Origin of the sequence: Serratia sp. 22278 (assembly GCF_052045405.1) — a bacterium.
Classification (GTDB): Bacteria; Pseudomonadota; Gammaproteobacteria; order Enterobacterales; family Enterobacteriaceae; genus Serratia; species Serratia marcescens.
Genome location: NZ_JBQEOW010000002.1, coordinates 509,338 through 549,761 on the forward strand (window position 1 = coordinate 509,338; position 40,424 = coordinate 549,761).

The following is a 40,424-nucleotide window of genomic DNA, read 5'->3' on the forward strand; positions in this document are numbered from 1 at the left end:
TTCGGCGATCAAGCGCCTAAGCTCTTCCAGTTTTGAGGCGGCGGTACGTTCGCGCAAAGTGCGCACGGATTCGCGGATGACTTCGCTGGGCGTTCGGTAATCGCCGCTGGCCACCAGGTCTTCGACGAAGCTACGCAGTTCGTCACCCAGATCTACCGTTAGTGTTCTGCCCATTGTTCCTCCTCACTTTCGGCTATGCTGCGTCATTGTAAGATTAGTTCTTACATTGTGCACGTCAAACTATCAGGATCTCAATAGCGGTCCCGTCATGAGGACGGGAGCCACCCGTTTATTCATTAAGGATAACCATGAACGAAATCACTGTGTCACGCCTCGGTTGCATCGTCCTGTCTCTGTTTCCGGCCCTGTGGGGGCTGTTTAGCCTGTTGAACAATACGGCGGATTTCGCCGGCACCGCGCGCAATGCGGTGGGGCCGCTGCTCGCCATGCAGGATACTTATCAAACGCCGGGGCTGATGTGGCGCGCGATCCGCGCCGACTGGGCCTGCATGTTGGGGTTGGCGGTCATCACTACGCTGGAAGCGCTGGCCGGCCTATTCGCGGCCGCGGGCGTGGCGCTGATGATCGGGCGATTGAAAGGCCCTTATGCCGCCTTCGCCAAGGGCAAAGCCTGGGCGATGCTGGGGGCGCTTTGCGCAATTGCGGTGTGGGGCGTCGGTTTTATGGTGGTCGCCGGCGACTGGTTCATGGCCTGGCAGGCCAAGAAGGATCCGCTGGCGGTGCAGCTGGGGGCGCTGATCTACCTGGCGCCCAATGCGTTTGCCTTGCTGTTCCTGATGCTGCAGCGGGAGCCGCGCTAAACGACGGCGGAGCGGGGCGCGGTTACAGCGCCTTGCTCATATACCAGATGCCTATCGAGCCCTGGGCGCTGGTGTAGCAGGTCTCGCCACAAATGCTCAATCCCTGACGCTGATAAAAACGTTGGGCGCGGGTGTTGCGTTGCAGCACTTCCAGCCACAGCGTTTTTTGCCGGCGCTCGATGGCCCGCAGCTGCACCTGTTCGTACAGGCGCTGGCCATAGCCATTGCCGGCATGGCCCGGCAGGAAATAGATTTTCTGCAGCTCTGCGCCGCGGGTTTGCGTTGGCGCCAGCAGGCTGTCGACGTTGAGCCGCGCATAGCCGACGAGGGCGTCATTCTCATAGGCCAACAGCCAGCACACGTCGGGATCGCGCAGCGTCCGTTCCAGTGCGGAGACGGAAAAATCCTCCGCCAGAAAGGCTTCCAGCTCGTGCGGGTAGCGCCACAGCTCACCGAAGTGGGCGCGATAGGTGCGGATGCCGATATCGCGCACCAGGGTTAAATCTTCCAGCAATGCCTGACGAACGGTGAACATCAGTGCCCCTTTGAGTAAGAAAAATTACAGCCGTTGTTCCAGATGCCGGTGAGGCACCATCGCCTGATGCAGAATGGCGAGAACGGTGATGCCGGCAGGGCGGTTGCGGTAGTAGATCCTATGGCTGGCGTAAGGAAAACTGCGTATCTCTTCGCCCAGATCGTGGAAGTGAGCTTTACCCGCTTCCGGCATATCTGCCAAATGATGCATGACCTCTCTCAACTGCTCAAGATAGCGGCGAGATTGCGCTTGGCCCCAGTGCTCGATGGTGAAATGACGAATAGCCAGCAGATCTTGTTGGGCCTGCGGGGTGAGGCGAAACGCGGGCATCTCAGTCTGTTTCATCGGTGAGCAGACGGTTGAAGAAGGCATCGCCGTCTACCGCCTTACCGGCGTCTTCCTCGGCGGTAGCCTGCGCGATTTTTTGCTGCAGTGCGCTTAATTTGAGATCTTCCAGCGCCTGGTAATCTTCTACAGACATGACGACGGCGACCGGTTTGCCGTTGCGATTGATTTGCACCGGTTCACGCTGCGCCTTGAGCAGCAAATCGCCGAATTGGGTTTTGGCCTCGTTCGCGGTGAGTGCGTACATTTAATCGCTCCAGTTAATTAAATCGTTCGATTTAACCATTATACGGCGCGATGAAAAAATCACCAATGCTATTCCGGCGGGCAGGTTTCGTTGGACAGATGCCGCGGCGTTTCACGGCGAAAACCGAGGCCGATGATGCGGCCGAACAGGCGCGGCAGCCAGCGGCTGTTGCCGACGCGGGCGATCAGGCGCGAGCCGCCCGCCGCGCGGCGTTCGCCCGGTTTGCGCTGGCTCATTTTGATCTGCAGAAACTGGATGGCCCGGGTGGGAAATTCGCGCCGGCGCTGCACGCTCAGCAGATGCTTCAGCTGCAGCCGATGCTGGCGCAGCGGCGGGATCAGAGCGTTGGCGGCGGCCACCGCGTCCTGAATCGCCAGGTTGACGCCCACGCCGCCGATCGGCGACATGGCGTGCGCGGCGTCGCCGATGCACAGCACCCCCGGTTTGGCCCAGCGATCCAGACGATCGATGCGAATGCTCAGCAGTTTTACCTGATCCCACTCGACGATCTCCTGCAGGCGATCGTCCTGAAATGGCGCCACCTCGGCGAGGTGCAGTAAAAATTTCTCCAGCCCGCTGCGGCGGATCGCGTCGAAGCTGCCTTTGTCGATCGAATAGCCGCACTGCCAGTAGTCGCCGCGATCGATCATGATGAAGTTCTGTTTCGGCCCGGTATGGCCCATCGACCAGGCCGGATCGCCCGGCTGCTTGCTGAGCTTCATCCACACTACGTCGCGCGGCGCGCCGAAGGATCGGCTGCTGAGCGCCGCCTGTTCGCGCACCACCGAGTTGCGGCCGTCGGTGCCGATCACCAACTGGCTGCGCACGCGGATCGGGCCTTCCGGCGTGTCGGCCAGCACGCCGCACACCTGGCCGCGGTCGTACAGCAGCTGGTGAACCTGCGTCGAGGTCAGCAGCCTGAAGTTGGGGAAGGCGGCGGCCTGCTGGGCCAAAAAGTTGAGGAACTCCCACTGCGGCATAAAGGCGATAAATTTGCAGCGCGTCGGCAGGCGGGTGAAATCCGCCAGCTTGATGTCGCGCCCGGCGACTTCGGCGTGCAGGGACTCCGCACGCTGGTGCGGCAACGTCAGCAGTTCGTCGAGCAGGCCCAGCTGGTGCATGACTTCCAGCGTCGACGGGTGAATGGTGTCACCGCGAAAATCGCGCAGGAAGTCGGCGTGCTTCTCCAGCACCGTCACATCGATCCCCGCCCGCGCCAGCAGATAGCCGAGCATCAGCCCGGCGGGGCCGCCTCCCACGATGCAGCAGGTGGTGGCGTAAGGTGTGATTGGTGATGACGACATGACGGTTGACCCCGGATAGCGGCCCGCATCCCGCGAGCCGCAAATGAATATGCAATTTTGATAATGATTATCAATATCAAGTTTGACTGTCAACCCGCGGCGCAGTGTGGTCAAAGGGCGCGGACAGATGGCCGACGCGGAACAGTTGACCGTTTTGCGGCCGCGCCTGCGGCGGTTCACGCCAGACATCCAGCCGCACTAACCGCCACTCGGCGGGATCGAACGCCACGATGGAGGCCAGCGCGCCGGGCACCGCCTGCTGTTGCCGACGCAGCGCAGGAAGATCGCTGTAGGGGGCGATGGCCCTTTCCTGACAGGTCGCCCAGGCGGCCTCGGCCAGATGAGGACGATCGAAATGCGCCAGCCACGGCAGCCAGTGATTGACGCGCGGCCAGCCGAACGCCTGGCTGAGGCCCCTGAAACCCTCGCCGATCAGGAAGTCGCTCATGCCGGCGCCGCTGTTCCACAGGTAGAAGGGAGCGTAGAGATTCTCGGCGCTGCCTTCGCTGCGCTGCGCGTACAGATAGGCTTTGACGATCAGCTGCGGGCAGGCGTCGAGCCGGTGGCCGACATCGGCGATGCGGCGGCGGACGATCGCCATGTCGTAATCGGCGGGCAGGGTGAAACGGTATTGCATCGCGAGCATAAGGATTCTCCTGAAAGACATTGACCGGGAGAGCGTGACACGCCATCTTTATTAGTAAAATCGGTATTATTTTGATTGATAGTTCAGAAAATCAGGATGGTCAGCATGGGGCGAATCACGTTCGATCTCGAGGATTTGCGCAGCTTCGTCACCGGCGTCGAGCTGGGCAGCTTCGCCAAGGCGGCTGAACGGCTGGGGCGTTCGACGTCGGCGGTCAGCGCCCACCTGAAAAAGCTGGAGCAGCAGGTCGGCGCGCCGATCCTGCGCAAGGCCGGACGCGGCATGGTGATGACCGAGGCGGGGGAGACCCTGCTCGGTTACGCGCGCCGCCTGCTGGAGCTCAATGACGAAGCCGCCGCCGCGGTGCGCGGGTTGGATCTGCAGGGCACGGTGCGGCTGGGGCTGCAGGAGGATTTCGGCGAGACGTTTCTGCCGCAGGTGTTGGGCAGCTTCGCGCGCGCCAATCCAAAGGTGAGGATCGAGGCGCGCATCGCGCGCAATGCCGAGCTGATCGACTGGGTGCTGAAAGGCCAGCTGGATCTGTCGCTGGCGTGGGATGGCGGTCTGAGCACGCCGTTTCATCAGGCGCTGGGACAGCGGCAGCTGCACTGGATCGCGTCGCCCGGCTTCGCGCTGGCGCCGTGGCGAGAAGGGGACGAACCCTTGCCGTTGGTGATGTTCGACGCGCCCTGCCTGATGCGCAGCGCGGCGACGCAGGCGCTGGATCGCGCCGGCATTCCCTGGCGCATCGCCTTTAGCAGCCGCAGCCTGAACGGCGTGTGGGCGGCGGTGAGCGCCGGGTTGGGCGTTACGGTGCGCACGGCGGCGGGCTTACCGCCCGGCCTGTCGCCGCTGGCCCCCGATCTGCTGCCCGCTCTCGGCCAGCTCGGCGTGGTGCTGCACCGCGCCGAGGATCAGCCTTCGGCCGCCGTGCAGCGGCTGGCGCAGATCGTGGTCGAGCGGATCGAGACCTAATCTTGGGCGATCGGCTGCTTGCCGCTCAGCTGGCCCCATTCGCTCCAGGCGCCGTCATACAACTTGACCTGCGGCGCGCCGAGCGACAGCAGGCCAAACGCCAGCACCGCCGCCGTCACGCCGGAGCCGCAGCTGGTGATGATCGGGCCGTTGATGTCCACCCCCTTGTCGCTGAAGGTTTGGCGCAGCGCCTCCAGCGATTTGAAGCGGCCGTTTTCCAGCAGCTCGCCGTACGGAATGTTGATGCTGCCGGGAATGTGGCCGCGGTGCAGGCCGGGGCGCGGCTCCGGCGCTTCGGCATGGAAACGCGGCGCGGCGCGCGCGTCGAGAATTTGCACCGGCGTGCCTAACGCCTGTTCCACTTGCCGCATATCCACCACCGCGTCGGCGTTGAACCGGGCGTTGAACGTCTGCGGTTCAGGCTGCGCCGGGCCGGTTGCCAGCGCCTGGCCTTGCGCGGTCCAGCCGTTCAGCCCTTCGTCCAGTACGTAAACATGCTGGGCGCCGAAATTGCGGAAGGTCCACCAGCCGCGCGGCGCGGAGAACTGGTTACCCTCATCGTAAATCACCAGGGTATCGCGCTCGCTGATGCCCAGCTTGCCCACCGCCTCACCAAACTCCGCCGCCGTTGGCAGCATATGCGGCAGCGCGGTGTTTTTGTCCGCCACGTCGTCGATGTCGAAATAGACCGCGCCGGGGATATGGCCGCGTTCGAACTCGGCAAGCATGTCCTTTTTCGGCGTTAGCCCCACCGGCGACATCCGGACGTCGATCACCACCAGATTTTCATCGTTGATATGTTGCGCAAGCCATTGAGGGGTCACCAGAAACGGAGAGTTCATCGTTATTGTTCGCCTGTTGTGAAAACGGATTTTCACTATACACCAGGCCGCGCGGGGATGAAGTATGATGTTCAGTCAAAGGCAATGGGCCGGGAGCGAAGAAATCATGACGGATTGGGCGTTTGGCGGGGCCAAGATCGCACTGTTGTGCGGCGATCTCTTGTTGGTTTACCAACGGGACGACAAACCGGACATTCCGTGGCCCGGCCTGTGGGATCTGCCCGGCGGCGGGCGGGAAAACGGCGAAACGCCGCTGCAGTGCGTGCAGCGGGAGACGCAGGAAGAATTCGGCGTGGCGATCGCCGAACGTCAGGTTGTCTGGCGGCGGCGCTACGACGGCATTCTGCCCGGCTATCCCCCGACCTGGTTCATGGCCGGCGAGATCGCCCCCGCGCAGATCGCCGCCATACGTTTCGGCGACGAGGGACAGCGCTGGCGGATGATGCCGGTGGATCAGTTCATTCATCATCCGCAGGGCATCGACCATCTGCGTCGCCGGGTGGCGGAGTATTGGCGGCGGGGCGGTGGATGACGTTATTTCACAGCGTCGCCAGCCGGTTGATCTGCGCCGGTTCGATGATGCGCAGCGCGCTTTCCCGTCGCGCCACCGCGAGCATCGCCCGCCCGATTCGTTCGGTGCTGCTTACCCGGGCGGGAAACAGCCGCAATGCGCCGCGCCACAGCGGCTTGAACAGCCGATAGGCCAGATCGTAGAGGCGGGTTTTGGAGCGAATGCCGTGCAGCGGCACAATGGCGCCGGGACGGAACATCACCGCGTGGAACGGCAGCGCCAGCAGCGCGTTTTCGGTGGCGCCTTTGACCCTGGCCCACATGCTGCGGCCGCGTTCGCTGCTGTCGGTGCCGAGGCCGGAGACGTAGACGAAGACCATCGACGGATTCAGCGTCGCCAGCGGGCGGGCGGCGGCCAGCGTCAGATCGTAAGTCACCGCGCGATATTCAGCTTCACTCAGGCCGGAGGACGAAATCCCCAGGCAGAAGAAACAGGCGTCGTAGCCGGCGAGCTGCGGCGCCAGCGCCGACAGATCACGCAGATCGGGCAGGGAGAGCTGGCGCAGTTTGGCGTGGCTTTGCGCCAGCGGGCGACGGCCGATGCTGAGCACTTCGCTGACGCGCGGATCGCGCAGGCATTCTCGCAGCGCGCCCTGACCCACCATGCCGCTGGCGCCGAAAATAATCACTTTCATGCTCTGTTCTCCCACTGGCCGGCGGCGCGCTGCGTGCGCCAGCGGCTAGGCGTCAGCGCTTCCCACTGAATAAAGGCGCGGCTGAACGAATTCAGCTCTTCGAATCCCAGCACAAAGGCGATTTCGCCCGGTTCAAGGTCGGTTTCCGCCAACAATCGGCAGGCGGTGCGGTGCCGGGTTTTGTCCAACAATTGCTGGTAGCTGTAGCCGTGCTGTTGCAAGCGGCGCTGCAGCGTGCGCGGGCTGAGATAGAGTTCAGCGGCCACGCTGTTGACGCTGGGGCGCTGGCCGCGCATGCTGCGGCTGAGGATCGCCATCACCTGCGTGGGCAGATCGTGCGCCGACTGAGATTTGGCCAGCTCCGCCTCCAGCCCCGGCAGCAATACGGCCAGCATGGCCTGGTTGTAGGTGACGAAGGGTTGACGCATCAACGCGCGATCGAACACCAGCACGTCCAGCGGGGCGTTGAATGTCACCGGGCAGCCGAAATAGCGCGCCAGCGGCGAGGCGGCGTCCGCTCGCCGGGTCAATTCGATCGCCTGCGGCTGCAGGGGCAAGCCGGTGCCGCGCCGACACAGGGCCGTGATGGCGGCGAACATGGCGTCGATCAGCAGCGCCGGCGCGTGGCCCTCGCTCATGGTCCAGCGGGTGTGCAGGCGCATGCTGTCGCCGTCTTCCACCAGCATCAGCTCTTCCGGGCAAACCAGCCGTTTATAGCGCGCCACCTTTTGCAATGCTTCGCCCAGCGTGGCGGAATGCAGCGCGGCGATCAAGGCAATGTCATAGTGTTCCGGCGCCGCCTCGCCGCCCAGACGCAGACCGAAGGCGGGATCGTCGTTCAACTGCGGCAGACTGCGCCAAAGAGAGAAGAACTGTTGCGTAGTGAGTTTAATCTTGTCGCGCCGTTCGCCGAACAGCCCGGCGGGCAACCCGGCCAATCGGCCGAGCTGCTCGATATCGACGCCCTGCGCCGCCAGGTGTACCGCCAGTGCGCCGGAAACCGGAATTTGATCGCTGCTCAATGCGGGCTCCTTAGGGTTTTCCCGTCACCACCGCCGCCATCGCGGCGTGATCCGGTGAGCTGTCGTCGTGGTCGGTGCTCAGGCTGAGAGTGCGAAACGCGGCGTCCTCCGCCTGGCGTTCTGCCAACACCTGCGCCGCCATATGCACTGCGTCGCTGCCGAGCAGCAGGCGTAGCGGAGGGGCTTCCAGCGCCGCCAACTGCAGGATCGCCTGCGCCGCCTTGGCCGGATCGCCGGTTTGGCTGCCGTTATGCTGCTGCAGGAAGGCCAGCATCGGCCCCAGCGTCGGCTGATAGGCTTCGCCGATCGGCGCAATGGTCATTGAAGAACCGGCCCAGTCGGTGCGGAAGCCGCCGGGTTCGACCATCGTCACCTTGACGCCGAAGGGGGCCATCTCTTTGGCCAATGATTCGGAGAACCCTTCGACCGCCCACTTGGCGGTATGGTAGGCGCTGAGGCCGGCAATGCCGAGGCGAGCGCCGATGGTGGCGATCTGGATGATATGGCCGCTGCCCTGCCGGCGTAATATCGGCAGCGCCGCGCGGGTGACGTTGAACACGCCGAAGAAGTTGGTTTCGAGCTGCGCGCGAAAATCGGCTTCATCGGCTTCCTCCACCGGTGCGATATTGCCGTAGCCGGCGTTGTTGACCAGCACGTCCAGCCGACCGAAGCGTTCAATCGCCGTGCGCACCGCGCGTTCGGCGGCAGCGGCGTCGGTGACGTCGAGCGCGATCGTGGCGACCCGATCGCCGTAGCGTTCCACCAGCGGCTGCAGCTGTTGCGGCTGACGGGCGGTGGCGACCAGACGGTGCCCGGCGGCCAACACCGCCTGCGCCAGCTGTTGGCCCAGGCCGCGGGAACTGCCGGTGATTAACCATACCTGTGACTGAGACATCATGACCTTCCTGATTGCGAGTGGGTGTGATGCCACTTTAGAGCGCCGGGCAGCGCAGCGATAATCCGATCGCGTCAAGATTTAATCCGATTGCGCCAAACTGTCGGCCGGCATCATCCGCTGGATGGTGGCGCCGACCTTTTGCACTGCCAGCTCGATCTCTGTCGTCAGCGTCGGCGCATAGTTGATGCGCAGGCAGTTGCGGTACTTGCCGGCGGCGGAAAAGATGCTGCCGACGGCGATTTGTACGCCTTGCTGTTCAAGATGGCGGTTCAGCCGCAGGGTGTCGAACGCTTCGTCCAGTTCGATCCACAGCATAAAACCGCCGCGCGGCCGGCTGACGCGGGTGCCGGCCGGAAAGTGTTTCAGGATAAGATCGGTCATGCGATCGCGGTTCTGCTGGTAGCGTGCGCGCATGCGCCGCAGGTGCTGCAGGTAATGCCCGCCGCGGATAAATTCGGCGATCGCCAGCTGCGGCTGGGTGGCGGTGGCGCCGGAGCCGATGAACTTCATGTGCAGCACCCGTTCCAGGTAGCGGCCGGGCGCGATCCAGCCCACGCGTAGCCCCGGCGCCAGCGTTTTGGAAAACGAACTGCACAGCAGCACGCGGCCGTCGTCGTCGAATGACTTGATGGTGCGCGGCCGCGGGTAGTGATAGGCGATGTCGCCGTAGACATCGTCTTCGATGATCGCCGCGTCGTGGCGCTGCGCCAGCGTCAGCAGCCGCTGTTTGTGGGCGTCGGGCATGATGTAGCCCAGCGGATTATTGCAGTTGGGCGTCAGCAGGATGGCCTTGACCGGCCACTGTTCCAGCGCCATCTCCAGCGCCGCCAGGCTGACGCCGGTGAGCGGATCGGTGGGGATTTCCAGCGCCTTGATGCCCAGACCCTTCAGCGTCTGCATGGTGCCGTGGAAGCAGGGCGAATCGACCGCCACGATGTCGCCGGGTTGGCAAACGGCGCGCAGCCCGGCGGAGATTGCTTCCTGACAACCGGTGGTGATCAGCAGCTGATCGGGGCCGATTTGGCAGCCGGAGTCCAGCAGCAGACGGGCGACCTGTTCGCGCAGCGCGGCCACGCCCTGAATGCTGTCGTAATACAGGCTGCGCAGGTCGCCGTGGCGGGCGGCGTTGCGCAGGGCGACGATCAGCGGTTTCATCGTCGGTTCGGCGATATCCGGCATGCCGCGCCCCAGCTGGATCAGGCCTTCGCGCGGCCGGCTGCGCACCAGTTCCAGCACCTGCTCCCATTGCGAAATGTCCACCGGCCGCTGCACCGGCGCCGTCATGGCGGGCAGCTCGGCCTGCGCGCGCCGCGTATGCACGAAGTACCCCGACTTCGGCCGCGCTTCCACCAGGCGCTGTTCCTCGAGCAGCCGGTAGGCTTGCTGCACCGTGCTGATGCTGACGCCGTGCTCCTGGCTCAATGCGCGCACCGAAGGCAGGCGATGGCCGGACGGATACAACCCTTGCTGAATGCGTTGGCTGAGAATGGCGGCCAGCGTGGCGTAGCGTGTCATACAGAGGCCTCTCATCGGGGGTAAGGATTAAAAAACCGGTACAGATACTTTCAAAATAAACCATTCAGCGGGTTTTTTGGCGCAGCTGTATGAAAAAAATAGCGCCAGCGTGAATCTGTATTGTTTTTTGCCTGGCGCGCATCATCACTACCAGGCGAAAACATCAGGGGGGATAATAAGATGGCTCTGTTTGATGGCATGACGATGTGGCGACGGGTAGGCTGGTCACGCTGGCGTTGGTATTTGTTGCGTCGCAGAACGCGCAGAGAGTTACTGCTGCTGAACGACAGGCAGCTGGCGGATATCGGCCTGACGCGGGCGGAGGCCTGGAGGGAAGGGTATAAACCGTTCTGGAGAGAATAAGGAAAGTCAATGCTGAAATTATTGGGTAAAGCCTCATCGATCAACGTGCGCAAGGTGTTATGGACCTGTCAGGAGTTGGGGCTGACGCTGGAACGGGAGGACTGGGGCAGCGGTTTTCGCTCTACGCAGGAGCCGGCGTTTCTGGCGTTGAATCCCAACGGCCTGGTGCCGGTGCTGATCGACGGCGAGCGGGTGCTGTGGGAGTCGAATACCATTTGCCGCTATCTGGCGGGGCGGGAAGGGCGGCAAGATCTGCTGCCGCAGGCACCCGGCGCGCGCGCGGCGGTGGAGATGTGGATGGACTGGCAGGCCACCGATCTGAACGGCGCCTGGCGCTACGTGTTTATGTCGCGGGTGCGTGGGCATGCGGATTATCAGGATGCCGCCAGCCTGGCCGCCGCCGAGCGCGAATGGAACCGGCTGATGGGCTTGTTGGACGCACATCTGGCGCAGCACGGCCCTTATGCCGCCGGCGCCGCCTTCACGCTGGCGGACGTGGTGCTGGGGCTGTCGCTGAACCGTTGGCTGATGACGCCGTTCGAGCGGCCGCATTATGCGGCGCTGGCGGCCTATCAGCAGCGCCTGCTGCAACGCCCTGGCTACGTGCAGCACGGTGCTAACGGTTTACCGTGATATGAAATAAACGGTTCATTTCATCTTGTCCGGATACGCCCCGCCGTGTCCGGACTTTCCTCATTACATCATCCCGTCAACGTTTCATGAACGGCATCACGAATATGAACTTTATTTTCCTGTGTGCTTGTTATTGAAATTTATATTCCATATAAACCCGTTATCAACCGGCGCGTTTCATTGAGCGACGCCTGGTTCTACGCAGAGTTTTGGTCACGGGAGAAAATGATGAAACAGGTACGCGTTGGGTTAATCGGCACCGGTTATATCGGGCGTTGTCACGCTATCGCCTATGCGCAGGCCGCCACGGTCTTTCCTCTGAAAGGGGACCTGGTGCTGGAGATGCTGGCGGAAGTGACGCCCGAGCTGGCGGCGCAGCGCGCCGCCGAATTCGGCTTTGCGCGCTCGACCGGCGACTGGCGGCAGCTGGTGGCCGATCCGGCGATCGATGTGGTGGACATCTGTGCCCCCAACTTTTTGCACAAAGAGATGGCGCTGGCGGCGATCCGCCACGGCAAGCACGTGTATTCGGAAAAGCCGCTGGCGCTGGACGCCGCCGACGCGGCGGAGATGGTGCAGGCCGCGCGCGCTAAGGGGGTGAAAACGCTGGTCGGTTTTAACTACATGAAAAACCCCACCAGCCAACTGGCGCGCGAAATTATCGCCAACGGCGAAATCGGCGAGGTGGTGCATTTTTACGGTACCCACAATGAGGATTATCTGGCCGATCCGCGCACGCCGATCGACTGGCACTGTCGCCGCGCCAGCGCCGGGTTAGGCGCGCTCGGGGATCTGGCGGCGCACATCGTCAATATGGCGCACTACCTGGTGGGCGATATCGTGGCGGTTTCCGGCGATATGCAGACCGTGATCAAACAGCGCCCGGATCCGCAAGACCCGACGCGCCTGCACCCGGTGGAAAACGAAGATCAGGCCAGTGCGTTGCTGCGTTTCGCCGGCGGCGCGATGGGCACTATCGAAACGTCGCGCATTGCCTGCGGGCGCAAGATGGGGTTGACCTATGTGGTCACCGGCACCAAAGGCACGCTGAGTTATACCCAGGAACGGATGGCGGAGCTGAAACTGTATCGGCACGATGAACCGGCGGAGCGGCAGGGGTTCAAGACGCTGCTGGTGGGGCCAAAGCACCCGGACTACGCGGCGTTTTGCATCAGCGCCGGGCACGGCATCGGCTTTAACGATCAGAAGACGGTGGAGATCCGCGATCTGGTCAATGGCATCGCCGCGGGCGATCGCATGTGGCCGGACTTTGAAGAAGGCTGGAAAGTGTCTTGCGTGCTGGATGCGATAGCCGCCTCCGCCGAACAGCGGCGCTGGCTGGAGATCAACCGCGATTGAAAATGAAATGGCGCTCTCCCGCGGACAGCGCCATTAATTTATTGTGTTGTTAGCTTAATAGCTTATTAAATTAATTTTATAATAAGTTATTGGCTTGATAACTTAGAACGAGAAACACGAACAGCCGAACGCGCCCCAGAAGGCATTCTCATCCGACACCGGGATGCTGGAGCGGCGCGCGATGTCATGCTGGTGCGCGTGCACGCCGCACGGGCCGCAGCATTGATGCGCCTGGCTCACGACCCCGACGCGGGCCGCCGCCGACGGCGGCGCGGAGCGGTAATGGCCCGGCACCTGGGTGACCGGCGACCAGTCCGGCAGCACCGGCAGCGGCGGCGGCGCCAGCGGCGAGAAGCTGCCGGCGGCGTAGACTACCTTGCCGTCCACCACCGTCATTACCGACTCGATGCCTTTGATCTGCTCTTCCGGCACGCTGAAGTAGTCCTGCGACAGCACCGCCAAATCCGCCAGTTGGCCGACCTTGATCTGGCCTTTCTTGCCCTGCTCGGTGGAGAACCAGGCGCTGCCTTGCGTCCACAGCATCAGCGCCGTTTCGCGATCCAGCCGCGCGCTGTCGTCGTACATCGCCATGCCGCCGACGGTGCGGCCGGAGACCAGCCAGTACAGCGCCGTCCACGGGTTGTAGCTGGCGACGCGGGTGGCGTCGGTGCCCAGCCCGACCGGCAGCTCGGCCGCCAGCATTTTCGCCACCGGCGGCGTATGTTTGGTGGCTTCGATGCCGTAACGGTCGGCGAAATACTCCCCCTGGAACGCCATGCGGTGCTGCACCGCAATGCCGCCGCCCAGCGCCTTGACGCGCTCGATATTGCGCTCGGTAATGGTTTCGGCGTGGTCGAACAGCCAGTGCAGGCCGTTGAACGGAATGTCGCGGTTCACCTTCTCGAACACGTCCAGCATGCGGCTGATGGATTCGTCATAGGTGGCGTGCAGGCGGAACGGCCAGCGGTGCTCGACCAGATGGCGAACCACTCGCTCCAGTTCGTCTTCGGTGCCCGGCGGCAGATCCGGGCGCGGCTGCAGGAAGTCTTCGAAGTCGGCGGCGGAAAACACCAGCATCTCGCCGGCGCCGTTGTGGCGATAGAAGTCGGTGCCCTGGCCCGGTTTGAGCATATCGGTCCACAGCTCGAAGTCTTCCAGCTCCTGTTTAGGCCGCTGGGTGAACAGGTTATAGGCGATGCGGATGGTCAGCTGCTTTTTCTCGTGCAGCTCGGCGATCACCTGATAATCTTCCGGGTAGTTCTGGAAGCCGCCGCCGGCGTCGATGGCGCTGGTGAGACCGAGGCGGTTCAGCTCACGCATAAACTGGCGGGTGGAATTGACCTGCTGCTCCAGCGGCAGCTTCGGCCCTTTCGCCAGCGTGGCGTACAGGATCATGGCGTTGGGTTTGGCGATCAGCATGCCGGTCGGGTTGCCGTTGGCGTCGCGCTGGATCTCGCCGCCCGGCGGGTTCGGCGTGTCTTTGGTGTAGCCGACCACCTTCAACGCCGCGCGGTTGAGCAGCGCGCGATCGTAGAGATGCAGAATAAATACCGGCGTGTCCGGCGCCGCCTGGTTGATTTCGTCCAGCGTCGGCATGCGGCGCTCGGCGAACTGGAATTCGGTCCAGCCGCCGACCACCCGCACCCATTGCGGGCTCGGGGTGCGCAGCGCCTGTTCTTTCAACATGCGCAGCGCGTCGGCCAGCGAGGGCACGCCTTCCCAGCGCAGCTCCAGGTTATAGTTCAGGCCGCCGCGGATCAGGTGCAGGTGCGAGTCGTTCAGGCCAGGAATGGCGGTGTGGCCGTGCAGATCGATCACCTGGGTTTCCGGCCCGGCGTGCTGCATGACTTCGCTTTCGCTGCCGACCGCCAGAAACTTGCCGTCGCGGATGGCGACCGCTTGCGCGGTGGGGTGTTGGCGATCGACGGTGTGAAACTTGCCGTTGGTGATGATCAATGAAGCGTGGTGGTTCATAACATTCTCCCGGCGAACCGCCTAGCGGCGGGTCAGCCATTGATGAAAAACGCGAGTCACGATAGGCATCCACAGGTACACCACCAGGGCGACCACGGTGGCGTCATTGAGAAAATGGCCGAGCAGCGAGCCGTCCAGCTGCGGCAGCACCCGTCCCCAAAACCAGGGCACCAGATTGGTGGATGGAAAGATCACCAGCAGGGTGATGATGAATTGCTTCCACTGGGGCGGCTGGCGCACGCTGGGGTTGGGCGGGGTAAACCAGAACTCTGCGCCGGGGCGGATCTCGATATGGTCGTTCTCCAGCAACAGCGGAGTGACTTCTTCGATGTATTGCTTGCGCTGCGGCGAGTTGAGCCAGCGGTAGAGATTGTCGAGATTATCGAAGCGGACCAGCACCGTATAGGCCTGTTCGTCGCCGGAAGGGCGAATCACGTTGACGCCTAAATGGCCGGTGAAGCCCGCGGCGTCGGGCATGATGCGGTTCAGCCAGGCCTCATAGGCCTGTTCGTTCCCCGGCGCCAAACGGTGGGTGATCACCAGCGTGACATGCTGCGGATGGGCCATAAAACCGACTCCTGAAAATACCCCGGCGCGAGGCCGGGGCAAGGGGAATTATTTCACCGTGCGGGCCGGTGCGTGGTGCACCATGGTGTAAGCGTAGTCGACGCCCATGCCGTACGCGCCGCTGTGTTCGCGCACCAGCGCCATCACCGCGTCGTAGGTATCTTTGCGCGCCCAGTCGCGTTGGTACTCCAGCAGCACCTGCTGCCAGGTCACCGGTACGGCGCCGGCCTGCACCATGCGGTCGATCGAACGTTCGTGCGCATCGACGGAGGTGCCGCCGGAGGTGTCGGTCACCACATACACTTCATAGCCGGCTTCCAGCGCCATCAGCGCCGGGAAGGTCAGGCACACTTCGGTCCACAGCGCGGAGATCACCAGCTTTTTACGGCCGGTGGCTTCCACGGCTTTAACGAAGGCCGCGTCTTCCCAGGAGTTCATTGAGGTGCGTTCAATCGGGGTTATTTCAGGGTGTACCGCCAGCAGTTCCGGCCAGATATAGCCGCTGAAGCTTTCGGTTTCGACCGAGGTGAAAAGGGTGGGAACGTTGAAAATCTTGCCTGCCTTCGCCAAACCAACAACGTTGTTTTTCAGTTGCTGACGATCAATATTAGCCACGCCGAAGGCCATTTGCGGTTGATGGTCGATAAAAATCAGTGCGGAATTGTCTTTATCAAGCAGTTGAAACTTGGACATAATTTACCTTCCCAGTGATATTTCGGTTGAACATCTGATGAGTGTAACGCCGATAAAACCCATGGTAGGCAGAGGGCGATTTCAAAGATACCGCAGAATTTTTGCCGACTTGTTGAGTTTTTTTATACACGGGAGAAAGCATGAGATTAAACCTGGAAGCGCTGCTGATTTTGGACGCGCTGGACCGGCACGGATCTTTCGCCGCCGCGGCCGCCGCACTGTTTAAAACCCCTTCGGCACTGAGCTATATGGTGCAAAAGCTCGAGAACGATCTCGACATCACCCTGCTGGATCGCTCCGGCCATCGGGCGAAGTTCACCGATACCGGCAAGCTGATGCTGGAAAAAGGGCGGGTGCTGCTGCGCGCGGCGCAGGATCTGGAACAGCAGGCGCGCTATGTGGAGAACGGCTGGGAAAGCGAGATTACGCTTGGGATCGACGCCTCCTTCCCGTTTGCCCGCCTGTTGCCGCTGATCGACGAGTTTTATCGGCAGCATCACCATACCCGGCTGCGTTTCAGCCACGAGGTGCTGGCCGGTTCCTGGGAGTCGCTGGTTTACGGTTGCGCCGACATTATCATCGGCGCCATCTGCGAGCCGCCGTCACGGGTAGGCTATGCGTTCAGCAGGCTGGGGCAGCTGGATTACGTGTTCGCCGTCGCGCCGCAGCATCCGCTGGCGGCATTGCCGGAACCGTTGCCGAAGGACGAAATCCGTCAGCACCGGGCGGTGGTGGTGCGCGACACTTCGCGCGTCAACGCGCCGCAGAGCCTGAATCTGCTGGAAGAGCAGGATACGCTGACGGTCTTCGGTTTCGACGCCAAACTGCAGGCGCAGCTGGCCGGGCTGGGCTGCGGCTATCTGCCGCGCGCCTTGGCGGAACCTTACCTGAACAGCGGCGAACTGGTGGCGAAACGCGTCGAATCGGAACGGTGCAGCGATATCGCCTACTTCGGCTGGCGGGAAAGCGCCAGCGGCCTGGCGGCCAAGTGGTGGCGCGAGCGGCTGCAGCGTTACGCGGACGACGGCGAGGCTTACCCAGCGGCGCAGTGAGGGCCGCTCGATAAGGATAAATCCCCCAATAAGGACATAGGGAATGAAAAAGACACTAAGCCTGTTGGCGTTGTTGCTGCTGAGCGGCTGCGGCGCCGGGGCCGGCCATCAGACCGGCACCCCGTTGCCGCAGACCCCGGCACTGGCCGCAACGCAGCTCAGTTACCCGGAGCGGGTGCATAACGCGGTGAGCCGCGAGCTGCGCTCGCCGGAGCACGCGCGCGGCCAACGCTGCACCATCAGCATACGGCTGCGGCCGGACGGCAAGCTGGCGAGCAGCAAGATCGTGAGGGGCGATGCGCCCCTGTGCGCGGCGGCCAGCGCGGCGGTGCAGCACGCGCAGTTTCCGCCGATGGCCAACGCCACCGAGTACGCGCTGTTCAACGCCGTGGTGCTCGATTTCGTTCCCTAAAGGGATGTGACCGACGGGCCGCTTGCGCGGCCCGTTTTTTCTCGTCTCGCCGTTTGCGTATTCACGCTTTTCCGCCAATAGTGTTTTCCGGGCATGCATTAAGATGATTTTTCATTGGCCGGCCAACGGGAGAAAAAGGCATGAAAGGCGAGCATCATTATCAGGTGGCGGTCACCTGGCAAGGGAACCTGGGGGCAGGCACGGAAGATTACCGCGCCTATGGGCGCGATCACCTGATCGGCGCCGCGGGCAAGGCAGACATCGCCGGCTCAGCCGATCCGGCCTTCCGCGGTGACGCGACGCGCTGGAATCCGGAAGATTTGCTGGTGGCATCGCTCAGCGCCTGTCACAAATTATGGTATCTGCATCTGTGCGCCACCTCGGGGATTTCGGTGCTGGCCTATCAGGACGATGCCGTGGGGGTGATGCGCGAAGACGCCGCGCGCGGCGGCTTTTTTACCTCGGTGACGCTGCGGCCGCAGGTCACAGTGCGCGATGGCGACGATCTGCAGCTGGCGCAACAGCTTCACGAGAAGGCGCATCACCTGTGCTTTATCGCCAACTCGGTGAATTTCCCGGTGGCGTGTGAGCCGCATGCCGCGTACGCAACCCGCTGAATTTTCACTTAGCTTTGCCATTTTCGTTATTTGGAACGTCGTTACGGCTCACGGATACTGGGGGGAAACTCCCCAACCGCGAGCCGCAGCATGTCCCACGCCCACTATTTGCACCCCGAACAACGCGACCGCATCCGACGGCTTTATCAGCGTTGGCACTGGCGGCTGGAACTGCCCACCTGGGGGATTATGGCGGCAGTGTACGGCGGCTGGTTCGGCGTGGCGCATTATTGGCAGGCGCTGGGTCCGTGGCTTGGCGCACCGCTGCTGATCCTGCTGACCACCGGGTATATGTCGCTGCAACACGAGCTGATCCACGGCCATCCGACGCGCTGGCCGCGCGTCAATCAGCTGTTCGGCCTGTTGCCGCTGGCGGTGTGGTATCCCTACGGGCTGTATCGGGATTCGCATCTGCGCCATCACCGCAACGACCACCTGACCGATCCGCATGAAGATCCCGAAAGTTACTACTTCAGCGCCGCGCAGTGGCGGCGTTATCCCCGCCTGCTGCCGCTGTTGGCCGCGGTGCGCAATACGCTGATCGGCCGGGTGCTCCTCGGCCCGGCGCTGGACATCGTCACCACGCTGTTCGGCGCAGTGAAGACGCTTGCAGCGGGCGATCTGCGCGCCTGGGCGATGTGGCTGGCGCACCTGTCGCTGTTGGCGGTGCTGCTGTACTGGCTGCAGATGCAGGGCATCGGCGCGGCGTTTTACCTGTTGGCCATCAGCTACCCGGCGCTGGCGCTGACCAAGGTAAGATCGTTTTTTGAGCATCGCGCCGTGGACGCACCGCAGGCACGTTCTATTATTAATGAGGCGGGCTGGCCGTGGCGGCTGCTGTTTCTCAATCTGAACTACCATTTAGTGCATCACGATTTGCCCGGCCTGCCCTGGTATGGCCTGCGCGAAGTCTACCTGGCGGAACGCGAGGCGTATCAGCGCCGCAGCCAGGGATTCGTCGCGCAGGGTTATGGCGAGTGGCTGCGCGATTACGCGCTGACGCCGATCGACGTCGGCGTGCATCCGCTGAGCGCCGGCGAACGGCGGGAGGAACGCGGTGCCCGGCCGAAGAAAAAATTTATTGCGCGCTGGAAGCGCGTTTCTCAGGATTTTCCAACCGAACTGGCCCATGAGCCGGAAAACATATAACCAGAGGAAAAGTATGGCAATCACCTTATCACGTGGACGTTCCTTTGCCGTCGCGCTGGCTCTGCTGGCCGCCAGCGGTCTGGCGCAGGCGGCCGACTCGGTGCGCGTCGGCTCCAAGATCGATACCGAAGGTTCGCTGCTCGGCAACATCATCGTGCAGGTACTGGAAGCCAACGGCATTAAAACCACCAACAAGCTGCAGCTCGGCACCACCAAGGTGCTGCGCGGCGCCATCACCTCCGGCGAGATCGACATCTACCCGGAATACACCGGCAACGGCGCATTTTTCTTCTCCGATGAGAAAGATCCGGCGTGGAAGAACGCCCAGGCCGGCTTCGAGAAGGTGAAGCAGCTCGACTACGACAAAAACAAAATCGTCTGGTTGGACGCCGCGCCGGCCAACAACACCTGGACCATCGCCATTCGTCAGGACGTGGCGGACGCCAACCATCTCAAAACGCTGGCGGATCTCGGCAAGTGGATCAACGGCGGCGGCAAGTTCAAACTGGCGGCCTCGGCGGAATTTATCGAACGGCCGGATGCGCTGCCGGCGTTCCAGAACGCCTACGGCTTCAAACTGAATCAGGATCAGCTGCTGTCCCTGGCCGGCGGCGACACGGCGGTGACCATCAAGGCGGCGGCGGAGCAGACCTCCGGCGTCAATGCGGCGATGGCCTACGGCACCGATGGCCCGGTGGCGGCGCTGGGGCTGCAGACGCTGGCGGACCCGAAAGGCGTACAACCCATCTACGCGCCGGCGCCGATCGTGCGCGAAGCGGCGCTGAAGGCGCACGCCAATCTGCCTGAGCTGCTGAAGCCGGTATTCGCCTCGCTGGACGGGCCGACGCTGCAAAAACTCAACGCGCAGATCGCTGTGGAAGGCCAGGACGCCAAACAGGTGGCGGCCGCTTACCTGAAAGAGAAAGGGTTTGTTAAGGGATAATGCCGAGGTACCCCCTTTGCCGTCGGGAGAGGGGGTAAACCGAGGGAGCCGGAGCGTTTCTTTGACTATCGCCGTAAAACATCGCGTCTTGTTGACGCTGTTCATGCTGTTGCTGCTGGCCGCCTTCGGCCTGCCGTTCCTCAGTTATGCCCCCAATCGTCTGCTGTCGGGTAAAAGCCTGTCCTTATTCTCCCTGTTGCACGGCCCGGCGCTGTGGCTGCTGTTGCCGCTGGCGGCGTTGGCGATCCTCAGCCTGTTGCCGCCGACGCGGGGACGGGCGCTGCTGACGGCGCTGGCCGCCTGCGGGGTGCTGACGCTGGCGTTCTGGATCAGCGGGCAGGCCGCCGGGCGTCTGGCGCAGGAGGGATCGCGCCTGGCGCGCACCTCCTGGGGCAGCGGCTGCTGGCTGACGATGGCGCTGAGCCTGCTGATCGCCGCCGACGCCATGACGCGCCTCACCGCGTCGCATCTGCGGCGGATGCTGGGCAACGCGCTGGTGCTGGTGCCGCCAGCGCTGCTGCTGTTCGGCCATCAGCTCGATCAGCTGTCGCTGCTGAAGGAGTACCATAATCGGCAGGAGGTGTTTGACGCCGCGTTGTTCCAGCATCTGACCATTCTGCTGGCGACGATGGCCCCAGCGCTGGCGATCGGCGTGCCGCTCGGGGTGCTGTGCTTTCGTTCCGAACGCTGGCAGCGGCCGATTTTCTCCGCGCTGAACATTATCCAGACTGTGCCGTCCATCGCGCTGTTCGGCCTGCTGATCGCGCCGTTGGCGGGGCTGGCGACGGCGGTGCCCTGGCTGGCGGAGCACGGCGTCAGCGGTATCGGCATGGCGCCGGCGATCGTGGCGCTGGTGCTGTACGCGCTGTTGCCGCTGGTGCGCAGCGTGGTGGCGGGGCTGCAAAGCGTGCCGGCCGGCGTGATTGAGTCCGCCACCGGCATGGGGTTGACGCGCGGGCAGATCTTCCTGCGCGTGCAGCTGCCGTTGGCGCTGCCGCTATTCCTGACCGGCGTGCGCATTCTGGCGGTGCAGACCGTCGGCATGGCGGTGGTGGCGGCGCTGATCGGCGCCGGCGGTTTTGGCGCCATCGTTTTTCAGGGGTTGCTCAGCAGCGCGTTGGATCTGGTTCTGCTGGGGGTGATCCCGGTGGTCATGATGGCGGTCATCGTCGATTCGCTGTTTAAATTTTGGGTTTCAATCCTGGACGTATCGCGCCGATGATTCACTTTGAGCAAGTCAGTAAAATTTTTCAGGGCAAGCCGGCGGTCGACGATCTCACGCTGCACATCGCCGAGGGTGAATTCACCGTGTTGATCGGCACCTCGGGTTCCGGCAAGTCCACGACGTTAAAAATGATCAATCGCCTGATCGAACACGATCGGGGCAAGATCCTCTTTGCCGGCGAAGAGATCCAGTCGTTCAAACCGCAGGATCTGCGGCGGCGCATGGGCTATGCGATCCAATCGATCGGTCTGTTCCCGCACTGGACGGTGGAGGAGAACATCGCCACCGTGCCGCAGCTGCTGAAATGGCCGCGCGCGCGCATTCGCGATCGGGTTACCGAACTGTTGGAGCTGCTGCATCTGGAGCCGGATCTGTTTCGCCGCCGCTATCCGCACCAGCTGTCCGGCGGGCAGCAGCAGCGGGTGGGGGTGGCGCGCGCGCTGGCTGCCGATCCCGAGGTGTTGCTGATGGACGAACCGTTCGGCGCGCTGGATCCGGTCACCCGAGCGGCGCTGCAGGCGGAGATCGCGCGCATCCATCAGCTCTCCGGCCGCACCATTGTGCTGGTGACGCACGACATCGACGAGGCGTTGGGCTTGGCGGATCGCCTGGTGTTGCTCGATCAGGGGCGGGTGGTGCAACAGGGCACGCCGCTGACGCTGTTGACTGCACCGGCCAACGACTTCGTGCGCGATTTCTTCGGGCGCAGCGATCGCGGCATCAAGCTGCTGTCGCTGGGTACGGTGGCGGAGCGGGTGCGGCCCGGCGTCGCCGGGGGCGAGCCGATCGCTGCCGCCATGAGTCTGCGCGAGGCGCTGTCGGTGTTTGTGGCGCGCGGCAGCGACTGCCTGCCGGTGGTGGATGAACGGGGCGAAGCGTTGGGGGTGTTGCATTTCAACGATCTGATCGCCGGGCAGGCGCTGTCATGAGCGGGCGCATCGGGCGCCTGCTGCGCGATCCGTTGCCCTGGACGCTGGCGCTGCTGTTGGCGCTGGTGTTCGGCATGGATCATCTGCGCGGCTTGTTCGCCGCCTGGTTCCCCGATCTGGAGCGGCCCATTTATCAGCAGGACAGCTTTATCGCACTGGTGGGGGCGCACCTGTCGCTGGTGGCGATCTCCAGCCTGATCGCGGTGGCGATCGGCGTGGCGGCGGGCGTGGCTGTGACCCGACGCAGCGGCCGGGAATTTCGTTCGCTGGTGGAAACGGTGGTGGCGGTGGGGCAGACCTTCCCGCCGGTGGCGGTGTTGGCGGTGGCGGTGCCGGTGATGGGCTTCAGCGAACAGCCGGCGATCATCGCGCTGGTGCTGTACGGCCTGCTGCCGATCCTGCAGGGCACGCTGGCGGGCATCGAATCGGTGCCGCCCGCCACGCGCGAGATCGCCCGCGGCGTGGGGATGAGCGCCTGGCAAATACTGTGGCGGGTTGAACTGCCGCTGGCGGCGCCGGTGATTGTCGCCGGGATCCGCACCTCGGTGATCATCAACATCGGCACGGCGGCCATCGCTTCCACCGTCGGCACCAAGACGCTCGGCTCGCCGATCATCATCGGCCTGAGCGGGTTTAACACCGCCTATGTGATCCAGGGCGCGGCGGTCGTGGCGCTGTTGGCTATTATCACCGATATGCTGTTCGAACGTTGGGTGCGTTATCTCACCGCCTGGCGTCAGCAGACGCTGGCGGCCACTTCGGCGGGGTAAGGGGGAAATGATGCAGGTGTCTCTACCGATGTACGGCGTTGGCCGGGAGCAGGCCGAATCCTTCTGGCAGGTGTTGCGCGACAAGCTGCTGCGGCTGGGGTTGCCGGCGGCGCCGGAACGGCTCAGCTGGCCGGACGATCTGGCGCAGCACTGGCGGCGCGAGGATCTTCTGCTCAGCCAAACCTGCGGTTATCCGTTGGTCAGCACCTTGCCGCAGGTGCAGCTAATCGGCACCTACCACTACCGGGTGGAAGGGTGCGACGGGCCGAATTACCGCAGCTGGTTGGTGGTGCGCGCGGACGATCCCGGCGAGCGGCTGGCGGATTTTCGCGGCCGAACGGCGGCGTATAACAGCACAGATTCCCAGTCCGGCTACAACGGCCTGCGCGCGCTGATCGCGCCGCTGGCGCTGGACGGGAAATTCTTCGGGGCGGCTATCGCCTCCGGCGCGCATTATCAGTCGCTGAAGCTGATCCGCAGCGGGCAGGCGGATATCGCCGCCATCGATTCGATCAGCATGGAACTGCTGCGCCGCGCGCAGCCGCAGGCGCTGGAGGGGCTGAAAATCATCGGCCGCACGGCGGCGGTGCCGGGCCTGCCGTTGATCACCGCAGCCGGCACGCCGCCGGAACAGGTGGAAATCCTGCGCGCCGGCGCTCGCGCGATGCTGGATGAGGCGGTCAGCGACCGCCTGCTGATCGGCGATTTCAGCCTGGTGCCGCGTTCGGCCTACCAGATTATCACCGTGCTGGAACAGCAGGCCGCCGCGCAGGGCGTGACGGCGCTCTAGCCGCCGTTACAGCAGGCCGCCGCCGTCGATGTCGATCACGCTGCCGGTGACGAAGCCGTTCTCCATCGCCAGCAGATAACCCGCCGCGACGTCGGCCGCCTGGCCGACCCTGCCGACCGGCAGGCTGACGCTTACGCGCTCGAACAGCGCCTGACGCTGTGCGGCGCTCATGCCGTCGTAGGCTTCGGTGGCGGTGATGCCGGGGCTGACCACGTTCACCCGCCGCGGCGCCAGCTCCTTCGCCAGCTGTTTGCCGACCGCTTCCAGCGCGGCATTGATGGCGGTTTTGACCAACTGACCGTTGAGGTATTTACGCGACAGCTGGCCGGAGGTCAGGGTGATCGAGCCCTGCGGCGCCAGCGTCGGCAGCGCCGCCTGCACCGCGCGCAAACTGCCCCAGAATTTGACGTTGAAGTCGGCCTGCGCCTGTTCAAGGGCAGTCTCCGCCAGCGGCTTCGCGTCCACCAACGGCCCGGCGGTGATCACCAAATGATCGAAAGCGCCGACGGCGGCGAACAGCGCATGCAGCGACGCGTCATCGGTCAGATCGGCCTGCATCAGGCGCAGCGCGTCGTTCTTCTCCCCGGCGTGAGGGAGACGACGCGAAGCCAGCACCACTTCAGCGCCGCGCGCCGCCGCCGCGTAGGCCACCGCGGCGCCAATGCCGCTGGTGCCGCCCAGGATCACCAGCTTTTGTTGTTTCAGGGGGGAGTCGGGAATCGTCATGTTAAGGCCTCTTTTTAGGTAAGTTTCAACGGGATCTATCTTTCCTGATTGAAAATGAGGAAAAAAGCCCGCCTAATAGCAAACACTTGTAAATTAATATTAATAATTGATTGGGCTAAAAAGAGAGGGAGCAGATGACCTCATTTGTCGATCTCGAGGTGTTTGTCCGCACGGTGGACGGCGGCAGTTTTTCCGCCGCGGCGCGCGCGCTGGACATGACGCCGGCGGCGGCCAGCATCGCGGTGAAAAGGCTGGAGCAGCAGCTGGGCGCGCGGCTGTTGGTGCGTTCCACCCGCAGCCTGAGGTTAACGGAGGAGGGGGCTCGCTATCTCGACAGCGCGCGCCTGGCGCTGGGCGCGTTAGCCGAAGGAGAGCAGGCGATCCGCGAGAAGCATCAGGGGCTGTCCGGGGTGCTGCAGATTTCCGCGCCGTCGGATTTTGGCCGTAATTTGCTGCTCGGCTGGCTGGATGAGTTCCGCTTGCAGCATCCGCATATTCAGCTGCAGCTTCTGATCAACGATCGGCAGGCCGACCTGTTCCGCGAACCGGTGGACGTGGCGTTGCGCTTCGGGCCGCTGGCCGACTCTTCGCTGGTGGCGCTGCCGATCTTGCCGCAGCATCGGCGGTTGATCTGCGCCAGCCCGGATTATCTGCGGCGGCACGGCGCGCCGCAAACGCCGGCCGATCTGCTTCGGCACAGCATTCTGGTGTATCAGCCCAGCGGCAAACGGCAGGTGGAATGGCGACTGTGGCGCGGTGAGGAGCTGGTCGAGCTGCCGCTGAACGGCAGCTATTTTACCGATGACGGCGAGGTAGCGCGGCGCTGGGCGCTGGCCGGGCACGGCGTGGTGCGCAAGTCGGCGATCGACGTGGCGGCGGATATTCGCGCCGGGCGGTTGGTGCAGCTGTTGCCGGAATGGCGCAGCGACGCGGTGCCGATCAATCTGGTCTGCCCGCATCGTTCGCAGGTGTCGGAGCGCGTCAGGCAGCTGCAGCGTTTTTTACAGCAGCGCTGCCAGCGCTGGATGGACGATCACTTGGCCTGAAGGGTTTCGGTTTGCGCCGGCGTAGCGGCGGCATCCCCGGCAGGCGCGCTTTCTTCGTGCGGGGTGGTGGAACGGGTGTAGATGTTCAGCCCGGCGAGGAATACGCCGCCCAGAGAACCGAAGGCGCACAGGGCGATGACGATGACGAACGCTTTTTTCAGCATAGGAATAATTTCGCAGGTTGCTTGGAACAGCGGGAATTATAGCCCCTTCGCCGGGTGAAACAAGAATCGTTTTTAACGGCGGCCCGCAGACCGCCCTTTGTGATCATCGCCGTTCGCAGTCGATGGCCTGCACGTTGACCGGACGGGCGAACAGGTATTTTCCCAGCGTCACCAGCACCACCGCCGCCACGATGATCACCAGCGCCAGCCACTCGCGCGGCGCCAGCGATTCGCCGGCAAAACCGATGCCGAGCAGCACCGCCACCACCGGGTTGACGTAGGCGTAGCTGGTGGCGACCGCCGGGCGCACGTTCTTCAACAAGAACATATAGGCGCTGATCGCCAGCATCGAACCAAAGACGATCAGATAGCCCAGCGCCAGAAAGCCGCCGGTGCTCGGCATCTGAGTGAGGCGCTCGCCGCTCAGCTGGCTGGCTGCCAATAACACCACGCCGGCGACCAGCATCTCCGCCGCGCCGGCCATCGGCCCGGCCGGCAGCGAGATGCGCGATCCCAAGACCGACCCAAAGGCCCAGCTGGCCGACGCCAACAAAATCAGCAGCGCGCCGGTCGGGTTGCCCACCAGGTTGTTGCCGGTGTTGAGCAGCACGATGCCCACCAATCCGAGCGCGATGCCGGCCCATTCCAGTTTGGTGTTGCGCATGCCCCACAGCAGGCTGAAGCAGAGGGTGAACAGCGGCACCGTCGCCACCATCACCGCGGCGATGCCGGACGGCACATGTTGGTGTTCCGCCACCGTCACCAGGCCGTTGCCCACCGCCAGCAGCAGAATGCCGATGGCGCCGGCGGCCAGCCACTGCTTCAGCGTCGGCAGCGCGTGGCCGCGCCAGGCCAGGAAACTGAACAGCACGATACCGGCGATCAGAAAACGAATGCCGGCCATCATCAGCGGCGGCCACTGCGCGACGCCGAGGCGAATGACGAAATAGGTGGAACCCCAAACGATATATAACGTGAACAACGCCCCGATCAACGGCAGGACGCTACGGCTTTGTTGGCTAAGCATAGGATTGTATTTTGCGGGAGTGATTATTATTAGAACGCTCAGTAAACCCGATCGGGCAACCGATAAGCAATGGCCTTCGGCATTATTTTTCCGGCGGCTGAAAGCCGTTCAATGGCCTTGCTGTTTCCACTGCAGCCAGCTGACGGCCGGCAGGTAGATCGACCAGCCGACGGCCAGCAGCAGCAGCATGAACTCGGGCGGCACGCCGGGCAACAAGGCGTCCAGCTTCCAGGACACGGCGTAGGCGAAGGGGCCGACGGCGGCGCCCAACACCGCCAGCGGCCAAGGGGCCGCTCTGACGACGTCCAGCAACCAATACCACCAGCAGCCGAAGCCGATCCACAGCGCGATGGTCCAGAGCGGCAGGCCGTGTTGCCCGCTGTAGTGCAGCACGCCGCTGTAGCTCCACAGCCCATCCATGCCGATACCGCCCAGGGCGGCCAGGGCCGCACCTTTGCGGCGGGCGGCAGGGGTAAAGATCAGCGCCAGCGCCGCGCCGGCCAGCAGTATGCCGTTGAGCCGATCGCGAGTCAGCAGCGCCAGCAGCCAGCAAACGCCCAGTCCCAGCGTCGCCAGCCAGAATCCGGCATGCGGCTTCTTCATCGTTCAACTCCCGTGGGGTTACTCTGCCGCTGCGCTAAGCGCCGACGGATTTGCCAGAGCGGGCGCGAGGCCCGCTGTTTGCCTGAATGTTCGTTAGTTCAACCTTAGAAGGGAAGGTGCGGGGTGCACAAGCAGAATAATCTGTACCGGTTGAAAACGTGGGCAAAAACCGGTGTTACAGGCGTGAAATCCGGTAGGCGCAGCGGCGCGAGCCGGCCAAAATGTGTTCGGCGCGCTCCACCTGCGCCTGCAGCACTTCGGTGAAGATGCTTAATTCCGCCCGGCAGAAACCCTGGCAGACGGTGGCGGCGGCGCAGATCGGGCAGTGGTTTTCCACCAGCAGATAGGAACCGTCCTCCTCCTGGCGCCATTCGGCCATATACCCTTCGCGGCAGCGGATCTCGGTCAGGCGCGCCACGCGTTCGCGCAGTTCGGTGGCGCCGATCATCGCCTGCTTGTAGTTGATGCGGTTTTCCTGCTCGCGGCTCTCGATCAGCACGTCGATCGCCTGTTCGCCCAGCTTGTCGCGCACGGTGCGCAGCAGCTGCACCGTCAGATCCGCATGGGTATCGGGAAAGCGCGCGTTGCCGGCCGAGGTCAAATGCCACAGCTGCACCGGGCGGCCCACGCCGCGCGTTTCCGCCACCGCTTCGACCAACCCCTCTTTCGCCAGCTTGACGAACTGCTGGCGGGCCGCCTCACCGGTGGTGCCGAGCACCTTTCCTGCGTCAGAAGCTAGCTGCGGGCCGCGGGTTTTCAATAACGTCAGCAAGCGGTCACTGACCGATTGTGCGGTGCTGCCGCCATTTTCCAAGTTTATTCTTGACATATTTCTCCGCCTCGCCCTAACTTATTCCAAGATAACTCTTGTTAAATTTAACGCAATCTTATGACCAACTCAATGCCATTCCTCTGAAAACAGGACGACAACCGTGATAACCCATGACGATAGCCGCTGGAGTGACCTTTTCTCCGGCAAAAATGCGGCCAGTGCGATCGCGCTCTCGCTTGGCGTGGCGCTGCATGCCATCAATATTCTGGTCGCCACCACCATTCTGCCCTCGGTGGTGCAGGATATCGGCGGGCTGGATCTCTATGCCTGGAACACCACGCTGTTCGTGGTGGCGTCGATCCTCGGCTCCGCGCTGTCGGCCCGGTTGCTCAGCGGCTATGGCGCACGCAGCGCCTATCTGGTGGCTTCGCTGTTCTTTATCGCCGGGGCGGCGCTGTGCGCGCTGGCGCCGAGCATGCCGGTGATGCTGATCGGCCGCACGGTGCAGGGCTTCGGCGGCGGGCTGATCTTTGCGCTCTCCTACGCGATGATCAACCTGGTGTTCGAGCAGCGATTGTGGCCGCGCGCCATGGCGCTTATCTCGGCGATGTGGGGCATCGCCACCCTGGTGGGGCCGGCGGTGGGCGGCATTTTCGCCGAGCTGCACGCCTGGCGTTGGGCCTTCGGCATTCTGCTGCCGATCATGGCGCTGTACGCTGCGTTTACCTTCCTGATCCTGCCCAAGGGCAAGGCGCAGCAGGCGGCCACGCCGTTGCCGACTGCGCAACTGCTGTTGCTGACCGTGGCGGTGCTGGTGGTGTCCGCCGGCAGCCTGGCGCACAGCGCCTGGATCAACCTGGCGGGCATCGCGCTTTCGCTGGTGCTAATGGCCTGGCTGATGAAGCGTGAAGCGCACGCGCGCGCCCGCCTGTTGCCGCATGGCGCATTGCGGCGCGGCTCATCGCTGGCGGCGTTGTACATCACGACCGCGTTGCTGGTGATCGGCATGACCAGCGAAATCTTCGTGCCCTATTTCCTGCAGCTGCTGCACGGCCAGTCGCCGCTGATCTCCGGCTATATCGCCGCCGCCATGGCCGCCGGCTGGACGCTGTCCGAGATCCTCAGCTCCGGCTGGCGTGGGGCGGGCATTCGTCGGGCGATCGTCAGCGGGCCGCTGTTTGTGCTGGTAGGCCTGCTGGCGCTGGCGATCCTGATGCCGACGCCGTCCGGCGGCCACTGGCAGGCGCTGGCGCCGATCGTCATTGCGCTATTGCTGGTGGGATTCGGCATCGGCTTCGGTTGGCCGCACCTGCTGACGCGCATTTTGCAGGTGGCGCCTGAAGCGGACAAAGATATCGCCGGCGCTTCAATTACCACGGTGCAGCTGTTCGCCACCGCATTCGGCGCGGCGCTGGCCGGGATGATCGCCAATCTGGCGGGGCTGAACGATCCGGGCGGCGCGACGGGCGCGGCATCGGCGGCGCGTTGGCTGTTCCTGGCGTTCGCGCTGGCGCCGCTGCTGGCGGTATTCAGCGCCTGGCGCTGCGCGGCGATCGCGCCGCCGGGGGCCGAAACGGGCAATTTTGTACAAACCCCGCCCTCGCGCGAGAGCTAGAACGCTTCTCCTCACCTGGTGATGTTCGCGGTGATCCAGGCGTTATTCCTGCGCGACATTTTAAAATCCGCTTGCTATATCTCTAATTTGAGATTATTTCTCTTATATGGGATTTTTAAGCGGAGTATGAACGATGGATAACGGTTTGGAGACGGCCGACCTGAGGTTGGCGCAGCGGCTGGCGGATTTGCGCCAGCAACGGGCGTGGTCGCTGGAGGAGTTGGCGCAGCGCACCGGCCTTAGCCGGGCGACGCTCTCGCGGGTGGAGCGCGCCGAGACCAGCCCGACGGCATCGTTGCTGAACCGGCTGTGCGCCGCCTACGGGTTAACCATGTCGCGCCTGTTGAGCGAAATCGAAGACGAGCCGCCGGAGCTGCTGCGGCCGCCGCAACAGCCGGTGTGGGTCGATCGCGCCAGCGGTTTTCACCGTCGCTCCGTTTCCCCGCCTGCCGCGCTGTATAAGGCCGAGTTTATCGAAGCCCGGCTTGATGCCGGCGCGCAGATCGATTACGACCTGCCGTCGATTCCGGCGCTGGAACATCACCTTTGGTTGCTGTCCGGGCAGTTGGAATTGACCCTGGAAGGGCGCGTTTTCCGGCTGTCGGCCGGCGACTGCCTGCGTTACCGCCTGTTCGGCGCCTCCCGTTTCCATGTCCCCGGCGAGGAGCCGGCCCATTACACCCTCGTTATCTGCAGGCCATAGCCATGATTGAATTGCAACAGTGGGACGCCGGCGCGGCGCAAAGCGCCATTGTCGACTTGGCCGAGATGCTGCACGCCAGCGTGGCGCACGGCGCCAGCATCGGTTTTGTCATGCCCTTTACGCTGACGCAGGCGCAGGCGTTTTGGCAGGGGTTGCTGCCGGCCATCGCGCGGGGAGAGCGTGCGATGCTGGTGGCGCTCGCGAACGGCCGGCCGGTCGGCACCGTGCAGCTGTTACTGGCGATGCCGGACAACGGCCGCCACCGCGCGGAAGTGGTCAAGCTGATGGTGCACCCGCAGGCGCGGCGGCAGGGCGTCGCCCGGCTGTTGATGCAGGAAGTGCAGGCGCTGGCGGCGCGTCATCGCCGCAGCCTGTTGGTGCTGGATACCCTGAGCGGCAGCGCGGCGCAGGGGCTGTACCGTCAATTGGGGTTCGAGGCGGCGGGCGACATCCCGCAATACGCCCGCGCCAGCGACGGCGGGGCGTTGGAGGCCACCTGCTATATGTACAAACTGCTGTGACTCTTCGGATACTATTAAGTGAAGTCGATAGCTTGGACGCACTGACACTGATGGCGGAGTTGTCGGTGCAGCTGGCTGAGATCACAGGCGATAGCGGTACGTCCTCGTTTGATCCTGCTTCTATAGAAGCGGATGGAGGTTGTTTTATGTTGGTACGCAATGCTGCCGATGTGGCCGTAGCTTGTGGGGCGCTGCGTCGATTAACTTCTGGTGTTGCGGAGTTAAAACGAATGTATGTACGTGAGCCTGGCAATGGTATTGGTCGTAAATTATTGCAGGCTCTGGAACAACAGGCTCGATGGTTGGGGTATCGTCAACTGTGGCTGGAAACCCGAAGCGTGAACTTGCGTGCCATCAAGTTTTATCTGGCTCAGGGGTATCGGATACGCGAAAACTATGGCCGTTATCGAGGTAACCCACAGGCGGTCTGTTTCGAGAAAGTTCTGTAATGATGTTGCAAGTTCCTATAGCCATTTGACATTGAAGATCCGTGCCTTGCCTGCTTAGGTTACGTTCAGATTACATCAAAGAGCGGATGCTGCTGCGCTGTTCGGGTGATTAAAATCGAGAGAATTAACGGATTGGCTACTCTGACATTGCTGAAAGTATGTGAAAGTGCTCGTTTCACCGAGAAGCGTTATTGGATTAACTCACAGGGCGGTGCCGATACCGATTTCTCACATTTCTGGTGCCCGCAACCCAGAATTTGAGCATCCGCATTTCTTCATCTTCATGCCGCCGAACTAACGTTCCCATTGGTTCGGCGGCATGCTCCGCTAATCCCTTTTTGACAAAATATTAGGTTATATGGGGCATTTCTCCCTATTCCTGAGTCAGCGCCCGCGCCAGGCCTTGATCGCCTGTTGGCGCACCTGCAGCTTCTGTTGCGGCGTCAGCTTGTTGTAGTCGCGAGCCAGGCCGCTCTCCCAATCGCCGTACAGCGGGTTGGGCAGCACGATGAATTCGGTGCCGAATTTGCTCTGGTTCTCGCTGACAAACGCCCGGCGCTGCGCATTGTCCTGGTGGTAAGTCGCGGCGCCGAAGTCGTTCAGGTTGTCGCCTGCGTATACCACGATGTCATAGCCGGCTTGTTTGATGGCGTCGAAGCGCGCCTGCTTATTGGAGGTATCGGTGCTGAGCAGCACGGTTTTTTCCGACATGCCGGTGAATCCGAGCTTCTGCATGTTGGCCACCGTGGCGGCGTATTCGCTCTGCTTGCGGTTCGAGACGTAGAACATCGTCCCCTGGTGGGCGTTAACGTAGCGGGCAAACGACACTGCGCCCGGCACCGCGCCGGCCTGTTCGGCCTGCGTCCATTGGGCCCAGGTGGCGCCGTCGTACGGCTGGCCGTGCTGCGCCTGCCAGCCGGAGTAGGCGCTGTTGTCCAATAGAGTTTCATCCAGATCGACCACCACCGCCTTTTTGCGGCCCGGCGCGGTCTTGGCCTGATCGAAGGCGCGTTGCGCGCTGTTGAATGCCTGATGCGCCAGCGCCTGGTATTCGCCGGACTGTTGGAACCAGTTCACCGCCAGCACCGACTGATCCGCCAGCCGCTGCTGGTCCTGGGCGTCGGTGTGCGGCTGTTGCGCACAACCGGCCAACGTCAGCAGCGCGACGCCAACCGCCGCGCCGAGGGTGAGTTTCCTTGTCTGTTTTCCTGCCATCGTTATCTCTCTCGGTTTTATTTTTGTGGGCTGTCCAGCAGCATATCCATCTCGAACTGACGCAGGGGATCCTGCCGCCAGCCAAGATGCGTAAAGAAGGGGGCGGCCACCTCGGGCACAAAAACGTTGGCGGTCAGCGGCAAAGGGGCGAACTGCGCTTGCAGGGCGGCCAGCAAGGCGCGGGCATGCCCCTGGCCGCGGTGCTGCGGCGGCACGTAGATCAGGCGCAGCCAGCAGTGCTCGGTGCCGGGCATCACCACAGCGTAGGCCTGACGATTGAGCGTATAGGCTCGCGGTGTGCCCGGCAGCTTGAACAGCGATTCGGGGGCAATCAGCCAGGGCAGGTCGGTGGCGCCTTCCGCCGTCAGGCGGTGGCTGACGGTCAGCGGATCGACCGCCTGCAGCGCCGCCGTGCCTGGCGGCACTTCCGCCGGCGCCTGATGGCCGGTCAGGGTGCGCACGATGCGCAGCCCGGCGCGGTGATACAGCGCCAGCGCGGCGTCGTTGCCTTCGATCACTTCCAGCGACAGCCGATGGTCGCCGCGTTGGCGGGCATCCGCCACCAGCCGCTGCATCAGCGCCTTGCCCAGCCCCTGGCCGCGCATCTCCGGGCGCACGGAAAAAGCCGCAACCCGGCTGTGACGGCCACGGCGGGCGATCAGCGCCACCGCCACCGGTTCATGGCGGTGGGTGACGATCAGGCTGTCGTTCAGGCTGAGATCTTCGGCGCCGAAGCGGGCGGCGAAGGTCGATCCGTCGAGCACGAAACGCACGATGTAGTTTTCAAAACAGTGGTTGAGGATGTTGGCCAGTTCGTCGCTGCTGTAGCGCAAGGCGTTGTGGTAGTCGAAGCGTCCGTCGTTATGCATGGCTGATTCCGCTCGGGGGAAAGCTATACATGTAGACCCGTTTGTTTTGCAAGGCAAGCGGGGGGATTCGCTGGCGGGGAAAATAAAAACAAAAAAGCCGGACGCAGCCGCCCGGCGAAATAAAACTCTGGGTATCAAGTGACGCTAAAGTTTGCAGTGGTGGTTATTCATTCATCACATCAGAACTGGTAGGTCAGGGCGACAACAACGACGTCGTCGTTTTTCAGACCCAGTTTGTTGTCGTCATCAAGCTGGTTGATTTTATATTCGACATAAGTGGACATGTTTTTGTTGAAGTAATAGGTCGCCGCTACGTCGAAATATTTCACCAGATCGACGTCGCCGATGCCTTCAATATCTTTGCCTTTCTGCTGAACGTAACCCAGCGATGGGCGCAGACCGAAGTCGAACTGATATTGCGCGACCAATTCAATCCCTTCCGCTTTATTGGCGAAGCCGCTAACGGAGGTCGAGTTATTATTGATGGTGGCGGTGCCGGAAATAGGCGCGATATTGCGGCTCTGCGAATAAGTCGCGGCCAGGTAGACATTGTTGTTGTCGTATTTCAGACCGCCGGCCCAGATATCGGCCTTGTCGCCTTTACCGAAGGTGCCCGCCTTTTGCGTGGCGGTGCGGTTGGAAGAGGCATAGGCGGCGCCCACGCTCAGACCGTCGATGATTTCATAGCTGGAGGAGAGACCCCAGCCGTCGCCGTTCGCCTTGCTGGCGGAGCGGCCGTCGTTTTCGTTCTTGCCCTGGTACTGCACGGCAAATTTCAGGCCGTCAACCAGACCGAAGAAGTTGTTATTACGGTAGGTGGCGACGCCATTGGTACGGCCGTTCATAAAGTTGTCGGTCTTGATATAAGCATCATCGCCGAATTCAGGGATCATATCCGTCCAGGCGCCAACGTCGTAAATGATGCCGTAGTTGCGACCGTAGTCGAAGGAGCCGAGATCCTTATATTTCAGACCGGCGAAGCCCAGACGCGTTTTGGTGTCTTTGGTGCCGTCGGATTCAGAATGGTTGGCGGCGATCTGATATTCCCACTGGCCATAGCCGGTCAGCATATCGTTAATCTGAGTCGCGCCTTTAAAGCCGATACGGACGTAGGTTTTATCACCATCGTTGCCGGCATCATCAGAGAAATAATGCAGGGCTTTCACACGACCGTAAAAATCGAGCTTGTTGCCGTCTTTATTGTAGATTTCTGCTGCCTGTGCCGCTTGCGCAAGTAAAAGTGCCGGAATAATAACGGCCAGAAGATTACGTTTCATGGGTTACCCTGCTTTATTCGATTGAAAGACGCTTATCATCAGTTGCATTGCTGTTTTACTGTGCCGCCTGATTGTTGGCGGCGGAGAATTTTTACCGTAGTAATGTGATCTATTTATGACAAAAAATTCATTTTCATGTCGAACGATTAAAAAAGTCGCGCAAAGGGTGAATTTTTTCTTCAGCCGATGGTCGGCGGCTGGTCTACAGTTACCGATACCTTGTTCCGCTGCGGGAGGAATCATGCACGATACTTATACTTTGTTCGGTACGCAGGGCTGCGGCTCGACCATCGTGGCCGCCGCGTTGGCGTTGACCGCTTTCCCCTGGGGCTATGAGGAGGTGGATTACACGCAGGACGGCCCGGAGCGCGATCGCCTGCTGGCGCTGAACCCGCTGGGCCAGGTGCCCACCTTAGTGCTGCCCAATGACGAAGTGATGACGGAGAGCGCGGCGATTATCCTGCTGCTGCACGATCGCGCACCGCATGCCGAACTGGCGCCGCCCGGCGGTTCGCCGCTGTTGCCGCGTTTTCTGCGCTGGCTGCTGTTCATCAACGCGGAGATTTACCCCACCTTCACCTATGCCGACCATCCGCAGCGCTGGCAGCCGCAGGCGGCAGGGGCGGAACAGCTGAAAAACGCGGTAATGGATTATCGCGAGCGTTTATTGCGGCAGTTGAACGCCGCCGCAGGAGCGTCTGGCCCGTGGTTTCTCGGCAAGAGCTTCAGCGCGCTGGATCTGTACCTGGCGGTAATGTGCAACTGGCGGCCGGGCCGCGCGTGGTTCCGGCAACACTGCCCGCGACTGTACGCCATTGCCGAACGGGTGGAACAGCGGCCGGAGCTGAATGCGCTGCTGAGCGCCCATTTCGACGGCGTTGCCCCGCTGGAACCGTGACATCGCCCCGCCGCCCGGCGGGGAACCCTCCCGTTTTTCTGAACTGAGACTGCCGAAAATCCCGATTTTCACTCGCCTCGCTGGCGGGTAGCGTAAGGCTATCCGCAACTGACAGGAGAGTGTGATGCCATCAAAATCCCAGGCCGGGCAACAGGCGTTCGGCGATATCGCCCCCAAGCTGGCGCAGCTCAGCGACAGCGTCTTGTTTGACGATGTCTGGCAGCGGCCGGCGCTGAGCCCGCGCGAACGCAGCCTGATCACCGTCGCCGCGCTGGTGGCGCTTAACCGCGTGGAACAACTGCCGTTTCACCTGCAACTGGCTCAGCGCAACGGCGTGGCGCATCAGCAGCTGGCTGAGCTCATCACCCACCTGGCGTTCTATGCCGGCTGGCCCGCGGCGGCGTCGGCCGTGGCGCGCCTGCGCGAGCTGGAACCGGAGGCGCCCCATGCCGTTTAGCCGCATCGCCCTGCATCAGGGCAAGTCCGCCGACTATCTGCAAACCTTGTCCGACAGCCTGCATCAGGCGCTGGTGGAGGCCTTCGAGGTGCCGCCGACGGACAGGTTTCAGGTGATCGATCAATACCGCCCCGGCGAGCTTATCTACGATCGCGACTATCTCGGCGGGCCGCGCAGCGCGGATTTCGTGCTGTTTTACATCACCGCCGGGCGGCCGCGCGACAGCGACACCAAGCGGCGTTTCTACCGACGGCTGGCGGCGCTGCTGGCGGAAAAGCTGCGGCTGAACCCCGAGGATGTGATGGTGGTGATCGCCACCACCCAGTTGGACGAGTGGTCGTTCGGCGGCGGGCGCGCCTCAATGATCGATCCGCAGGCGTAACTCGGGCTGACGTCGCCGGCGGTCTGTGGGACAATAGCGCCATCATTTCGTTTAGATAAGAGTTGAATGGCGCTCTCCTCCGCAGTTAAAGATCAGATTGGCCAGTGGTACAAAGCCCTGCAGCAGCAAATACCGGATTTTATTTCCCGCGCGCCCCAGCGCCAGATGATCGCCGAAGTGGCGAAGACGCTGGCCGGCGACTACCCGCGCCATCTGGCGATCGAGGCGCCGACCGGCGTCGGCAAAACGCTGTCTTACCTGATCCCGGGCATCGCCGTCGGGCGGGCGGAGAGCAAGCCGCTGGTGGTGAGCACCGCCAACGTGGCGCTGCAGGACCAGATCTACAGCAAAGATTTGCCGCTGCTGAAGAAGATTATCCCCGATCTGAAATTTACCGGCGCCTTTGGCCGCGGGCGTTACGTCTGCCCGCGCAACCTGGCGGCGATGAGCACCGACGTTAGCCAACAGGGCGATCTGACGCTGTTCCTCGACGACGAACTGGCGCCGTCCAGCGGCGAAGAGCAGGCGCTGTGCCAGAAACTGACCAAGGCGTTGGCCCGCTTCGAGTGGGACGGACTGCGCGACCACTATCAGCAGAGCATCGACGATCCGCTGTGGGCCAAGCTGAGCACCGACAAGGCCAACTGCCTGGGGCGCAACTGCCATTACATCCGTGAATGCCCGTTTTATATCGCCCGCAAAGAGATCGAGAGCGCCGACGTAGTGGTGGCCAACCACGCGCTGGTGATGGCGGCGCTGGAGACGGAATCGGTGCTGCCGAACCCGAAAGAATTGCTGCTGGTGCTGGACGAAGGCCACCATTTGCCGGAGGTGGCGCGCGATGCGCTGGAGATCGACGGGGAAATCACCGCGCTGTCGACCAACCTGCAGCTGGACATGATCGTGCGCCAGGTCGAGCAGTGCATGACGCAGTACCGGCCGAAGAATCCGCCGGGGCTGGCCAACAGCGAACGGCTGAAGAACCATTGCGAGGAGCTGCGTGAGCTGGTGCAGATCTTCGAGCATCAGGTCAGCGCCTATCTGCCCGGCGACAGCGTGGCGGCCGAGCACCGTTTTGAAATGGGCGAGCTGCCGGCGGAGATGGTGGAGAGCTGCGCGCGGCTGTTTAAACTGACCGATGCATTGCGCGGGCTGGCGGAGTTCGTGCTTAACGATCTTACCGAGCAGACCGGCAAGCACGACATCATGCGCCTGCACCGCGCCATCTTGCAGATGAGCCGCACGCTGGGCTATCTGGAGGCGATGAGCAAGCTGTGGCGGCTGGCGGCGCTCGACAAGTCGTCCAACGCGCCGATCTCCAAATGGGTCACGCGCGAACTGCGCGATAACGTCACCCATCTGTATTTGCACTGCGTCGGCATCCGCGTCAGCGATCAGCTGGAGAAGCTGCTGTGGCGCAAGGTGCCGCATGTGGTGGTCACCTCGGCCACGCTGCGTTCACTGAACAGCTTCGCGCGTTTGCAGGAGATGAGCGGGCTGAGCGAGAAGGCCGGCGACCGCTTCGAAACGCTCTCTTCGCCGTTCAATCACGTCGAACAGGGCAAGATTGTCATTCCGCAGATGCGCTATGAACCGGCGCTCGCCAACGAGGCGGAGCACCTCGAGGAAATGGCGCGGTTTTTCCGCGCCGAGCAGGCGAGCGGCAAGCACAAAGGCATGCTGATCCTGTTCAGCAGCCACCGGGCGATGCAGACTTTCCTCAGCTACGTGACCGATCTGCGGCTGATGCTGCTGGTGCAGGGCGACCAGCCGCGCTACCGGCTGGTGGAAGAGCACCGCAAGCGGGTGGAGAAGGGCGTCGCCAGCGTGCTGGTGGGGCTGCAATCGTTCGCCGAAGGGCTGGATCTGAAAGGCGAACTGCTGACCCAGGTGCATATTCACAAAATCGCGTTTCCGCCGATCGACAGCCCGGTGATCATCACCGAAGGCGAGTGGCTGAAATCGCTGAAGCGCTATCCGTTCGAAGTGCAGAGCCTGCCGAGCGCCTCGTTCAACCTGATCCAGCAGGTCGGCCGTCTGATCCGCAGCAACCAATGCTACGGCGAGATCGTGATCTACGATCGCCGGTTGCTGACCAAAAATTACGGTTCGCGGCTGTTGGCGTCGCTGCCGGTGTTCCCGATCGAGCAGCGCGCGGTGCCGGAGGCCGACAAGGCGCATCTGGCGGCGCTGAAATCCGCCGCCGATGCGGCCAAAAAAGAGAAGAAGCGCGGCAACCCGTTCGCCCGCAAGCGGCGGCGTTAATCAGAGCAGCGGCGGCAGGCGGCGCTTGACCGGCGTGGTTTTCACGATCGAGGTGTTGCTCTGCGCATGCTCGGCCAGCCGATCGAGAGTGTGGTCGAGCTGCGCCATCGAGTGCGCCACCAGCCGCACGATAAAGCAGTCTTCGCCGGTCACCTTATCGCATTCGACCACTTCCGGGATCGCCTGAATCAGCTGCTCGACCTTCTTCAGCATGCCCGGCAGCGGCTTGATGCGCACCAGCGACTCGAAGGCGTAGCCCACCGCCTGCAGATTGACGTTCAGGGTATAGCCCTGGATCACGCCGCTTTCTTCCAGCCGCCGCAGTCTTTCCGACGTGCTTGGCGACGACAGCCCCACCTGCGCGCTCAGCGTCTTCAACGACGCGCGCGCATCTTCCGCCAGAATGGTCAGGATTTGGCGATCGATATCATCCATAACGCCTCCGTTAGGTGTTTTATTTACTATAGCTGCGAGAAAAAGGCAGTTAAGCATATTTGCCTTTTTTATGCTATGGAAAGCCGCCCTGCGAAGCCGCAAGCTATGTCTCTGGGCAAGCTTCGAGGAACGCAGAATGAATGCAGAGATAAAACGCGGATCGCTGGAGATGGCGGCGGCGATGTTGATTTCCGGCTCTATCGGCTGGTTTGTGTTGATGTCCGGCCAGCCGGTTATCAACGTGGTGTTTTGGCGCTGCGCGGTAGGCGCGCTGGTGCTGCTGGCGGTGTGCGGCGTATTGGGGCAGCTGCGACGCGATGCGCTGACGCGCGCCACGCTGCTGCTGGCGATCGCCGGCGGCGTCGCGCTGGTGATCAACTGGCTGCTGCTGTTCGCCGCCTATTCCTATGCGTCTATCTCTATCGCCACCGCGGTGTACAACACCCAGCCGTTTATGCTGGTGGGGCTGGGGGCGCTGTTTCTGGGGGAACGGCTGACCGCCCGCAAGCTGCTGTGGCTGGGGCTGGCGTTCGGCGGCATGATGCTGGTGGTGCTGGCGCAGCCGCGGCTGGCGGGGGAGCAGAGCCATTATCTGGCCGGCATCGCGCTGGCGCTCGGCGCGGCGTTTTTCTACGCCCTGATGGCGCTGGCGGCCAAGCGGCTGAAGGGCACGCCGCCGCATCTTATTGCGCTGATCCAGGTGACGGTGGGGGCGGTGATGCTGCTGCCGCTGGTGGATTTTCATGCGTCGGCCAGCGTTGGCCAGTGGGGGATGCTGGCGACGCTCGGCGTGTTGCATACTGGCCTGATGTACGTGCTGATGTACGGCGCGTTGCAGAGGCTGCCGACCCACCTGATCGGCTCGCTGTCATTCATCTATCCGATCGCCGCCATGCTGGTGGATCGCCTGGCGTTTGGCCACCGGCTGTCTGCGTGGCAGCTGCTGGGCGCGGCGATCATCCTGCTGGCGGCGGCGGGCATGAACCTGCTGGGCGATCGGCGAGCGCGGCTGCTGCCGGCCTCGGACGGCCGGCGCGCCGGCTGATGCTCAGTTCGGTTTTTTCAGCCGACGCCATAAAGTGGTGCGGCTGATCCCGAGCAACCGGGCGGCGGCTGCGTGGTCGCCCCCGCACCGCGCCAGGGCTTCGTGGGCGGAGACGGGCGCAGCC

Annotated in this window: 49 protein-coding genes (1 of these 49 running past the window's edge); 25 read left to right on the plus strand and 24 right to left on the minus strand. The window is 62.9% G+C overall.

Annotated features, from left to right (window positions below):
* Positions 1-174 carry the 5' portion of a type II toxin-antitoxin system ParD family antitoxin gene (locus ACTJJ6_RS07105; protein WP_049299497.1) on the minus strand. 90 nt of this gene lie to the left of the window's left edge, so the window shows 174 of its 264 coding nt (coding positions 1-174); it begins with the start codon at positions 172-174; its stop codon lies beyond the left edge, outside the window.
* A 134-nt stretch (positions 175-308) separates the two neighbouring features.
* Here ACTJJ6_RS07105 and ACTJJ6_RS07110 point away from each other — a divergent pair, with 134 nt between their 5' ends.
* Positions 309-821 (plus strand): DUF2165 family protein, encoded by a 513-nt coding sequence (locus ACTJJ6_RS07110; protein ID WP_016928579.1) that lies wholly within the window; start codon positions 309-311, stop codon positions 819-821.
* A gap of 22 nt (positions 822-843) precedes the next feature.
* Here the strand turns inward: ACTJJ6_RS07110 and ACTJJ6_RS07115 are convergent, their stop codons facing one another.
* The 5 genes from ACTJJ6_RS07115 to ACTJJ6_RS07135 all read right to left on the minus strand — a co-directional run bounded on the left by ACTJJ6_RS07115 (position 844) and on the right by ACTJJ6_RS07135 (position 3,898).
* Positions 844-1,356 (minus strand): GNAT family N-acetyltransferase, encoded by a 513-nt coding sequence (locus ACTJJ6_RS07115; protein ID WP_016928578.1) that lies wholly within the window; start codon positions 1,354-1,356, stop codon positions 844-846.
* A gap of 24 nt (positions 1,357-1,380) precedes the next feature.
* Positions 1,381-1,728, minus strand: coding sequence for a type II toxin-antitoxin system RelE/ParE family toxin (locus ACTJJ6_RS07120; RefSeq protein ID WP_049203897.1), 348 nt, complete (start codon positions 1,726-1,728; stop codon positions 1,381-1,383).
* On the minus strand, positions 1,688-1,948 hold the full coding sequence (locus ACTJJ6_RS07125) for a type II toxin-antitoxin system Phd/YefM family antitoxin (RefSeq protein WP_016928576.1): 261 nt from the start codon (positions 1,946-1,948) through the stop codon (positions 1,688-1,690). The genes ACTJJ6_RS07120 and ACTJJ6_RS07125 overlap by 41 nt, the downstream gene beginning before the upstream one ends.
* A 68-nt stretch (positions 1,949-2,016) precedes the next feature.
* Positions 2,017-3,252: an FAD-dependent oxidoreductase gene (locus ACTJJ6_RS07130; RefSeq protein ID WP_028128268.1), complete on the minus strand. Its 1,236-nt coding sequence runs from the start codon at positions 3,250-3,252 to the stop codon at positions 2,017-2,019.
* A 76-nt stretch (positions 3,253-3,328) separates the two neighbouring features.
* Positions 3,329-3,898 (minus strand): DUF4865 family protein, encoded by a 570-nt coding sequence (locus ACTJJ6_RS07135; RefSeq protein WP_049299498.1) that lies wholly within the window; start codon positions 3,896-3,898, stop codon positions 3,329-3,331.
* Between the two features lie 105 nt (positions 3,899-4,003).
* Here ACTJJ6_RS07135 and ACTJJ6_RS07140 point away from each other — a divergent pair, with 105 nt between their 5' ends.
* Complete coding sequence (locus ACTJJ6_RS07140; RefSeq protein WP_016928573.1) at positions 4,004-4,873, plus strand: LysR substrate-binding domain-containing protein; 870 nt, start codon at positions 4,004-4,006, stop codon at positions 4,871-4,873.
* Here the strand turns inward: ACTJJ6_RS07140 and sseA are convergent.
* Positions 4,870-5,715 carry a 3-mercaptopyruvate sulfurtransferase gene (gene sseA, locus ACTJJ6_RS07145; protein ID WP_033640962.1) on the minus strand — a complete coding sequence of 282 codons (846 nt, stop codon included), beginning with the start codon at positions 5,713-5,715 and terminating at the stop codon, positions 4,870-4,872. The genes ACTJJ6_RS07140 and sseA overlap by 4 nt on opposite strands.
* 106 nt (positions 5,716-5,821) lie before the next feature.
* Between sseA and ACTJJ6_RS07150 the strand changes: the two genes are divergently transcribed.
* Positions 5,822-6,247, plus strand: a complete 426-nt coding sequence (locus ACTJJ6_RS07150) for an NUDIX hydrolase (RefSeq protein WP_049299531.1) — start codon at positions 5,822-5,824, stop codon at positions 6,245-6,247.
* A gap of 7 nt (positions 6,248-6,254) precedes the next feature.
* Here the strand turns inward: ACTJJ6_RS07150 and ACTJJ6_RS07155 are convergent, their stop codons facing one another.
* From ACTJJ6_RS07155 to ACTJJ6_RS07170, 4 genes are all read right to left on the minus strand, one after another.
* Positions 6,255-6,920, minus strand: coding sequence for an epimerase (locus ACTJJ6_RS07155; RefSeq protein WP_143778731.1), 666 nt, complete (start codon positions 6,918-6,920; stop codon positions 6,255-6,257).
* Positions 6,917-7,942: an AraC family transcriptional regulator ligand-binding domain-containing protein gene (locus ACTJJ6_RS07160; protein ID WP_197754602.1), complete on the minus strand. Its 1,026-nt coding sequence runs from the start codon at positions 7,940-7,942 to the stop codon at positions 6,917-6,919. Before ACTJJ6_RS07160 ends, ACTJJ6_RS07155 begins: the two co-directional genes overlap by 4 nt.
* Before the next feature lie 10 nt (positions 7,943-7,952).
* Positions 7,953-8,840, minus strand: a complete 888-nt coding sequence (locus ACTJJ6_RS07165) for an oxidoreductase (protein ID WP_440801581.1) — start codon at positions 8,838-8,840, stop codon at positions 7,953-7,955.
* A gap of 78 nt (positions 8,841-8,918) precedes the next feature.
* Complete coding sequence (locus ACTJJ6_RS07170) at positions 8,919-10,355, minus strand: PLP-dependent aminotransferase family protein (RefSeq protein WP_440801584.1); 1,437 nt, start codon at positions 10,353-10,355, stop codon at positions 8,919-8,921.
* A 180-nt stretch (positions 10,356-10,535) separates the two neighbouring features.
* Here ACTJJ6_RS07170 and ACTJJ6_RS07175 point away from each other — a divergent pair, with 180 nt between their 5' ends.
* The 3 genes from ACTJJ6_RS07175 to ACTJJ6_RS07185 all read left to right on the plus strand — a co-directional run bounded on the left by ACTJJ6_RS07175 (position 10,536) and on the right by ACTJJ6_RS07185 (position 12,710).
* Entirely contained in the window at positions 10,536-10,718 is a 183-nt protein-coding gene (locus tag ACTJJ6_RS07175) for a DUF1127 domain-containing protein (RefSeq protein WP_004939404.1), read from the plus strand.
* Between the two features lie 9 nt (positions 10,719-10,727).
* Complete coding sequence (locus ACTJJ6_RS07180; RefSeq protein ID WP_440801586.1) at positions 10,728-11,351, plus strand: glutathione S-transferase family protein; 624 nt, start codon at positions 10,728-10,730, stop codon at positions 11,349-11,351.
* A gap of 228 nt (positions 11,352-11,579) precedes the next feature.
* Positions 11,580-12,710, plus strand: coding sequence for a Gfo/Idh/MocA family protein (locus tag ACTJJ6_RS07185; RefSeq protein WP_015377116.1), 1,131 nt, complete (start codon positions 11,580-11,582; stop codon positions 12,708-12,710).
* A 102-nt stretch (positions 12,711-12,812) separates the two neighbouring features.
* Here the strand turns inward: ACTJJ6_RS07185 and ACTJJ6_RS07190 are convergent, their stop codons facing one another.
* The 3 genes from ACTJJ6_RS07190 to ACTJJ6_RS07200 are packed head-to-tail and all read right to left on the minus strand — an operon-like array spanning position 12,813 to position 15,944.
* A complete protein-coding gene (locus ACTJJ6_RS07190) occupies positions 12,813-14,684 on the minus strand; it encodes an amidohydrolase (RefSeq protein ID WP_049299503.1) in 1,872 nt (623 codons plus the stop codon).
* 21 nt (positions 14,685-14,705) lie between these two features.
* Positions 14,706-15,251 (minus strand): antibiotic biosynthesis monooxygenase, encoded by a 546-nt coding sequence (locus ACTJJ6_RS07195; protein WP_004939393.1) that lies wholly within the window; start codon positions 15,249-15,251, stop codon positions 14,706-14,708.
* 48 nt (positions 15,252-15,299) lie between these two features.
* Positions 15,300-15,944, minus strand: a complete 645-nt coding sequence (locus tag ACTJJ6_RS07200) for a hydrolase (RefSeq protein WP_004939390.1) — start codon at positions 15,942-15,944, stop codon at positions 15,300-15,302.
* 140 nt (positions 15,945-16,084) lie between these two features.
* Here ACTJJ6_RS07200 and ACTJJ6_RS07205 point away from each other — a divergent pair, with 140 nt between their 5' ends.
* The 9 genes from ACTJJ6_RS07205 to ACTJJ6_RS07245 all read left to right on the plus strand — a co-directional run bounded on the left by ACTJJ6_RS07205 (position 16,085) and on the right by ACTJJ6_RS07245 (position 23,831).
* Complete coding sequence (locus ACTJJ6_RS07205) at positions 16,085-16,996, plus strand: LysR substrate-binding domain-containing protein (protein WP_079449514.1); 912 nt, start codon at positions 16,085-16,087, stop codon at positions 16,994-16,996.
* Between the two features lie 43 nt (positions 16,997-17,039).
* Positions 17,040-17,408, plus strand: a complete 369-nt coding sequence (locus tag ACTJJ6_RS07210; RefSeq protein WP_016928561.1) for a cell envelope integrity TolA C-terminal domain-containing protein — start codon at positions 17,040-17,042, stop codon at positions 17,406-17,408.
* Between the two features lie 140 nt (positions 17,409-17,548).
* Entirely contained in the window at positions 17,549-18,025 is a 477-nt protein-coding gene (locus tag ACTJJ6_RS07215; protein ID WP_016928560.1) for an OsmC family protein, read from the plus strand.
* A 90-nt stretch (positions 18,026-18,115) separates the two neighbouring features.
* Positions 18,116-19,174, plus strand: coding sequence for a fatty acid desaturase (locus ACTJJ6_RS07220; protein ID WP_016928559.1), 1,059 nt, complete (start codon positions 18,116-18,118; stop codon positions 19,172-19,174).
* A gap of 13 nt (positions 19,175-19,187) precedes the next feature.
* The gene (osmF, locus tag ACTJJ6_RS07225; RefSeq protein ID WP_016928558.1) at positions 19,188-20,117 is read left to right on the plus strand and encodes a glycine betaine ABC transporter substrate-binding protein OsmF; all 930 of its coding nucleotides are present in this window, start codon (positions 19,188-19,190) and stop codon (positions 20,115-20,117) included.
* 61 nt (positions 20,118-20,178) lie between these two features.
* The gene (locus ACTJJ6_RS07230) at positions 20,179-21,339 is read left to right on the plus strand and encodes an ABC transporter permease (protein WP_049299506.1); all 1,161 of its coding nucleotides are present in this window, start codon (positions 20,179-20,181) and stop codon (positions 21,337-21,339) included.
* Positions 21,336-22,271 carry an ABC transporter ATP-binding protein gene (locus tag ACTJJ6_RS07235; RefSeq protein WP_016928556.1) on the plus strand — a complete coding sequence of 312 codons (936 nt, stop codon included), beginning with the start codon at positions 21,336-21,338 and terminating at the stop codon, positions 22,269-22,271. The genes ACTJJ6_RS07230 and ACTJJ6_RS07235 overlap by 4 nt, the downstream gene beginning before the upstream one ends.
* Positions 22,268-23,041 (plus strand): ABC transporter permease, encoded by a 774-nt coding sequence (locus ACTJJ6_RS07240; protein WP_016928555.1) that lies wholly within the window; start codon positions 22,268-22,270, stop codon positions 23,039-23,041. The genes ACTJJ6_RS07235 and ACTJJ6_RS07240 overlap by 4 nt, the downstream gene beginning before the upstream one ends.
* A 28-nt stretch (positions 23,042-23,069) precedes the next feature.
* Positions 23,070-23,831 carry a phosphate/phosphite/phosphonate ABC transporter substrate-binding protein gene (locus ACTJJ6_RS07245; RefSeq protein WP_079449511.1) on the plus strand — a complete coding sequence of 254 codons (762 nt, stop codon included), beginning with the start codon at positions 23,070-23,072 and terminating at the stop codon, positions 23,829-23,831.
* A 6-nt stretch (positions 23,832-23,837) separates the two neighbouring features.
* On the opposite strand, the gene ACTJJ6_RS07250 is transcribed toward ACTJJ6_RS07245, so the two are convergent.
* Positions 23,838-24,557 carry an SDR family oxidoreductase gene (locus tag ACTJJ6_RS07250; RefSeq protein ID WP_016928553.1) on the minus strand — a complete coding sequence of 240 codons (720 nt, stop codon included), beginning with the start codon at positions 24,555-24,557 and terminating at the stop codon, positions 23,838-23,840.
* A gap of 134 nt (positions 24,558-24,691) precedes the next feature.
* On the opposite strand from ACTJJ6_RS07250, the gene ACTJJ6_RS07255 reads away from it, so the two are divergent.
* Positions 24,692-25,603, plus strand: coding sequence for a LysR family transcriptional regulator (locus tag ACTJJ6_RS07255; protein ID WP_049299508.1), 912 nt, complete (start codon positions 24,692-24,694; stop codon positions 25,601-25,603).
* Here ACTJJ6_RS07255 and ACTJJ6_RS07260 read toward each other — a convergent pair.
* The 4 genes from ACTJJ6_RS07260 to ACTJJ6_RS07275 form a co-directional block, all read right to left on the minus strand.
* Positions 25,591-25,767 (minus strand): hypothetical protein, encoded by a 177-nt coding sequence (locus tag ACTJJ6_RS07260; protein WP_016928550.1) that lies wholly within the window; start codon positions 25,765-25,767, stop codon positions 25,591-25,593. The genes ACTJJ6_RS07255 and ACTJJ6_RS07260 overlap by 13 nt on opposite strands.
* Positions 25,768-25,870: 103 nt before the next feature.
* Positions 25,871-26,794: a drug/metabolite exporter YedA gene (gene yedA / locus ACTJJ6_RS07265; protein WP_049299509.1), complete on the minus strand. Its 924-nt coding sequence runs from the start codon at positions 26,792-26,794 to the stop codon at positions 25,871-25,873.
* A gap of 108 nt (positions 26,795-26,902) precedes the next feature.
* Positions 26,903-27,397 carry a DUF2878 domain-containing protein gene (locus ACTJJ6_RS07270; RefSeq protein WP_015377128.1) on the minus strand — a complete coding sequence of 165 codons (495 nt, stop codon included), beginning with the start codon at positions 27,395-27,397 and terminating at the stop codon, positions 26,903-26,905.
* A gap of 175 nt (positions 27,398-27,572) precedes the next feature.
* Entirely contained in the window at positions 27,573-28,226 is a 654-nt protein-coding gene (locus tag ACTJJ6_RS07275; RefSeq protein ID WP_440801602.1) for a helix-turn-helix transcriptional regulator, read from the minus strand.
* A 103-nt stretch (positions 28,227-28,329) separates the two neighbouring features.
* Between ACTJJ6_RS07275 and ACTJJ6_RS07280 the strand changes: the two genes are divergently transcribed.
* The 4 genes from ACTJJ6_RS07280 (at position 28,330) to ACTJJ6_RS07295 (ending at position 31,457) form a co-directional block, all read left to right on the plus strand.
* Positions 28,330-29,784: an MFS transporter gene (locus ACTJJ6_RS07280; RefSeq protein WP_197758140.1), complete on the plus strand. Its 1,455-nt coding sequence runs from the start codon at positions 28,330-28,332 to the stop codon at positions 29,782-29,784.
* Positions 29,785-29,917: 133 nt separating this feature from the next.
* Complete coding sequence (locus tag ACTJJ6_RS07285) at positions 29,918-30,487, plus strand: helix-turn-helix domain-containing protein (protein WP_151254858.1); 570 nt, start codon at positions 29,918-29,920, stop codon at positions 30,485-30,487.
* A gap of 2 nt (positions 30,488-30,489) precedes the next feature.
* On the plus strand, positions 30,490-31,008 hold the full coding sequence (locus ACTJJ6_RS07290) for a GNAT family N-acetyltransferase (protein ID WP_016928545.1): 519 nt from the start codon (positions 30,490-30,492) through the stop codon (positions 31,006-31,008).
* Between the two features lie 32 nt (positions 31,009-31,040).
* Positions 31,041-31,457: a GNAT family N-acetyltransferase gene (locus ACTJJ6_RS07295; RefSeq protein ID WP_228009653.1), complete on the plus strand. Its 417-nt coding sequence runs from the start codon at positions 31,041-31,043 to the stop codon at positions 31,455-31,457.
* A gap of 384 nt (positions 31,458-31,841) precedes the next feature.
* Here the strand turns inward: ACTJJ6_RS07295 and ACTJJ6_RS07300 are convergent, their stop codons facing one another.
* The 3 genes from ACTJJ6_RS07300 to ompC form a co-directional block, all read right to left on the minus strand.
* Positions 31,842-32,672 (minus strand): 5'-nucleotidase, lipoprotein e(P4) family, encoded by an 831-nt coding sequence (locus tag ACTJJ6_RS07300; protein ID WP_440801607.1) that lies wholly within the window; start codon positions 32,670-32,672, stop codon positions 31,842-31,844.
* 17 nt (positions 32,673-32,689) lie between these two features.
* On the minus strand, positions 32,690-33,541 hold the full coding sequence (locus tag ACTJJ6_RS07305) for a GNAT family N-acetyltransferase (protein WP_060444214.1): 852 nt from the start codon (positions 33,539-33,541) through the stop codon (positions 32,690-32,692).
* A gap of 179 nt (positions 33,542-33,720) precedes the next feature.
* On the minus strand, positions 33,721-34,818 hold the full coding sequence (gene ompC / locus ACTJJ6_RS07310) for a porin OmpC (protein ID WP_004939326.1): 1,098 nt from the start codon (positions 34,816-34,818) through the stop codon (positions 33,721-33,723).
* A 241-nt stretch (positions 34,819-35,059) separates the two neighbouring features.
* On the opposite strand from ompC, the gene ACTJJ6_RS07315 reads away from it, so the two are divergent.
* The 4 genes from ACTJJ6_RS07315 (at position 35,060) to dinG (ending at position 38,820) form a co-directional block, all read left to right on the plus strand.
* On the plus strand, positions 35,060-35,716 hold the full coding sequence (locus ACTJJ6_RS07315; RefSeq protein WP_033640943.1) for a glutathione S-transferase family protein: 657 nt from the start codon (positions 35,060-35,062) through the stop codon (positions 35,714-35,716).
* A 124-nt stretch (positions 35,717-35,840) separates the two neighbouring features.
* Positions 35,841-36,173 (plus strand): carboxymuconolactone decarboxylase family protein, encoded by a 333-nt coding sequence (locus ACTJJ6_RS07320; protein ID WP_033640942.1) that lies wholly within the window; start codon positions 35,841-35,843, stop codon positions 36,171-36,173.
* Positions 36,163-36,555 carry a tautomerase family protein gene (locus ACTJJ6_RS07325; RefSeq protein ID WP_016928540.1) on the plus strand — a complete coding sequence of 131 codons (393 nt, stop codon included), beginning with the start codon at positions 36,163-36,165 and terminating at the stop codon, positions 36,553-36,555. The genes ACTJJ6_RS07320 and ACTJJ6_RS07325 overlap by 11 nt, the downstream gene beginning before the upstream one ends.
* Positions 36,556-36,621: 66 nt before the next feature.
* Positions 36,622-38,820 carry an ATP-dependent DNA helicase DinG gene (gene dinG / locus ACTJJ6_RS07330; protein WP_015377137.1) on the plus strand — a complete coding sequence of 733 codons (2,199 nt, stop codon included), beginning with the start codon at positions 36,622-36,624 and terminating at the stop codon, positions 38,818-38,820.
* On the opposite strand, the gene ACTJJ6_RS07335 is transcribed toward dinG, so the two are convergent.
* On the minus strand, positions 38,821-39,255 hold the full coding sequence (locus tag ACTJJ6_RS07335) for an Lrp/AsnC family transcriptional regulator (protein ID WP_016928538.1): 435 nt from the start codon (positions 39,253-39,255) through the stop codon (positions 38,821-38,823).
* Positions 39,256-39,391: 136 nt separating this feature from the next.
* On the opposite strand from ACTJJ6_RS07335, the gene ACTJJ6_RS07340 reads away from it, so the two are divergent.
* Positions 39,392-40,300, plus strand: coding sequence for a DMT family transporter (locus tag ACTJJ6_RS07340; protein ID WP_117287001.1), 909 nt, complete (start codon positions 39,392-39,394; stop codon positions 40,298-40,300).
* Between the two features lie 3 nt (positions 40,301-40,303).
* On the opposite strand, the gene ACTJJ6_RS07345 is transcribed toward ACTJJ6_RS07340, so the two are convergent.
* Positions 40,304-40,424, minus strand: a 121-nt coding sequence (locus tag ACTJJ6_RS07345; protein WP_440827397.1) for a helix-turn-helix domain-containing protein, incomplete at its 5' end; no start/stop codon positions are given.

Bases quoted from the DNA above. Each gene is read 5' to 3' on its own strand.
- ACTJJ6_RS07110 (WP_016928579.1), top strand. From the start codon at position 309: ATGAACGAAATCACTGTGTCACGCCTCGGTTGCATCGTCCTGTCTCTG.
- ACTJJ6_RS07115 (WP_016928578.1), bottom strand. From the start codon at position 1,356: ATGTTCACCGTTCGTCAGGCATTGCTGGAAGATTTAACCCTGGTGCGC.
- ACTJJ6_RS07120 (WP_049203897.1), bottom strand. From the start codon at position 1,728: ATGCCTTCTTCAACCGTCTGCTCACCGATGAAACAGACTGAGATGCCC.
- ACTJJ6_RS07125 (WP_016928576.1), bottom strand. From the start codon at position 1,948: ATGTACGCACTCACCGCGAACGAGGCCAAAACCCAATTCGGCGATTTG.
- ACTJJ6_RS07130 (WP_028128268.1), bottom strand. From the start codon at position 3,252: ATGTCGTCATCACCAATCACACCTTACGCCACCACCTGCTGCATCGTG.
- ACTJJ6_RS07135 (WP_049299498.1), bottom strand. From the start codon at position 3,898: ATGCTCGCGATGCAATACCGTTTCACCCTGCCCGCCGATTACGACATG.
- ACTJJ6_RS07140 (WP_016928573.1), top strand. From the start codon at position 4,004: ATGGGGCGAATCACGTTCGATCTCGAGGATTTGCGCAGCTTCGTCACC.
- sseA (WP_033640962.1), bottom strand. From the start codon at position 5,715: ATGAACTCTCCGTTTCTGGTGACCCCTCAATGGCTTGCGCAACATATC.
- ACTJJ6_RS07150 (WP_049299531.1), top strand. From the start codon at position 5,822: ATGACGGATTGGGCGTTTGGCGGGGCCAAGATCGCACTGTTGTGCGGC.
- ACTJJ6_RS07155 (WP_143778731.1), bottom strand. From the start codon at position 6,920: ATGAAAGTGATTATTTTCGGCGCCAGCGGCATGGTGGGTCAGGGCGCG.
- ACTJJ6_RS07165 (WP_440801581.1), bottom strand. From the start codon at position 8,840: ATGATGTCTCAGTCACAGGTATGGTTAATCACCGGCAGTTCCCGCGGC.
- ACTJJ6_RS07170 (WP_440801584.1), bottom strand. From the start codon at position 10,355: ATGACACGCTACGCCACGCTGGCCGCCATTCTCAGCCAACGCATTCAG.
- ACTJJ6_RS07175 (WP_004939404.1), top strand. From the start codon at position 10,536: ATGGCTCTGTTTGATGGCATGACGATGTGGCGACGGGTAGGCTGGTCA.
- ACTJJ6_RS07180 (WP_440801586.1), top strand. From the start codon at position 10,728: ATGCTGAAATTATTGGGTAAAGCCTCATCGATCAACGTGCGCAAGGTG.
- ACTJJ6_RS07185 (WP_015377116.1), top strand. From the start codon at position 11,580: ATGAAACAGGTACGCGTTGGGTTAATCGGCACCGGTTATATCGGGCGT.
- ACTJJ6_RS07190 (WP_049299503.1), bottom strand. From the start codon at position 14,684: ATGAACCACCACGCTTCATTGATCATCACCAACGGCAAGTTTCACACC.
- ACTJJ6_RS07195 (WP_004939393.1), bottom strand. From the start codon at position 15,251: ATGGCCCATCCGCAGCATGTCACGCTGGTGATCACCCACCGTTTGGCG.
- ACTJJ6_RS07200 (WP_004939390.1), bottom strand. From the start codon at position 15,944: ATGTCCAAGTTTCAACTGCTTGATAAAGACAATTCCGCACTGATTTTT.
- ACTJJ6_RS07205 (WP_079449514.1), top strand. From the start codon at position 16,085: ATGAGATTAAACCTGGAAGCGCTGCTGATTTTGGACGCGCTGGACCGG.
- ACTJJ6_RS07210 (WP_016928561.1), top strand. From the start codon at position 17,040: ATGAAAAAGACACTAAGCCTGTTGGCGTTGTTGCTGCTGAGCGGCTGC.
- ACTJJ6_RS07215 (WP_016928560.1), top strand. From the start codon at position 17,549: ATGAAAGGCGAGCATCATTATCAGGTGGCGGTCACCTGGCAAGGGAAC.
- ACTJJ6_RS07220 (WP_016928559.1), top strand. From the start codon at position 18,116: ATGTCCCACGCCCACTATTTGCACCCCGAACAACGCGACCGCATCCGA.
- osmF (WP_016928558.1), top strand. From the start codon at position 19,188: ATGGCAATCACCTTATCACGTGGACGTTCCTTTGCCGTCGCGCTGGCT.
- ACTJJ6_RS07235 (WP_016928556.1), top strand. From the start codon at position 21,336: ATGATTCACTTTGAGCAAGTCAGTAAAATTTTTCAGGGCAAGCCGGCG.
- ACTJJ6_RS07240 (WP_016928555.1), top strand. From the start codon at position 22,268: ATGAGCGGGCGCATCGGGCGCCTGCTGCGCGATCCGTTGCCCTGGACG.
- ACTJJ6_RS07245 (WP_079449511.1), top strand. From the start codon at position 23,070: ATGTACGGCGTTGGCCGGGAGCAGGCCGAATCCTTCTGGCAGGTGTTG.
- ACTJJ6_RS07250 (WP_016928553.1), bottom strand. From the start codon at position 24,557: ATGACGATTCCCGACTCCCCCCTGAAACAACAAAAGCTGGTGATCCTG.
- ACTJJ6_RS07255 (WP_049299508.1), top strand. From the start codon at position 24,692: ATGACCTCATTTGTCGATCTCGAGGTGTTTGTCCGCACGGTGGACGGC.
- ACTJJ6_RS07260 (WP_016928550.1), bottom strand. From the start codon at position 25,767: ATGCTGAAAAAAGCGTTCGTCATCGTCATCGCCCTGTGCGCCTTCGGT.
- yedA (WP_049299509.1), bottom strand. From the start codon at position 26,794: ATGCTTAGCCAACAAAGCCGTAGCGTCCTGCCGTTGATCGGGGCGTTG.
- ACTJJ6_RS07270 (WP_015377128.1), bottom strand. From the start codon at position 27,397: ATGAAGAAGCCGCATGCCGGATTCTGGCTGGCGACGCTGGGACTGGGC.
- ACTJJ6_RS07275 (WP_440801602.1), bottom strand. From the start codon at position 28,226: ATGTCAAGAATAAACTTGGAAAATGGCGGCAGCACCGCACAATCGGTC.
- ACTJJ6_RS07285 (WP_151254858.1), top strand. From the start codon at position 29,918: ATGGATAACGGTTTGGAGACGGCCGACCTGAGGTTGGCGCAGCGGCTG.
- ACTJJ6_RS07290 (WP_016928545.1), top strand. From the start codon at position 30,490: ATGATTGAATTGCAACAGTGGGACGCCGGCGCGGCGCAAAGCGCCATT.
- ACTJJ6_RS07300 (WP_440801607.1), bottom strand. From the start codon at position 32,672: ATGGCAGGAAAACAGACAAGGAAACTCACCCTCGGCGCGGCGGTTGGC.
- ACTJJ6_RS07305 (WP_060444214.1), bottom strand. From the start codon at position 33,541: ATGCATAACGACGGACGCTTCGACTACCACAACGCCTTGCGCTACAGC.
- ompC (WP_004939326.1), bottom strand. From the start codon at position 34,818: ATGAAACGTAATCTTCTGGCCGTTATTATTCCGGCACTTTTACTTGCG.
- ACTJJ6_RS07315 (WP_033640943.1), top strand. From the start codon at position 35,060: ATGCACGATACTTATACTTTGTTCGGTACGCAGGGCTGCGGCTCGACC.
- ACTJJ6_RS07320 (WP_033640942.1), top strand. From the start codon at position 35,841: ATGCCATCAAAATCCCAGGCCGGGCAACAGGCGTTCGGCGATATCGCC.
- ACTJJ6_RS07325 (WP_016928540.1), top strand. From the start codon at position 36,163: ATGCCGTTTAGCCGCATCGCCCTGCATCAGGGCAAGTCCGCCGACTAT.
- dinG (WP_015377137.1), top strand. From the start codon at position 36,622: ATGGCGCTCTCCTCCGCAGTTAAAGATCAGATTGGCCAGTGGTACAAA.
- ACTJJ6_RS07335 (WP_016928538.1), bottom strand. From the start codon at position 39,255: ATGGATGATATCGATCGCCAAATCCTGACCATTCTGGCGGAAGATGCG.
- ACTJJ6_RS07340 (WP_117287001.1), top strand. From the start codon at position 39,392: ATGAATGCAGAGATAAAACGCGGATCGCTGGAGATGGCGGCGGCGATG.